We start from the raw sequence: 57,671 nt of genomic DNA on the forward strand, positions 1-57,671 counted from the left end.
GCCGCGCCCACCCGGTCGACGACCTCTTTGATCGCCCGGCGGCCCCCGGTGAAGGTCGGCATGCTGACCCGCAGCAGCGGGATCCCGAGCACCGCGTCGACGTGCAGCCGCGGGCCGGCCACCTCCATCAGCACGGGGGCCACGACCATCTCGGCATCGCTGCCTTCGAGGTTCCACGCCAGCCGCTGCAGCCGGTCCGGTGACCAGTGCGGGTCCGGTGTGACCGCGACGACACGGTAGCCGTCATGGCGAACGTGCTTGGCGACGTCCGCCAGTTGGCCGACGACCGGCACTCCGTCCAGTTCGTCACCGTCGAGCCCGCGACCGTCCGTCGTGCACACCGCCTCCACCCGCCAACCGAGGTGCGGGAACTTGCGGGTCCGGGTGATCAGGTCGGACACGGTGGCCGGGCTCCCAGCAGCGAGCACCGGTCTAAGGCACCGCCCTTCCTTGCGCTGCTTGTGCAGCCAGAGGCGGAGCAGATACCGCGCGGTCATGGTGACGAGCGCGATCGCGGGGATCGCGACGAAGATCCAGAGCTTGATGTTGCGCGAGGTCAGGGCGATCCCGCCGAGCGCCAGGACGACGGTCGCCGTGAACAGTGAGCGTCCGAGCCGGCGGAATTCCTCGGCACCCTGGCCGAGCACGGCCGGAGCCCACGACCGGCTCACCGCAAGCGCTCCCAGCACCAGCAGCTGGGTGCCGAAGGCGAGTATTCCCCACTTCTCGTGCCAGTTGGCCGCGTCCCGGGCCCCGAAGAAGTCGCCGATCGCCGCCACCACCAAGGCGGTGACCACGGTATCGCTGGTGATCACGGTACGGCGGTACCGCTGCTCCCAGTCGGTCGCCGGCTGGCTGATCGCCCCATTCGCCAGACGCCCGCGCGCCGACGGAAAAGGGCCGACTAATCCCCCCTGCCGCACAGAACCCCCCCGGTCCCCAGTGGTTCGACGTGGTCGCCTAACACTGTTCCTCCCCCCGGGAGGCCCCCGCCCCCCGCACAGTTCCACCCCTCGGGAGGCCCCGCCCCCCGCGCCGCGTTGTTCCTCCCCCCGGGAGACCCCGCCCCCGCGCATGACATCCCGGCTATTTCAGCGCTACTTGAACAACCCACCCTGGCGGCTGCGCGGGAACCCGTCGAAACCTCGGGTGCTCCCCGCACCCAAAGCCCCCTCTCGGGCTCCAAGAATTGATCACCCACACGTCTGGCGCCGGAGACGCAGCTGCTGGCTGCCCGCAACGTCTGACCTATAGATCATGATTTGTCGCCTCGTGTCCCAGCATGCGAAGCACGGTCAATCTAGACCATCGGGGCCCGTCTGAAGAGAGGGATGTGTGCAATTTGTGCGCACGATTTGAAGCTGGATCCACGGATCGGTCACGTCTGTGGGTGCCTTGATGACGAAGACGTGCCTTGTGACCTGTGATGACGGGAGTTCTCCGAGCTGCCGGCACCGGCAACCCCGAGGCGTCCTGGCACTGCCGGCTGGGCCGCGCTCAGGGCAAGTCCGGCCGGATCTTGTTGGTGAGCACGGGGCGGTGGATGCGGGTGTGGGCGATCGATGGCACGTAGGAACGGATCTTCACCGCTCTGCTCGCGCAGGCAGACGCCGACGGCGACCTCGACTGGGTCGTCGCCGTCGACTCCACGATCGCGCGCGCTCACCAGCACGCCGCCGGAGCCCGCCCAAACGGGCCCCGGCCGCGAGCCGCATGCCCTCGGACGCTCCCGCGGCGGACGGATAACGAAGATCCACCTGGTGGCCGACGGCCGTTGCCGCCCGCTCGCCTTCCAAACAGGCCGGGAACGCCCCCCGCCTACACAGGTCATGGCCCGTTTGCGAGTGCCCAGGCGGATCGGCCGCCCCCGCACGACGCCAGATGCGGTCCTGGCCGAAAAGGCATACTCCTCGCGAGCCATCCGAACTCACCTCAGCAGGCGGGGCATTCGTGCAGTGGTACCGCAGCCGGCCGATCAGATCGCCACACGCAAACGCCGTGGCAGATCCAGTGGCCGGGCCGCCGGCCCTCGACCGTGAGGTCTACAAGCAGCGCAACACGGAGCGGTGCATCAACAAGCTCAAGCAGTGGCGCGGCCTGGCCACTGGCCAGGACAGGACCGCAACCATCTTCCTGGCCAGACTCCACCTCGCCGCCATGTTCATCTCGACAGCGACATGATCCAAAGGAAACGACCCCGGCCTAGACCACGTGGACGTCAAGAGTCACTATCGACAATCTGTGCCATGGAGTGCCGCGTCCCCCTCGGCACCGCTCACCAAGATCCGGACCAGACGCGGACCAACCCGGTTTCACGGTGGGCGATTCTGCCCATTTCCGCAGATCGGAAGCGAGTGAGGCCGTGTACCACAAGCAGACCAAGAAACTGCTGGCAATCCGGCGCCAGGATCGGCGCCGCCACCTTTTTCTCCATCGGCAACCCATCGACGGGCGTCGCCATCCACACGTGCAGCTGATCGGACACGAAGCCCCAGCCGACCCGTCGATGGCGCTCTCGGACTACACACGCGCGGGATTCCGTGATGCCGTCAGCCAGATACATCCGCCCGATCACGAGATCCACCAACGCCTCTGACACCGCTACGGTTCATCCGAACAAGAGCAGTCAGCTGTCGCGATCGCCGCGCACCGACAAGCAGTTCCTTCCGCAAGGTCTCAGCAGAAATGGGCCGTTGACGCAGATCCCGGTGCCGGGCATCAAGCATCAGGGCACGTGCCAGCAATGGGTCGTCGCCCTGCGGACGATCACTCTCCACCGGAACAATTCCCTCAGGCCTATCAGCCGGCCCACCGACCGGCCTGTGTACCAGAAGCTCGACCGACAGGAGCAAGGCGACCGGAGGCCACCCCGCGACGAGCACCGGCTTCCACTCCAAGGCCGGCGCCGCCACGATGTTCGCGGCCAAAGAGACCGCGATCCCCAGCAGGAAGGCGGACCACACAGCACCCCGCGCACGGCGTGTTCGGGGCCCTGATAACTTCAGCAGACCGACCGTCGCCAAGAGCAACAGTCCCGCGCGGCCCGGGGCCCGCGCTGGTGGCAGCACCCTCTTGCTACTCGGTGGCAGCACTCACCAAGCCCACCACCCAGCGTCCGGATCCAGTGCACAACGCGTGCACACTCCCCCAGGAACTCCCGGGAACTCGCAGGTAGAGGCGGGCACCAGACACATGAATCGGCCCCTACCAGGAGAAAAGACCTGGTCAAAGTCCCGACGGTAAACAAGTTGTACCGTACTGCGCGTATAGTTTCGCTGTGAGCAACTACAGTCCAGATACTGAAACGACAGGTCCGCAGTCCGGCGGAGTGCAGTCCGTCGACCGCGCCATCAGCGTGCTGGAAATCCTGGCCCAGCGCGGCGAGGCCGGCGTCAGCGAGGTGGCCGCCGAGATCGATGTTCACAAGTCGACCGCGTTCCGACTGCTTGGCGCCCTGGAGGCGCGCGGCCTGGTGGAGCAGGCGGGCGAGCGCGGCAAGTACCGCCTCGGCTTCGGCATCGTCCGCCTGGCCGGCGCGGTCACGGGACGCATCGACATCACGCAGCAGGGCCGGCCGGTCTGCGAGCGCCTCGCCGAGGAGATCGGCGAGACCGTCAACATCGCCGTCATGCAGGAGCACTACGCGATCAACCTCTACGAGGTGCGCGGCCCGGGGGCCGTCACCGCGCACAACTGGGTCGGCGAACTGACCCCGTTGCACGCCACCTCCAGCGGCAAGGTCCTGCTGGCCCACATGCCCGCCAAGGAGCGCGCCGCGCTGCTGTCGGAGGCCGGCCTGAAGAAGGTGACCCCCCACACGCTGACCTCGAAGACGAAGCTCGAGAGGAATCTCGCCGAGGCTCGGGAGCGTGGCTACGCCTGGACCCTGGAGGAGCTGGAGATAGGGCTCCACGCCATGGCCGCGCCGGTCCGCGACCGGAACGGAGAGGTCATCGCGGCACTCAGTGCCTCCGGCCCCGCATACCGGTTCACCGAGGAGCGCATGCACGAGCTCGCTCCGGTGCTGGTCAAGGGCGCGGAGGAGATCAGCCATCGGATGGGCCACCTGGGCTGAGCGCCCGCGTGCCGCCGACGGCCCCGTCGGCCGCCGGCGTCGCCCCGTCGAGAACCGCCGCTACTGCGCCTGCCCTGTCCCGAGCCGCTCCTGGACCCAGTCGTGGAACTCGCCGATGTGGTGCTCGCTGGGCACCAGTACGCCGCCCTTGGCGTACAGCCGGGAGCTCATCGCGGGCTGACAGCGCTCGCACGCGTCGAAGTCCTGCCGGTTGACGCGGTCGAAGAGCTCCACCGACCGGCTGACGTCCTTGCCGCTTTCGACGACGTGCTTGAGGTAGAGCCAGTCGCACTCGACGATTGTGCGGTCCGCGGCAACCGGGTACATCCGGTGGAAGATCACATGGTCGGGGACGAGGTTGATGAACACCTGCGGCCTGACCGTGATCGCGTAGTAGCGGCGGTCCTGATCCTCGGAGACCCCCGGAATGCGGTCCAGGCCCTCGGAGCCGTCGACGGTGAAGCCCTTGATCTCGGCGCCGAACTCCGCACCGTGCCCCACGTAGTACTGAGCCGCGTACCCGTCGGCGAACTCCGGGAGCACTTCGGTGAGTTCGGGGTGGATCGTGGCGCAGTGGTAGCACTCCATGAAGTTCTCGACGATGAGCTTCCAGTTCGCCTTGACGTCATAGACGATCCGCTTGCCGACCTCGAGGTTCTCCACGTCGTAGTGCTCGATCGACTCGGTGTCCCCGAGGCGGGCGACGACGTCCTGGACGACCTCCTCGAAGGGAGGCGGGTTCTCCGCGAGGCACACCCACACATAGCCGAGCCATTCATGGGTCGCCACGGTCGCCAGGCCGTACTCGGTGCGGCTGATGTCGGGCATCTTGGTGAGGTTGAGCGCCGCGACGAGTTTGCCCGTCAGGTCGTACGTCCAGGCGTGGTACGGGCACTGGAAGGCGCGCTTGACCTCGCCGGTCTCCTCCGTGCAGAGCTTGGCTCCGCGGTGCCGGCAGACGTTGAAGAAGGCCCGTATCGAGTTGTCCCGCGCGCGTGTGATCAGGATGCTCTCTCGGCCCACCTCGACGGTCCGGAAGGCGCCGGGCCTGGCCAGATCGGAGGAGCGCACTGCGCAGAACCACATCGTTTCGAAGATGCGCTCCTGCTCCTGGGCGAAGATCCCCGGGTCCGTGTAGGAGGAGCCAGGGAGGGTGGCGATCAGGCTGTCCGGCAGGCTGGTCGAGGTCACAGTGCACTCCTCGGGAGAACGTCGTGGATCGGTCATTCACGCGCCGGGAAGAGCGACTCCGGACGGCGTTGTGTATGGAGCAACGCTGCGTTCTATACGCAACAAAAGCATGAGATGCCGCATAGGTGGTGTCAAGATGTCGCGGCGGTGAGCTGCTTGCGCCAGCGCATGAACAACCGCGGCTGGTTCATCGCGAGCACGGCGACCGGCTGCCCGGCACGCCGGTAGACGGCAAGAAAACTGCGGTCGCCCGGGGCGCCTTCCTCGACCGTCACGCTGTCGGCACCGGCCGCATGACCGGCGAACTGGATCTTCACGCCGTACTGGTCCGACCAGAAGTACGGCGGCCGGGGCACGCCCGGTTCCACCGCCCCCCACGCCAGCAGCGTGGCCACGGCCGCGTCGGGCCGCTCCCGCGCACCGGTCCAGTGCTCGACACGGCGGTGGACCCCCGCGTGGGGGTCGTACCAGGAGGCGCAGTCACCGACCGCCACCACACCGGCCAGGCTGGTGCGGCCGTCCGCACCACACTTGACGCCGTTGTCCAGCACGACGCCGGATCCCTCCAGCCATTCGACGCACGGGCGCGCACCCACACCGACGACGACGATGTCGGCGGGGACACTGCGGCCGTCCTCGAGAAGGACGGCGTCAACTCGGCTCTCCCCGCTCAGTCCCTTGACCCCGACACCGCACAACAGCCGTACGCCGTGGTCCGCGTGGAGGGCGGAGACGATTGCGCCCATGGTCTCGCCGAGCGGTCCGGCCAGCGGCGTCGGCGCCGCCTCGACAACCGTCACGTCGAGTCCGAGAGCGTATGCGGTGGAGGCGACCTCGGCGCCGATGAATCCGCCGCCGATCACGACCAGCCGCCCGCCCAGGGCCAGTTCGTCCCGCAGGGCGCGGGCGTCGTCCAGGGTGCGCAGGGTGTGCACCCCGGTCAGCCCGTCCGTGCCCGGCAGCCTCCGCGCGGCCGCACCGGTCGCGATGACGATGCCGTCGGCCCGCACCTCTCGGCCGTCGGCGAGCCGCACGGCGCGATCCGCACTGTCGAGTCCGGTGGCACGGGTGCCCAGCAGCCACTCGGCCCGCAGGTCCTCGTCGTCCGTCTCCAGCGTGAGATCGGCCTCGCCGATGTCGCCGGCCAGGAACTCCTTGGACAGCGGCGGCCTGTCGTACGGGCGGTGCGGTTCGTCGCCAATGACGATCAGCCGCCCGTCGTACCCCCGTTTCCGCAACGAGCGCGCCGCCGACAGACCGGCCAGCGACGCACCCACCACGGCCACTGTCCTCACGCGGGACCTCCGGCGAGCCGCGACGCGATGCACGGCGGCAGGTTGGGCGCCTCCGTGGACGGCCGGACGTAGATCATGCCGTCCTCGATGAGGACCTCGTGGGTGCGGACCGGGCGCTTGGCCGGCGGAGCGTCGACGGCTCCGGTCCGGAGGTCGAACTTCGAAGCATGCAGCGGGCATTCCACCTCGCAGCCCTCCAGCCAGCCGTCGGCGAGCGAGGCGTCCTGGTGGGTGCAGGTGTCGTCGATGGCGAAGACCTCGCCGTCATCAGTGTGGAACACCGAAACCGGCGGATCGATGTCGAGCCGGTAGGCCTCGCCTCGCGGCAGATCCACGAGAAGGCACGCGGGAATCATCATGACACCTCGGTGCGTATAGCGAAACGGATTGCGGTAAGCGCAACGTCAGTTTGAGGGCGGCCCCAAACCCTTGTCAAGGCATCCAGACGACAGGCGGACCCCTTGCTCAAGGTTGCACTTTGCGCAACTCTTTGCGCTATAGACAACACGCTCCCCGAAGGAGCCTGGGGTGGCGATCAGCGTCTTCGACCTGTTCAAGGTGGGTATCGGGCCATCGAGCTCCCATACCGCGGGACCCATGAAGGCCGCCCGCGCCTCTTCGTCGCCGGGCTGCACGAAGAAGGCCTGCTGGCCCGCGCCGCCCAGGTCCGGGCCGAACTCTTCGGATCGCTCGGCGCCACCGGTCACGGCCACGGCAGCGGCAAGGCCGTACTCCTCGGCCTGGTGGGCGAGGATCCGGAAACCGTGGACACCGACACCGTGGAACGACCGGGTGCGCCGGACCCATGAGGCCGGCCGGCTCCTGCTGCTGGGCCGCCAGGAGGTGGAGTTCCGCGAGATTCAACTCGGCGTCCGAACTGCTGCTGCGTGCCTACGAGTCCGGGCTGCCGCGTGGTCACCGCGCCCACAAACGGCGCCGCCGGAATCACGCCCGCGGTGCTGCACTACTGCACGCGCTTCGTTCCCGGGGCCGACGAGGCCGGCGTCGTCCGCTTTCTGCTCGCCGCCGGCGCAGTGGGGCACTGTTCAAGGAGAACGCCTCGATCTCCGGGGCCGAGGTGGGCTGCCGGGGCGAGGCCGGGTCCGCCTGCTCCATGGCCGCCGCCGGTCTCACCGAGGCGCTCGGCGGCACACCGGAACAGGCCGAGAACGCGGCGGAGATCGGTAGGGAGCACAATCTCGGGCTGATCTGCGACCCGGTCGGAGGCCTGGTCCAGATCCCCTGCATCGAGCGGAACGCCCTGGCCTCCGTCAAGGCGATCAACGCGGCGCGGATGGCGCTGCGCGGCGACGGCACCCATGTGGTCTCGCTCGACAAGGTCGTCAAGACGATGCGCGAGACCGGTACCGACATGAAGGTGAAGTACAAGGAGACGTCGCGCGGCGGCCTCGCGGTCGACGTCATCGAGTGCTGAGACGTCGAGCGCTGAGACCGAGACGTCATTCAGCGCTGGGACGAGGCCGCCGCCGCGCGGTCAGAATCCGCGGTCGATCCACTCCTGGAGGTGCGGGGCCTCGGCGGCGACGGTGGTCGTCTCCCCGTGGCCGGTGTGGACGACGGTGTCGCCCGGCAGGGTCAGCAGCCGGTACCGGATCGAGTCGACGATGGTGCCGAAGTCGCTGTACGACCTTCCCGTCGCCCCCGGTCCGCCCGCGAAGAGCGTGTCACCGCTGAAGAGCGCCTTGAGGCCCGGCGCGTACAGGCAGACCGCGCCGGGAGCGTGGCCGGGAGTGTGCAGGACGGTCAGCTCGACACCCGCCACCGTGACGACCTGGCCGTCGGCCAGTTGGCCGTCGGGTGTTCGCTCGGGGTGGGTCTGCTTCCACAGCGGCAGGTCGTCGCCGTGGAGCAGTATCGGAGCACCGGTACGGGCGGCGAGTTCCGGCGCGGCGTCGATGTGGTCGTTATGGGCATGGGTGCACACGATGGCCCGCAGGGTGCGCCCCCCGAGGGCTTCGGCGATCGCCTCGGCGTCGTGTGCGGCGTCGACGACGACGGCCTCGGTGTCGTCACCGATGATCCAGACGTTGTTGTCGACGTCCCAGGTGCCGCCGTCCAGGGAGAACGTGCCCGAGGTGACGAGGTGTTCGATGCGGGCGCCGGCCATCAGAAGACCACCACCGAGCGCAGCACATCGCCGCCGTGCATCCGCTCGAAGGCCTTCTCGACCTCGTCGAGTGCGATGGTCTCCGTGACGAAGGCGTCCAGGTCCAGTCGGCCCTGCAGATAGAGGTCGATGAGCATCGGAAAGTCACGGGAGGGCAGGCAGTCGCCGTACCAGGAGGACTTCAGTGCGCCGCCCCGGCCGAAGACGTCCAGCAGCGGCAGTTCGAGCTTCATCTCCGGGGTCGGTACGCCGACGAGGACGACCGTCCCGGCGAGATCGCGGGCGTAGAAGGCCTGCCGGTACGTCTCCGGACGGCCGACGGCCTCGATCACCACGTCGGCACCGAAGCCACCGGTCAGCTCGCGTACGGCCTCCACCGCATCGGTCTGCTGGGAGTTGACGGTGTGAGTCGCGCCGATCTTCCGCGCGGTCTCGAGTTTCCGCTCGTCGATGTCGACGGCAATGATCTTGGCCGCCCCGGCGAGCCGGGCACCGGCGATCGCCGCATCCCCCACACCGCCGCAGCCGATGACCGCCACGCTGTCACCGCGTCCGACTTTGCCGGTGTTGATGGCCGCGCCGATGCCCGCCATTACCCCGCACCCCAGCAGTCCCGCGGCGGCAGCGGACGCGGCCCGGTCGACCTTCGTGCACTGCCCCGCCGCCACCAGCGTCTTCTCCGCGAACGCGCCGATGCCCAGGGCCGGAGACAGCTCGGTGCCGTCGGTCAAGGTCATCTTCTGCTTCGCGTTGTGGGTGTTGAAGCAGTACTGCGGTCGTCCACGCAGACAGGCCCGGCACTGCCCGCACACGGCACGCCAGTTCAGGATGACGAAGTCACCAGGGGCGACGTCATTGACGCCCTCCCCCACCGACTCCACGACACCCGCGGCCTCGTGACCCAGCAGGAACGGGAAGTCGTCATTGATGCCGCCCTCGCGATAGTGCAGATCTGTGTGGCAGACCCCGCAGGCCTCGATCTTCACCAGCGCCTCGCCCGGGCCGGGGTCGGGCACGATGATCGTTTCCAGGCTGACGGGGGCGCCCTTCCCCCGCGCGACGACAGCACGGACCTGGTGAGTCATGGCCACTCCTCGGCTGGTACGAGACCTGGGTCGAACGTTGCTCATTACGGCACGCATCTCACGTGTCGCAACACAGCATCATGGAGGGCCGAGCGGGGGTCAAGGATTCGACACAGAGAACGCCGACTGACAGGGGCGCCGCTCCCCCCTCACCGGCCGTCATATGGCCGACCGGGAAGGTTCACGGGGTTGTCAGGGGTCAGCGGGAGTGCTGGAGGAAGGCGATGAGCGCGGCTGTGAGTTCGGCGGGTGCGTCTTCTTGGACGAGGTGGCCCGCGCCGGTGATGCGCTCAAGTCGTGCGCCCGGGATGCGCGCGGCGAGCTCCTCTCCCTTCGCCATGGGAATCCAGGTGTCGTCCTGCCCCCAGCACACCAGCGTCGGGATGCCGATCTCGCCGTACCGGTCCTGAACCTCATCCGTGTAGAGCTGGTCGGCCTGAGCGATCTGCCGGTAGAAGGCCGCCTGGCCGAGGTCGCCGAGCCAAGGCCGGACGAGCCGGTCGAGGACGGCCGGGTGGAGGCCCGGGCTGCTGGCCGAGCTCACGTACTCGCGCACCAAGGCGTGGTGCAGTGCGGGTGGCAACTGCTCGAAGACCTCGGAGTGCTCGCCGACGAGCCGGAAGAACGCGGACCCCCATGGCGCCAGTGCGACGGGGTCGACCAGAGCGAGTGCGCGGTAGTGGGCGCCGTGCAGCAGATGCGCCCGCAAGGAGACGGCACCACCGAAGTCATGGGCGACCACCAGCGGTTCGTTCAGGCCCCAGTGCGCCAGGAGTTCGGTGAAGACCCTGCCCTGGGCGGCCAGGGAAACGTCCTGTCCGGCGTACTTCTCCGATGCTCCGTAACCGGGCATGTCCCACACGAACACCTGGTGACAGCGGGCGAGTGCGCGGGCGACGGCACGCCAGACATAGGAGGAGAAGGGTGTGCCGTGGAGGAGGACGACCGGATCCTGGCCGGGGTGCCCGAGGCTGTCCCAGCGGACGTCGCCGGAGGTGCTGCGGAATGTCTGGGTCAGCTGCCATTCACTCACGGGTGCTGTTCCTCTCGGTCGCGCTTCGCTTCAACGGCGTGATCAAGCCGGAGTAGGTCCGGGCGGCACCGTTGAAGGGCCGGCGTTGCAGGCGAACTCGGCGCCGAAAATCCTCCGCGAGGCCGACGCGATCAGCAACCAGCGGCGGCCGTGGGGTTCAGGGCGCGCGGGATGGGTCAGGAGCATCGTGGTGTCCCGCCCTCCCGGCTCACCTGGCGGAGATGCGAGTGACAGGGGACGGCCGGGTCGAAGGAGTGCGCCCGACCGCCGTCGGTGCCCACCGTCTCGACGCCGAGGCCGATCACCGGCGACTCCTCCGCCACCCACCGGGCACACTCCGGCGACAGGCCAGGGGTGTGCGAGCCGTTCTCGTCGGTGTCGACGAACGCCTCCTGAGCGTGCGAGCGGGCGGCCCGGCATGACGACCCCCTGAGACATGGCTGAACTGCCGACAACGCTGGACACGTTGACGACGGCCGGATCCTCAAGAGTGTCAGCCGATGCTCAGGGCGCGCCGGGGGGGCGCCACGGTCACACGGAGGAAACCCGCACCTTCCGTTCGCCGAGCGTCGACGCTCGACCGCCTGCGGCCTAGGACCCGCTCCCGTAGGGAGCGGACAACAGGCCGCCTGCGCGGGAGGCGATGCGCGCGGCCGTGTCCGCCGTGCCCAGCAGTCGGGCGGAGGTCGCGGCTTCGGCCGACATACGGAGCACCGGGTCGGCCCCGGTGGGCCTCAGCAGTGCGCGCGTGGCCCTGAGTGCCGCCGCGGGCGCGGCCAGCAGGGCCGCCACCTGCTCGGCCACGCGGGCCTCGAGCCCTTCCCGGTTGTCGAGCACCTCGGTGACCAGGCCGAGTTGTGCGGCTTGCGCAGCGGAGAGGCGTTCACCCAGCAGCAGGAGCTGGGCGGCACGCTGTGGCCCGAGACGCTGCGGGAGCAGCAGGCTGGCGGCGGCGTCCGGTACGACGCCCGAGTCGACGAACGCGTACTGCAGATGGCTGCGACGGGTCGCGTAGACGAGGTCGAAGTGCAGCAGCGCGGTGGCACCGCTTCCGACGGCGGGGCCGTCCACGGCCGCGACCAGGAGGGTGTTGGTGTGCAGTACCGCCTTCTGGAACTCGAGGACTGGGGAGCTGAGGGTCAGGGCCGTTCCGGAGTGGGCGAGGAAGTCGTCGAGGTCGTTCCCGGAGCAGAAGTCCTGGCCGGCACCGGTGAGCACAATGACCCGTACGTCCGGGTCGGCATCCGCCTCGGCGACGGCGTCGGCCAGAGCCCGGTACATGGCCAGGGTCAGGGCGTTGCCCTTGTCGGGCCTGTTGATGGTGAGGGTGACCAGCGCTCCCGTGCGGTCGACGCGGATCTCCCCGTGTGCGGAGTCGGAGGCTGGCGGCCCTTCGATCCGAACGGTGTTGTCGAGGGTCACGTCGCCTCCGTGATCGGTCTTTGCGTTGGGGGAGAGTGCGGGTCAGGCGGCCGGCAGGGGGAACACCATGCACGTACTGGTGGCGTGCGCGAGAAGGCGGTCCGATCCGTCGAGCAGCTGGGCCTCGGCGAGTGCCGTACGTCGGCCGCTGCTGAGGACGCCGCCGATGGCGCGGACCTTGCCCGTGTCGACCGTGATCGGGCGGAGGAACTTCACCGTGAGGTCGAGCGACGTGTAGCCCATACCCTGCGGCAGCGTGGACTGCACCGCGCAGCCGGCCGCCGAGTCGAGCATCGTCGCGTAGATCCCGCCGTGCACGCTGCCGATGGGGTTGTAGTGCTCCTCGCCGGGCACCAGGGAGAACACCGCGCGTCCGTGGTCCACCTCTTCGAGGGCGATGCCCAGGGTCGCGCCGATCGGCGGCGAGGGCACACGTGCGGCGAGGATCTCCCGGAGGAACTCCAGCCCCGAGCTCTGCCCGACGGCGGCCGCCGAGATCGTGGGGTCTTCCCAGTCGTATGTACGAGAGCGTTCCATGCGGTTGCGCTGCCTCCTCTGACTTTATTCTGTGAAGCTAGCCTCGGCCGACGCTGACTGTCAATGACAAAGCCAGGCGGCTTGCCTACGATGACGGCATGAAGTGGCTGGAGATCAGCACAGAGAACTGCACGGTCCAGCGCACCCTCGACCTGATCGGCGAGAAGTGGACGCTGCTGATCCTGCGTGACGCCTTCAACGGGGTCCGCCGCTTCGACGACTTCCGCCGCCATGTGGGTCTCTCGGAGGCGGTCCTCGCCGGCCGGCTCCGCAAGCTGGTCACGGCCGGGATCCTCAGGACCGTCCCGTACCAGGAGCAGGGCAGCCGGACCCGGCACGAGTACCGCCTGACCCGCAAGGGCCGGGATCTGTGGCCCGTCCTCGTGGCGCTCCGGCAATGGGGCGAGACGTACGTCGGCGACCCCGAGGGCCCGGTCCTGGACATCCAGCACAGCGACTGCGGTGCCCCGGTACGCGTCGTGGTCGAGTGCTCCGACGAACACGCCTCGCTCTCCCCGACCGAGGTCACGGTCCTGCCGGGGCCCGCGGCCCACCCCCGCACCTGACACCACGACTGACATCCGTCACGGGAAGCTGCGCCCGGCGGCCTCCCGCTCGGTGACCGGCATGCCCGTCGCGGTCTCGTCCCAGAACGTCACGGTGGCCATCAGGCACCCCGCTTGATCTGCGTGAGGATGGACTCGTCGGTGATCTCGGTGTCGGCGGCGAGCAGGAACGCCTTGCTCAGGATCAGCGACAGCCGGTCGTCCTCGAACGGCAGGAACACCTTGCCGTCCCTCTTGCCGCGCGACGGGACGATGCACAGGTAGGAATCGTCGGGCTCCATCAGGATGTTGGCCGAACCCAGATGGATCTTGTACGTGCGCAGTCCGCCCCGGACGACGAGGAAGCGGCCGTCGAGCGAACACCGGTCGGCGATCTTCAGGCGCGGCAGGATCCGTGCCAGCGCGTCGCGGCGCGCCTCGGCACTCTCGGTCAGCTCGGCGAATCCGACCCGCTCCCAGTAGGCGCGCTCGGGGCCCCGGTCGGTCCAGTCGGGGTCGGCGGCGATGGAGGTCACGCCGACGAAGAGGTCCACGTCGCGCATGGCCTCGCTGAACACCAGCGGCGGCACCTCGGCGAGTGGCACCTCCCGCCAGGCGCCCTCCACCCGGCGGGCGAAGCGGACCTGATCGGTCGCGGCCAGCAGATCGTCGCCCGCCCAGTCCGCCAGGGCGTGGAAGAAGCGCACCTGCCACTCCCCCGCGCCGGGCGTCCGCTCCGCCGCGTCCTCGCCTCCGCCGTCCCAGGGGCCGAGCCGGTCACTCGCCCATCCCCGGGCCCTGAACAGCGCGAACATCCTGCGGTAGTGGACGAGGTGCGCGGCGAAGCGGTTGGAGTAGACCCGGGTCTCCTCCTCGGCCGGGGTGAGGAGGTAGATCTCGCGGAACGCCTGCTTGAATGGCTGCCGGATCCGCCGTTGGACGAGCAGTTCCCGCCAGGCCCGCACGGCGTCCGGCTCGGAGCGGATGGGGTGCCACAGTCGTACGGAGGCGTCGTCGGGCGCGTCGGGCAGCTCCCCGTCCTCGGGCAGGACGGCCCGCCAGGCGCCGGGCGTGACCTCGATCTCCCAGATCAGCCGGCGTACGACGGTCCGGGCGAGCGGGTGCCCGGCGAGCTGGGCGCGCCACCATCCGTACGGGTGAACGGCGTCGACGGTGAAACCGCCCTCCAACGCTCGGGCGAGAGTGACGAGTTGGGCATCCACCCGCTTCACCAGATCGCGCAGCTCCTTGACCGGGCCGGCGTGGTCACGGCGGACGGCCGTCGGCAGACTGCGCAGCGGCCGGCCGTCCTTCTCCCAGGTCAGCGAGGCGGTCTCGGCGACCGTGACGACGGCCGCGTAGTCGCCCACCGCCCTGCGCAGGACACCGCCCGCGGCGGTGCCGCTGATGGATGCAGTGGCGAAGCCCAGCGTCGGGAGGCGCAGCGCCACGTCGGTCCGCTCGGCGAGGGCCGCCTCGACCTTCTTGAGCTGCTTGTCGAGCTGCTTGGGCACCCCGGCATGCCGGACCTCTCTGCGCACGGTGCGTATCGCCGTCACCAGCTCGGGGGTCGGGAAGTCCTGTGCGGCGCGCGCCAGTTCGTACAGGAGCGCCTGCGAGGGCAGGGTCTTGGCCGCCGTCGGAGCGATCGCGACGCCGGGCAGCAGCCGGTCGAGCAGTTCCGGCAGCCAGGGCTCGTCGCGGTGCAGTGCCACCCGTGCGGCCTGTCCGAGGGTGATGACCTCCCGGGCCGTGAATGCCTTGTCCGCCCGGTAGGGGATCGTCCCCGCCCCGATTGCGTCGGTGCGGTCGGCCGCCGCCTCCAGTGCGCGGCGGGCGAACGCGACGTAGGCGGGGACGTCGGCCGCCCTGCGCCAGACGTCCGAGAGGGGCGGCGGTGAGACGAACGAATGGTCCCGGTCGATCTCGGAAAGCAGCGCCTGCTCGACAGGGCCGAGGCTGGTGAGGACGGCGATCTCGTCGGCGACGATGGGGCTCCCGTCCCGGGAGAGGCGCTCCACGGCCGCGCGCAGTGTCCTGCCGCCCGCGAGTCCCGCCACCGCGAGCAGCGCGTACGGCTGGCGCACGTCGTCCTTCTCCAGGACGAACTCGACCAGTGCGCGGGCCGGAACGGACAGGTCGGGCAACGGACCGGTGCAGCGCGCCAGCGTGCCCACGCCCAGGGTGAGGTCCGCCCAGTTGCGGGACTCCGTACCCGCGGCGAGCGCCTCGAACATCTGGCGGCACGCGTCGGGCGTGTAGCGCGGCTGCCGTTCCCTGCCCGCGTTCTCGACCGCGAAGCGGACCGTCATCATCGCGTGCGGGGCGGAGCCGCCCACACGGTAGGCCGCCGGGAGGAGGTCGCCGAGTTCCTCGTCGGAGATCTGCGACAGATCGGGGCGGTCCCCGAGCTCGAAGTCCGGGTCGGTCAGCGCACGCATCAGCCGGGCTGCGTGGTTCATCAGGCGCCCCTCTTGATCTGGTGGAGGATGGTCTCGTCGGTGATCTTCGTGTCGGCGGCGAGCAGGAAGGCCTTGCTGAGGATCAGCGAGAGCCGCTCGTCCTCGAAGGGCAGGAACACCTTGCCGTCGCCCTGACGACGCGACGGGACGATGCACAGGTAGGAATCGTCCGGTTCCATGAGGATGTTGGCCGAACCCAGATGGATCTTGTACGTGCGCAGTCCGCCCCGGACGACCAGGAAGCGGCCGTCGAGAGTGCACCGGTCGGCGATCTTCAGGCGCGGCAGGATCCGCTCCAGCGCCGCACGGCGGACCTCCGCGCTCGCCGTCAGCTCACCGAAGGTGGCCGTCCGCCAGTACGCGGTGTAGCGGTCCTCGCCGCGGTCGGCCCACTCGGGATCGGCGGCGATCGAGGTCACGCCCACGAACAGATCGACGTCCCGCATCGCCTCGCTGAACACCAGCGGCGGCACCTCGGAGAGGGGAACCTCCTGCCGGCGTCGGCCGTCCCGCCGCTCGAACCGCACCTGGTCCGTCGCGGCGTGGTCGGGCGCGTAGTCGCCGGCGTCGTCGGCGGCGGGCTCGTGGTAGAAGCAGGCCCGCCACGCGCCGTCGCCGAACTCGCCCCGGGCCGTTCCCTCGTAGCCGCCGTCGTACCGGCCGAGGAAGTTGGCCTGCCATCCGCGTTCCTTGAACAGCGCGTAGAGCCGCCGGTAGTGGACGATGTGGGCGGCGAAACGGTTGGAGTAGACGCCGGTCTCCTCCTCCGCCGGGGTGAGCAGGTAGATCTCCCTGAATGCCTGTTTGAACGGCTGCCGCAGCCGTTCGGCGACGATCCGCGCCCGCCACGCCCTGATGTCGTCCACCGATGCCCGGATCGGATGCCACAACCGGACCCGCGCGGGCTCGCCGGGCGGTTCGGTCATCGGCGCCACCGCGCGCCACACGCCGTCCGCGTCCTGGAACTCCCAGATCAGCCCACGGGCAAGGACCCCGGTGACCGGATGGTCACGGTAGTGGCGGCACCACTCGTCGTACGGCCACTCGCGCCCGGCCGACAGCAGCGCCTCGACCCGGGCCCGCTCGCCCGACAGCGTGCCCCGCACCTCCTTGGCAAGGGCTTTCAGTTCCTTGAGCTCGTCCGGAAACCCGTCCTTCACCGCCGCCGGGGCCGTACGCGACGTCCGCCCGTCGGGTCGCGTGAAGGTGAGCCGCACCGTCGCCGCGTCCTCGATCGCCACCCGTGCCCGGTATCCGCCCAGGTCGCGTTCCAGCGAGCCGTCCGGCGCCAGGCTGTGGTCGGGCACGCTGCGCTCGATGAGCTGCCCCGCCGTGATGCCCTGCCTGCCGGCGGCCGTCACCAGAGCGGTGTCGAGCTGCTTGCGGAGAGCCCGGTGCTTGATCTGGGTCTGCAGCCGCCACAGGGCCTCCAGGGCGGCCGGATCGCCGATCTCGGCCAGCGCGTTGATCGTCGCGCCCGCGAGCTTGAGGTCCTCGATCACGCCGGTTCCGGCGCCGGTCCGCTGGGCGAGCGCACCGAGGTACGGCACCACGGCCGGGCCGCCGATCAGCGCGGCCGCCCAGACGACGCCGCGCGCCAGGTCACCGTCGTCCTGATGAACGACGTAGTGATAGTGGTACTCGCCGTGGATCCAGCCGGTGTGCGGACCGCATCCCCTGCTGCACAGCGGATCATCCTCGGCCAGCGTCCGCAGGATCTCGGCCACGAGGTCCCGCGCGGACGCCGCATCCGCGAGCGTGCGGCACGTCCGCCGCCACCGCTGCGTGGGACGCGGCCCCGACAGGCTCGCCAAGTGCCGCACGAAACCGGCCAGTTCCGGCGTCGGCGACCTGTGGGTACGGTCGCGCAGCGGGGCCGCCCAGGGGGCCTGCGACGGGATCAGTCCGTCCGGGATGTGCGCCTCGTCCACACTCGCGAGCAGCGCACGCAGGCGCTTGGTGAGTGACCCGCGCAGGCGTGCCTCGACAGTGGTGTTCATGAGCTCCGCGTGGGCGTGCCGCAGCCAGGGCTCGACCGCACGGCGGCCGTCGGCGCCAAGCCGCTCGGCGCCGTCCAGCACCATCCCCAGCGACTGCGCGAACCAGTGGCCCATGTCGTACTCGGTGACGCGGCGCAGCATCACCGCGACCTCGTCGGGCGTCCAGCCGTGGACCCGCGAGATCAGGGGCCCGATCTGGGCGTGGTACTGCCAGAACCTCGAGTCGTCGAAGCAGGCGGCGAGCAAGAGGCACAGGACCGCGGCCCGGCCCTCCTCGTCCGCACAGGCCGCAAGCCGCCCGTCGATCTCGGCCCGGATCGCCGCGCACGTCGCCTGGTGTCGCTCGTACCCCTCCTGCCCCTGCCAAGTTGGAGGGTCCCACCGGGACTCCGTCCGCTGACGTTCCAGAAGGTCGACGAGCCAGTGGACGCGGTCGAGCGCGGCGTACCTCACGTCGTCGAGCGAGTCGTTCCTACGGGATGCGGTCACCAGGGCGTCGTAGAGCATGGCGGGATGATGGCAGGCTGCACTGACAATGCGATCAACCCGCAGCATCCTCACGTCTGTTCATGCGACCTCCGGGACCAGCGGGGGCGGGCCGGAGATGATCCACGCACAGCGCCCGGGGGTGCGAGCCAGGTTTCGCGCCCCCGCCGACGGGACCAACCCGCACACCACGATCCTGCGGCTCCCGCCAGCTGTGCGATGACGACCATCGAGCCGTAGTCTCCGGGCGGTGCCGATGAGCGGCATGCTCAACCTCGAAGCCGGAATGCGGCCCACACGGAAAGGGCCCCACAGGCTCTCGCTCGTGAAGACCCTCCGCACCGCCGGACCGACCATGTTTGAACGTATGTTCCTTTGACTCCCGGCGCCTCAGTGTTCACTTCCATGTTGTGCGATCCCAGCCGTTCCACATGCGATCGGACTCGTGAGAGGAAAGTCAAGGAATCTTCATCGGCCGCGCGAAGAGAATGACTCGATCTCTTCTTCTGTGCAACCATGTCGTTTCCGCATTCGTGCGCACTGATCTCTCAGTGCGTTCACGGGGGGCGAAATGCGACGCGCGCGACCTATCCGCCATGGGCTGATCATGGTCACGCAGGGGGCAGGGGTGTCATGGTCGAGCAGCATCATTCCTACAGATCGGCCACGCCCGCACCACGCGACAGGCAGCCACGGCACAACGCGAGGATTCTCGATGGGTCCCCATGCCCGGTGTGCAAGAGTCCGGACGAGGGAACCGAGTTGTGCCCGGTCTGCCGTTGGCAGCTGCGCAGCGACCACGTGCTGGGAGAGGCCACCGACGAGGATCGCAAGGACGCGCTGACAGCCTTCGAGGCAGCCGCGCACGCGTGGGACGTCGCCGCCGCACGTCGATCACGGGCCCCACGCAAGGGTCTCGACGAACTCGAGCGGGTAATCCGTGGCGGGCCGGCAGCTCATCTGGACCGAACGGCCTTCACCCAAGCCGAAGTAACGGCCGAGAGCGGCCCAGGAGAGGATCCGACCGACTGGCCACAGATCCTCTTCGAGCTGGCTACCGGACGAATTTCCGAATTGCTATTCATAGAATTCGACGCCGACCGCGCGAGTGTCACCATAACAACCAGCGACAGGAACGGTATCCCGCGAAAGTTAAGCGAACAAGGTGTCGAATGGCGGGCCCTTGCCCCATCATTCGATGCCGCGGAGGATGTCCGAAGGTTCCAGCTGGCCGGCGGAATCGGATCACTGCCTCCGGTAGACCGTGAAGACTTCGACACTGCTGTCGACCATTGGCTGAATGAGCAAGTCACTGTGGTGCCCGGCACTGTGGTGGTCCTGGTCCGCAGCAGGCCGGGCTGGACCCTCTTGGACCGCGCCGCCGAACTGTTGCTCGCGAAGCGTGACATCCGCGTCGAACTGCGGCGGGCTCCGGCCGCCGCGGGCACCGGGCCAGGGCAGCGCGTGCTGCGGATGCTGAACGCCGCGCCCCTGCTCGTCGATCACGTTCTGCTCGCCGCGCGAGCGGACCCACGTGGCGGCGAAGTCCGCGTGGTGGAACAGGTACTGTTCGCCGCCGGGACCCGTGTCCCGCCCGACGGAGCGGTCACCGCACGAGTGATCCTGCACGGCGGCCCCACCGACAACGCCGCAGCGGCTCTTCCACTGTTGGCGGGAGGCCATCAGGCCGAAGACACCGCGCCGACCGTTCTCTCGGTCCACCGCATCGCCCTGCCCGCACTCGGTTCCACGGAAGTCTCCTTCGTTCTTAACGGCCCGGGCGCGATCGACGTCCTCGCCTCCGACGGCACCCAACTGACCGGGCAGATCAACGGGATCGCGGCGGTCGATGTGACTGCGCTGGCCAGGGGCGTGACCGGACGCGTCCTTCCGCCACCGCCGCTGCACCTGGTGTGCGCGATCGAACTGGCCGGTGCCACCGTCGAGGAGGCCGCCGAACGCATCGCCTTTCTGCGCGAACTCGTCGGACATCTGAAGGCCAGTCAAAGGGGCCACGACAGGCTGCGCGTGGGTGCCGTCGGCTACTACGACCACCTGTCGAAGAACCAGTACGCGCGAACCCCCGCACTGGTACTGAGGGTGCCGCCGTCGCCTCCGGCCTCGGCGCTCACAGCCATCGGCACCTGGCGCCCCGTACGGCGCGTGCGGGACAGCGCGTCAGCCCTGGAGGACGCGCTCCAGGCCGCCGTCCCCCTGACGGCCGACCGCCCGGGTGCCCGCGACCGATCGCACAAGGTGCTCCTGGTATTGGGCAGGCGTCCCCCCTGCCTGCCCGAACAGGTGGGCCTGGTTCCCGCCTGCACGTACGGCATCGACTGGCGAGATCAGCTCCGGCGCCTGCGCGAACAGGGCGTACGCGTGGTCACCAGGGCAGACCCGTCGACCGAGCCCCCCTCGCGCGACCGCACCGGGCTCGGGCTGCAACGGCACAACGACGAGTCCTGGCGCGAGTTGGCGGCCCAGGGGTCGTTCCGCCCCGGCACGGACTCGGCGCGGGACGTCGCCCGGGCGCTGGCCCCGCCTTGGTGCACCGAGGGCCCCTCCTGCCCGCTGGCCTTCGCGGAGCCCCTGCTGTGACACGTCGCTTGTGGCGTGAGGAGAGGACGGACAATGACCACGAGTGGATTCGACCCGGAGAAGGACACCCCGGACGGCCCGCCTCCCGAGCGCCCTCGCGCCTCGGGAACTCCGCTGTCTCCGGCACCCGGAAGGTTCCCCGAGGCACCCCCCTCCGGCACGGTCTGGCCCCAGCCCCCGCCCCCGGCTCAACCACAGCCCCAAACCCAACCTCAGCAACCGAATACACCGCCCTACGGTGTACCCCTGTCCCCCTATGACCTGCCGGACGGAAATCTGGAACCACTGCCCATTCCCGTGCCCCAGCGCCGGGCTGGCACTCCCGCTCCGGACCCGGTACGGATCGGCCTGTGGGGTGCGCCCGGGTCCGGCAAGACGACCTACCTGGCCGCACTGCCCGTCGCCGCCATGCAACAGCAGCGGCACGGTGACGCCAACTGGGTGGTGGGCGGCCTGACTCAGGACGCCAACGACTTCCTCGTCGAAAGCGTGACGCAGCTGACGACCCAGCGGACCTTCCCCGCCGCCACGTTCGCCACCACCGGATTGAGCTGGTCCTTCACCGGTGAGGAACGTGGCCTCAGCGCCCTGCGGCCACGCGGTCGCGACGTCAGCTTTGTCCTGGAGATCCAGGACATCAAGGGCGAGGCCTTCGGGACGCGCACCACCGGCCGAGTGGATCCGGCGGCCGTCGACCACCTCGCGCGTTCTCAGGGCCTGGTGTACCTCTTCGACCCACTGCTGGACGCCGAGGAGGGCACGCGGAGCATCGACTACTTCTATGCGACCCTCAATCAGATCAGCACACGGATCCGTGACGAGGGCCGTTTCCACCGCAGCCGGCTTCCCCACTATGTGGCCGTCTGCGTGACCAAGTTCGATCACCCCAACGTCTTCCGGCCATCGGTCGAGGCTCAGTGGGTGACCCAGGACCAGACCGGATCCCGGCTGCCGCGTGTTCCCGCCCATCTGGGCAGCGCCTACTTCGACTGGATCTGCGACGACTTCCGCGGCAACACGGCACGGCTGGTGCGCGACGGGCTGCAGAACTTCTTCCACCACGACCGCATCTCGTACTACGCGTCCTCCGCCATCGGCTTCCGCCTCAACCCACAGAACATCTTCGACTACCGCAACTACGCCAACGTGGAAATCGTCGAGGGAGTGCCCCGTATCTGCACGTCGCCCGTGCCCATCAACGTCCTCGACCCCCTCATCGACCTCGAGCGCAAGATCCGTGGCGACCGTCGACGAAGGTGGCGTCGGTCGTGAGTACGGATTCCGGTGAACGCCGGCTGTTCGCGCAGTGGGCCGTGCTCGGCAAACGCCCGGGCGAGGTCATGGGGTATGAGGTGCTGGCCGGCAGCCTGCCGCGCGAGCGCGCCGCGAGCTATCTGCTGGGCTCGGTCACAGCGAACCCGGAAGGCGAACATCCGGGCGCCCCGGACGCGCTTCCCTGGCGGGTGTTCCTCAGTGCGGTGGAGGGCGAGCCGTCCACCGTGTCGGCCAGGGTGGAGACGCGATGGGACGGCATCCGGGACGGCACCGGCCGGCCCAGTTACTCGTCGTACCTCACGTTGCTGGACTGGGTGACGGTCTCCCGTACGGGCCTGACCTGGACGGCCCTGGACCGTGCGGTCGAGGCCGCGGACTGGACGGTCGTCGACGCCACGGGGTCCGGTGCGGGGTCTCGCCCAGAACTGCCACTCGACGCACGCCGCACCACCGTGCTGGAGCTGGCCGAGACCGTCGACGAACTCGGCTTCGACTGGTCGTCCGGTGTGGCCGCGCTGCTGCTGGACGGCAGGCAGGTCGTGATCACCCTGCCGTACGGGGCCGAGCCACCGGACGTCAACAGGCGGGTGTTGATCCTGGACGCCGTATGCGCTCTGCTGCCCTACGGCTGCCGGGTCTGGCTGAGCGCGGCGACCTGGGCCGGACACCGCGCGGAGCACAAGCTCGGCCTCGTCTTCGCGCTGCGCGCCCGGCCCTCCCAGTGGGAGGTCGTCCTCGGCGGTCCGGTGCCGCGGGAACCGGCCGGGGCCACGGCGAGCACGTATCTGCATGAACTGCGCAGACTGCGGCTCAAGAAGGGCGGGACCGCCGAGCTGGTGTCCCATCTCCTGTGTGCGGCACAGCCGTTGGCCTTCTCGGAGGGCGACCTGGCCGTCCGCCGACTGCGCGAGATCGATCTGATGGACGCCGTACTCGCGGAGATCGCCGAAGGACGGGGCGATCCGGCCCGGGTCAGGTACGTCCTCCAACGGCAGTCCGCAGGCCAGGACGATGCGAAGATCCGGCAACTGTTCCTCTTTCTCGCCCACTGCTCCGCCCAGCGCCGCGTTCCCGAGGACGCGGCGGAGGCGCGCAGCGCCCTGCTCACGCTGTGGCACCCGCAGCTGAGTGACTGTCTGGCGGCGGATCTCAGCAGCGAGCCACCGTCGAAGGAGTCATTCGGCCGGGCCCTGGAGTGGCTGCGCCTCGCCCAGGAGGCCGAGGCGAGCACTCCGGGGGCCTGCGGAGACCTGCTCCGGTCCGTCGTGGGCGCGGAACAGCCGAGTGCCGGGCGGAACTGGTCGGTCTGGCGGGCCCAGTTGATCTCGGCGGCGCAGCAGGAGTTCGGGGCCGGCGCCGAAGCCGCCGACGCCGTACTCGCGGACTCGCGAGAGGTCGGTCTGGAATGGCTGAGCCACACCGTGGACAACAACACCCTGGACCTGCGGGTCGTCGATCGCCTCGCGCGTCGTGAGGTGCAGGGGGGCGGGCAGTTCGCCGCGTGGCCACGGTTTCTCGGCGCGCTCGTCGGCGTACTGCCGCCGTCCGGCGCGCGCCCCGAGGACGCCAGGCAATTCGCCGAACTCGGCGACCGTGCCTGGAAGATCGCGATGGAGATCGCCGACCGCTTCCGCCAGGTCTCCGTGCTGGAACTGCTGTGGCGCAAACTGCTCGACGTGGCCACGGCAGTGGGCACCGATGCGGACGACGACCGACGCCTGCTCTCCGACTGGCTGAAACGCCTCGTTCCGTCGGGCCCCGGGCTGGAACCCGAGGTCGCCGCCACCGCGGATCTGCTGCAGGTCGCCCAGGGCTCCATGCCCCGCCTGCCCGAACTGCGCATCGACCGCGAGCGCTATGTGGCCACGCTCGCCCAGCGGCTCGACTCCCCGGCCGCACTCGGCGACCTGGACCGCAAGGTGGTCAGGGCACTGCTCGGCCCCCCGGACCGTCCTCCGGGGGAGTCCGCCTGGGAGGCGCTCGTCGCCTTGACGGCGAGGCGGCAGAGCCTGCGCATGACAGTGCTGGACGCCGTCGCCGAGCGGCTGAGCGGATACGAGACCGGGTTGGACCTCGACCTCCCGCAGGAGTGGGTCGGTGAGCTGGGTCGGCGGCCTGGCCTGGACTGGCTCCCCGCACAGCTCGAACTGCGTGCGGTCGTCGGCTCCTCGCCGTCCGCCGAGGAGCTGAGCCGGGCGCTGGTCCGTGCGACTCGGTCGGGACCACTGCAGGCCCGGGCGCTGCGCGAGGTCGCCCCCTGGCTGAGGGACCGCGATCCCGCGTCCGTGGACGGTCTCGCCCGGTGTCTGGACCACGAGTCGCCCGGCCGCCGGCTGGGCATGCAGTTGTACGCCGCCGTATTCGCCGACGGGTTCGGCAACGGTCTGCGGGAACGGATGCGCCGGTTCGGCGAGACCGAGACCGCACGGTGGGCGCAAATCCGGTCGCTCCCCGGAGCCGGTTCCGGAGCGCCGCCGCCCCCGGTCAACAGGGGCCCCAGCACACCACCGCCGACCGTGGCACCGGGCGGCGGCCCCCGGCAGACCGGCTCGCCCCGCCCTGCCGACCCACGTCCGCAGTACCCGCCGGAGGCCGCCGGCCGACCGCCGTCTTCCGGAGTCAGGGACGTCATGCCCGTACTGGACCAGCGCCTCGGCAACTCCGACAACTCGCCTCCTGACGCGCAGCGCGGGCATGGCAGATCACGCATGCCACGCTTCATTTACAAACGTCGGGGCCGCTCATGACCCTCGCCATCGACATCGGCACCCACTACGCCCGCGTGGCCCGGGTCGCGCCGGACGGCAGCACCCCAGGCCTCGTGGACCTGCCCGGAGGCACCCCGGACGAGGGCCTTGCCCTCTCCACCACCGCGCGCGGATCCCGTGTCACCGCGCTCACCGAGACATACGACGCGTTCCGCGCCCGCCACGGCCCCGTACGGCGGATCGTCGTCGTGCTTCCGCAGCGGGAGAAGGCGGAGCTGACGCGGCAGTTGGGCTCGGCGTTCGCCGGGGTCCCGGACGCACCGGAGTTACGGCCGCTGGGAACCCCGCACGCGGTGCTGGCCCTCTTGAGACACAGCGGCTCGGCCGCGGACGGCCGGTACGTGGTGTGCGACCTCGGCGCCCGGGCGGCCGACATCTCGGTGTGCGCTGTCACCGGGCACAGCGTCGCGCTGGTGGACGCGGTGAGCCGGGCTCCGGCCGAGGGCTTGGGCGACGGATTCGACGCGGCGCTGCTCGCCGATGCCGGACTGCCCGCCGACGCGGCCGCGTTGTCGGCCTTGGCAGCCGTCCGCCGTGAGGACGGTGCCGCGCAGCGCCTCCAATCACTGCTCGCCAGGGCTGAGCGGAGCCCGGGCGTGTACGACTCCACGACCGTGCACTGGCTCGGGGACCGGCAGGTCAGGGCAGGGGTGGTCCGTCGGTCGCTGGCCGCCGTGACCACCGTGCTGGACACCGCCCTGGACGGCTTCCGGGTCGGCGGCAGGCCCTCCCTCGTCGCCGTCGGGGGCCTGTCCCGGCTGTCACCGCTGCACGATCACCTCGGCGCGCGCCACGAGCTCGTCGCTCTGCCGGGTGAGGGCACGGACCCGTGTCACGCGGCCGTACTCGGGGCCGCGCTGGTCGCGGCGGGGCTGGTGGACCCGGGCGACCGCTATCCGCACGCCGTCTGTGTCGGCACGCATCGCATGGTCGCCGGCGAACTGCGGACCGAAGAGCTGGAGATCAGCCCCGCGGGAACGCTGGAGCCGGGGGCTCCCCCGGTCTTCGCCGAGTCCGGCGGACAGCGTGTCAGGATCCGTGCCGCACAGGGCGCGCAGCGCGAGGTCGTCGTCAGCGTGCGCGCCGTGCCCGGGGGCGCTGGAGTGCCGGTGCGTTCCGTCCGCGTTCCGCCGGGCTCCCCCGGCGAGCGCTGCCATCTCGGCATACGCCTGTCCGTGGAGGGCATCGCCCATCTGGTCCTGCAGCCCGTGGGCGCCGGAGCGGGCACCGAGCTGCCGCTGGGCCCACTGCCGGTCGATCTCACGGGGGTGCGGCGTTGACGATTCACGGGGGGCAATCATGAAGTGGACCAACATCCGCAGACGGAGCAAGCGCACGCTGCGCGGACTCCGCGCACTCCACGCCGCGCGCCTCTGCACCGCTCTGGCGGCCGCCGTCGTCCTCATCGGCGTAGCCGGGACGGCTCATGCCCTGCCCGAGGATGACACGCCTTCGCGCAAGGAGATCTACGACAGCCTGGGCATGGGGGAACAAGCGGCCGATTACACGATCCTGGTGGACACGTCGGGGTCCATGGCGCAGGAGGGGCGGTACGACACCGTCAGGTCCACGCTGCGGCCCTTCCTGAACAGCATCTCCAAGAACGACCATGTCGCCCTGTTCACCTTCGACACCCATGCACAGCTGCGGTACGAGGGGGACGCCGGCAATCCCGGGAACACGGAGCACATCCTGGCGCAGTTGCCGCCGGCCCCCAGCCCCGGAGCGCACACGGACATCGGCGCGGTGCTTGAGGCAGCGCTGAACGAATTGGACCGCGACGATGTCTCATCCATCGCGTCCGTGGTGCTGTTGACCGACGGTAAGCACGATCCGCCGGACGGCTCGGCGTACCCCGAGTCCACCGGGCCGCCATGGGACACGCTGCGCGAGCGGGCGAAGAAGATCGGCGAGCGCACGGATCTGGTCGGCTACGCCCTCCCGCTCGGTTCGCAGGCCTCCGGCGCGGACCTGCTCTCCTCGGTCGTACGGCCCACCACCGTGCTCAGGCCCGAGGGCGTGGACGACCTGTCGGCGTACCTCGAGCGGGCCGGTGAGCGGACCCAAGCCCGCAAGGCCGCTCTCCTCCTCCGCCACGACATCGGCAGGGGCGTCACCGCCTCCTGGTCCGGCCGCGACCGGCTCGCCGTGACCGACGGCGAGGCACGCACGACGCTCACTCTGTCGTCCACCAGTCGGCGCGTCCCCCTGGTGGTCACCGGGCTGGACGCCACGCTCGCCCACCCGTCCGCCACGGTGAGCGGTCTCCCCGACCGGGTGAGTCTGAAACCCGGTCAGTCGCGAACGTTCCCCGTCACCGTGCACGGCCACGTCGACGCGGATCCGGTGCCGGTACGGCGCACCAAACACACCGACGCCGAACTGCGCGTCACCGGACGGGTCTCCTCTCCCTGGGCGGAGGTACTGAGTCCGGACGTCGATCTGCGGATCCCGACGACGGTGTCCTCGGACTCCCGAGTGCCACTGGTGGCCACGGTGGGGCATGCCCAGACGCTGCCCGTCGGGGTCGCCGCGCTCGTCCTGGTGACGCTCCTCGGATGGCTGCTCTGGCTACGCACCAACCGGCCCCGGCTGCACGGCGAACTGGTCCTGTGGCCCGCACTGGGCGGCCACGCGAGCGACCGGATCCCGCTCAGCGGCCGACGGATGACCTTGCGGCCCCAGGGCGTCGGTGGCCGGGGCCGTATCCACGGGCACCGGCGCGCGACGGACAGCGGGGCGCGGGTCGATCTGCTCATCCGCTACTCGCCGGACGGAACACCCGACCGGGAGAGTAACGCCGTCTGCACGCCCGGCGACCAGGTCGTCATCAACGGCATCTCCTTCTCGTATCTGCCCGGACAGCCGGGTCGCTCCTCCGTCGGCGGCCCGCGATGACGGCCCCGTACGAGGTCCTCAACGTAGCGGCCACGTGGACAGGCACCACGGCCCTGGGACCGGGGCGGCGTTCGGTGGTGTGGGTGCAGGGCTGTCCCTTCCACTGCCGCGGGTGCATGTCCCCGGACTGGATACCGATGCGCCGGGCACGCCTCGTCGCCCCGGCGGACCTGGTCCCGGAGCTGCTCGGCGATCCCGCCGTCGGCGGGCTCACCTTCAGCGGCGGCGAGCCCATGTTCCAGGCGGCCGGGCTCGCCGAGCTGGCCCGGCTGGCCCGCACCGTCCGCGACATCTCGGTGATCTGCTTCACCGGACATCGGCTGGAGGCGCTGCGCTCGAGGCCGCCCGCGCCCGGCGTGGCGCGGCTGCTCGAAGAGGTCGATGTCCTCATCGACGGCCTGTACGTGGCTGGGCTGGACGACGGCCGGGGCCTGCGCGGGAGTTCCAACCAGCGAGTCCACCATCTGACTGACCGTCTCACCAGCTACGGCTACGACTTCGACAGCCGTCCCCGCAGCGCCGACATCGCCGTGGACGGCCAGAACGCCCTGCTCATCGGAGTCCCACCCACCGGCCTGATCGCGGCCTTCGACGCGGCGGTCGACTCGGTCCGCGCCCGCACAACCCTCTGGAAGGACAACCATGAGCGGTAGGAAGAAGATCCAGGTCGACGAGTCCGAGTGGTACCGGCTCCAGCGCCAGGCGCAGCAGCTCAAGGAAGTGCGGAGCAATCTGCCGAATTTGATCGAAGATGTACGGCAGCAGACCCGGGCCGATATCGACCGCGCGTTCGCCCCGGTCCAGGAACGTCAACGCCAGACCGAGCAGGCCCTGTCCAGTCTCAGCGACCAGACCAGGAGACTGGAGGAGCACACCTCACAGCGGCTGCGACAGCAGGCGCACGAGCTTCAACGGGCGCTGGAGTCGACCGCCGGGCAGCTGCGCGAGGAGACCCGCGCCCAGCTGGAGGCGCAACAGGACACGCTGCGCCGCGAGATCGCTGCCGAGCGCGCCGAGCGACGCAAGGAAATGGCTCAACTCTCCGAACAAGTAGGAGAGTTGACACAGGACCGGACACGCGCCGAGGCAGCGGCGCGGACCTGGCTGACCGACGCACAGACCATCGCCCGCTCCACCGAGCAGTTGCCCCACGAGCGCTTCGCCCCCGGTGAACTGGACAGACTCCGCAACCGGCTGGACACGGCGGGCGAAAACGTGGCCCAGGGCCGATACGACGCCGCGATCGCGCTGACGCAGGAGACCTATCACGCGCTCAGCGAACTGCGTGTGGAGATCACACAGCGCGACCTGGCACACCGGGCCGCCCGTTCCGAGGCGGTCGAGGCGCTGGTGACCGTGGGGCACCTCATCGAACGCAACGCGGTGCGCCCTGTGCTGGGCGAGCGCGGTGAGGCACTGGACGGCGTCATCCTGGACGTCGACTACTGGTCGGAGAGCGAACTGGACGAGCTGAAGCAGGAGGTCGAGGCCGCCCTGCGGCGGGCCCGGGACGACAGCACCGACATCGAGGAGCTGCGGGCCCTCAGGAGCGAGGAAGCGCCCCGTCTGGAGCAGTGGCTGGGCGACGTCGTGGAACGGGCGGGGATGCGACAGCTCGCTTCCCAGATCCGGGTCAACCTCGCGGACGCCGTCGTGGACACCCTGGCTCAGATCGCGGCGTACGACCTGGTCGACGGGGTGTACGACGCCGCCGACCCGCGTCGGGCCTACCTCGCCAAACTCCAGCACGAGAACGGCAACCACATCCTCGTCGAGGTCGACCAGGCTCCCGAGGACGCGGCGCAGTGCGTGTTGCGCGTGCTGTCGTACGACCACGACACCACCGCGGAGGCGGAACTGCGCAGCCGGGCCGAGTCGATCCAGGAAGCCCTGACCTCCGATGGACACCGGGCCTCCGCTCCGGTCAGCGAGCACGGAGCTCCCGATCCAAGCGACCTCAACCTGGAAGAGCGCGGCCGTCCGGCCCCGGCCCAACGGCGCAGTCGTCCAGCCTCGGCTCCCCGCAGGCGCGCCCAGTCCTAGGAGCGAGGATGACACGGCCCAGGAGGGGCTTCCTCGGCGAACGGTTCGCCGACATCAGCCTGCGCAGCGGAGAGCCGTTCACGCTGGTCTACGGCACCGGGGTGGACGACATCTTCGTCGGCCCGGACTACCGGGTACGCACCCTGGAGGAGGTGCTGTGGCAACTGCTCCACGCGGAGGGATACGCGCGCATCGCCTTCAGCTCGCTGCGCCGGCCCATCTACTTCCGGGACACGGTCTCCCGCGAACTGTCCCGCAGCGGCGGCGCGCCCCGGCCCCGTCGGCCGGGGATGATGCGGAACGCGTCGCTCAGCGGGCCGCTGGGCCAAGCCCTGGTACCGGGATTCGGCAGGCGGTCGGCGGACGGGGAGACGAACCCGCCTCGGCCGACCGCCCCGGAACGGCCAGAACCCACGCGGGGGTTGTCGGACCCGTTCGGCGTGATGACGATCGACGGCTACCTTCGCCAGAACACGCACCGCACCGCCGTCGTCTTCGCCCAGGCCGACGAGATCCTGCAGCACACCGAGGCCGGGCGGCACTTGGCCGGCGTACTCGCCGACTGGGCCCAGCAAGGCGACGACCGCAACCTGTGGCTGATGGTGTTCCGCCGGAGCAGCCTGGACGAGGTCGCCGAGTTCGTCGCGTCCCGGGACTCCTTCCCGCGCCTGGAGATCTTCCTCAACGAGCAGCGCCACGGCACGGCCCGGCGTGGCTCGGTCGGCATCGGTTACCCGGAGGCCGCCGAACTGGAGCGTCTGGTCCAGGTACTGCGGCTGCGGGAGGGGCTGCGCATCGCGGACTGGCGTGAGCTGGACCCCGTCATCAGGGCGATGGCCACCCGCTCGCAGAGCGCCCGCGCCTGGCGTGCGCAGCTGCGCGAACTGCACGACGAGGACGGGCTGCTGGGCCGCAAGGAGGTGCAGGAACGCCGCTGGGTGGACTCCGCGGTGCCGGACGGGACCAGTCCCGAGGCCAGGCTGATCGCGATGCCGGGCCTGGGACCCGTGCAGGAGCATGTCGCCCGGCTGCGGGCACGGCTCCTGGCCGAACGCAACCTACGTGCGGCGGGCCGGGGTGCCGCTGCCGAGCCCGCTTCCCCGCACCTGGTGTTCACCGGCAACCCCGGCACCGGAAAGACGACGGTCGCCCGGCTGATCGGAGAGATGTACCGGGAACTGGGCGTGCTCAGCCGCGGTCATGTCATCGAGCCCGCGCTGAGTGAACTGGTCGCCGACCATGTCGGCGGGACCGCCAGGATGACCAACGAGGTCGTGGACAGGGCGCTGGGCGGGGTGCTCTTCATCGACGAGGCATACGGGCTGAGCGACCAGCGGGACGGCTTCGGTGACGAGGCGATCCAGACGCTGCTGAAGCGGATGGAGGACGACCGTGACCGCCTGGTCCTCATCGTGGCCGGCTACCCGGACAAGATGACGGAGTTCCTGGCGGCGAACCCGGGGCTCACCAGCCGCTTCGACGAGGACAACATCATCCGCTTCCCCGACTACGGGCCGGACGTCCTGCTCGCGATCCTGCTCCGCTCTCTGGAGGGCCTCGGGCTGCGCTGGAGCGACGCCGTGACCGAGCACCTGCGTCAGGTCGTCAGCGGGATGTACGAGACCAGGAGCGCGACGTTCGGCAACGCCCGCGCGATGCGGGCGCTGGCCACCGCCGTGTACACCGCCTGGGCCGCGCGGATCCAGGGCGAGGTGAGTCGCCCGGTGGAGACGTCGGACATCCCCGAGCGCTACCGCACGTATCTCGATCGGCCCGCTCCAGACGCGGCCAAGCTGCTCGCCGCGCTGGACGAGTTGGTCGGGCTGGCACCCGTCAAGGAAGTCCTGGGCGGTCTGGCCGACCGGCTGAGAGTTCGACAAGCCCGCGACCTCGGCACCTTCCCTCCGCCCCACTTGCTGTTCGTGGGACCGCCGGGCACCGGCAAGACCACCGTGGCGCGCGTGACGGGCCAGATGTTCCGCAGCCTGGGGCTGCTGCGCAGCGGCCATGTGGTGGAAACCACCCGGGCTGATCTGGTGGGCGAATACCTGGGTCATACCGCGCCCAAGGTGCGCGAGGCGGTGCGGTCGGCGCTGGACGGGGTCCTGTTCATCGACGAGGCGTACAGCCTCACGACCGGCTCCATGCACGGGGACTACGGCATGGAGGCGATCGACACGCTGACCCGCGAGATGGAGCACTGGCGTGGCCGGCTCGTGGTCGTGGCCGCCGGCTATCCCCGCGAGATGGAGACCTTCCTGCGGATGAACACCGGCCTGGCGTCGCGGTTCACGTTCACCGTGCCCTTCCCCAACTACACCACGCCCGAGCTGGTCGAGATCCTGCGCCGGATGGCAGCCACCGACGGCTGCACGGTGACAGCGGGGGCCTCCGCACGGGCCGCGCTCTGGCTGGAGGGCGAACGGGCCACACGTCCGGCGGAGTTCGGGAACGCGCGTACCGTGCGCAAACTGCTGGAGCTGATGGAGGGACGGCTGGCCCGCCGGGTCGCGCGGTCGGCGGACGGTGCTCTCGCGGACAAGGAGTTCCTGACCACGTTCCTGCCGGAGGACGTTCCCGATCCGCCCGTCGGGCGCCGGTGACCACTCGTCCGGCGGCGGTGCGGCGACCCGTTCCCGGTGCGGGTGACGTCCGGCTGTTCGATCGCCCGAGCGGTCGGCCTCGGGCTCCTCAGTCGCCGGTGCGGCTGAGGATCTGGCGTCCGTCCGTCTCCGCGGCGTCGCGTTCCGCCAGAGCACTGCGCAGGACGTTGTCGACGTCGCGCAGCCGGTTCTCGATCCTGTCGGCCGCGGCCGCCACGTCCATGAGGGACAGTTCGGTCCCGCTGCCCGACGCGCCCCCGAACTCGGCCAGCGCACGCGCGACATCACGGGTGGCCTGCGCGTAGCGGCGAAGGCCGGCCAACTGTGCGCCGCGCTCCGCCCGTATCTGCTCCAACAGGTCTCCGGCCTTGGCGAGTTGGGCGGCGCCCTCGTTCAGCTTCCGCTGCTCCGCGGCGAGCGTCCGCTGCGCCTCGTCAGCGCCCGCGAGGGCTTCGCGGGTCTGCGGAGCGAGCAGTTCCAGCTGGTCCTTCGACAGCTGGACGAGCGTGTCGCCGCTGATCCGGAGCGTCTCGTCGATCCCGACGTCACGGCCGCGCAGGCTGCGCAGTCGCTCGTCGATGGCCTCCTGCTGATCCCGAAGGCTGTCCAGCGCCACCACCAGGCGTTCCAAACGCCGCAGTTCGTCAACGCGCTGTCGCAGCTGCTCATGCTCGGTGAGTCGGGCGCGCAGCTGTTCCTCGCCGGCGGTGAGCTTCTCCAACTCCTCGCGGCACGCGCTCACTCGCTCCGCCTCCGCGGCCAGTTCACTGGTGCGTCGCGCGAGGTGCTCGGGCAGCGTGCCGCCGGGACGCGCCGCTGCCACGAGGTGGGGCAGTGTGGCACCGAGCTCCGCGCTCCGCGCGAGCGCGTCGTCGAAGGCAAAGATCGTCTCCAGGGCGGACGTTCCACCCGCTCCGCCGTCGACCTGACGTATGGCCTCGGCCGACCAGCGCAGCGCCCAGCCCAGTACGCGCAGCGCGGCTTGTGCACCGCCCTCGTCGGTGGTCAGTGCCGACTGGATTTCCCGTTTGGCCTCGTCCATGACCGGCTCCGCTCCGTGCCGCTCATCGGCGCGGCTGCTCGGGCAACCGCCTCTGAACTCAAGCGTATCCCGGCAAAGGCCCGCGCAATTCGCTTATGCGCAACTACACTTCGCAAAGGGATGGATCTGGCTCAAGGGGGGCGGCATGAGCGAGCTGGTGCGGTTCAAGGGACCCGACGGGGAGTCTCTGGTGGTCGAGGTGGACGACGACTCACCGGGCCTGGAGCAAATCTCCCGGGACTCGGGCGGCATCGCCGACGCGGGTCGGCGGCTCAACGAAGCGCTGGCCTCGACGGGCCCCAGCATCCGCGCCGTGGTGGATTCGCTGCGCGTCTTTGCGCCCGACGAGCACGAGATCGAGTTCGGCATCAAGCTCAACGCCGAGGCGGGCGTGGTGGTCGCCAAGTCGGCCGTCGAAGGGCATTTCACCGTCAAGATGTGCTGGCGGCGCCCCGCGTCCGCATCGCAGGAGTGACTTCAGGTGTCCGCGGCCCGTGAGCGGCCGCCCTGGCTGGTGAGCATCCGCCGCTCCCGGGATGCGGCCCCGGACGGCGCGGGCATGCTCTGCACACCGCAGCACGTCCTCACCTGCGCCCATGTCGCTGCCGGGAAGGGCGTGACGAGGATTCCCGAGGGCCGGGTGTTCGTGCAGTTCCAGTACGCCGAGCACACCGAGCCGCTGGCCGCCCGGGTGGTACCGGCAGGCTGGTATCCGGCGACGGACGACAACAGGGGCGATGTCGCGGTCCTGGAACTGGAGGACCCGCTCCCGCCCGACGCGGAACCTGCCCCGCTGCGCACCACCGCCCCTGGCACCTGGGGCCACCGCTTCCGCGCATACGGGTATCCGAAGGGCCATGCGCGCGGCGGGGTTCCGGTGCGCGGCGAGATCGTCGGCCCTGCCGAGCGGGAGTGGATCCAGGTCGAGGCCAACGCCCAGGCCGGATGGGCCGTGGAGGGCGGCTTCTCCGGTTCACCGGTGTGGGACGTGGACGCGGATGGTGTCGTCGGCATGCTCGTCACCCGCGACTCGGTGGACAAGACCGATCGGCGCACGGCGTACGCGATCAACGTGGAGGCGCTGGCCCACTACTGGCCCGACCTGGCCGAGCACGTCCGCGACACCACCACGGAGGAACTGCGCGGACGCCTGGAGAGCCTGCTCGCCATCTCCCTGACGGAAGACGGTGAGATTCCGCGGGTCAGCGCGGTGGATCCGCTGGACATCGGCGTCTCCCCGTCCAAGTACAGCGAAAGCCCGGAAACCGCCCAGTACGTGAAGCGGCAGCAGGACGATGCGCTGGCCAAGGCCCTGATCGAATCGCCCTCACGTTTCGTCCTGTTGGTCGGCCGCTCCAAGGCGGGCAAATCGCGCACGATGTTCGAGCTGCTGCGCCAAAAAATGCCGACGGCCCGTCTCATCGTGCCGAGGCCCGACCGGTCGGCGCCGGGAGAGCTGAGCCGGCTGCCGCTGCCGGTCGGCCACGATCCCGCGGTGATCTGGCTGGACGATCTGCACCACTTTCTCCAGCCGGGCGGCCTGGATCTCAAGGTCCTCGACCGCTTCAAGCAGCGCGAGCGTCCGGTGACCGTGGTCGCCACCCTGTCCTCCAAGCAGCGCGCCGCGCTGACCGCCCTGGAGAACGAAGGGGGCCGGGTAGCCAGGATCGTGCTGTCCCGCGCCAAGCGGATCAACCTGCACCATCTGCTGAACCCGGCCGAACGGGCCCTCGCCGAGCTGTACTACCCCGGCGAAGACTTCTCTGAGCGAGGCATCGGTGAGCAGATGGTCGCGGCGCCGATGCTGGAGGAACGACTGGGGGACGGAATCGAAAGCTGCCCCCCGGGGTGGGCAGTCACGAAGGCCGCCGCGGACTGGCGCCGGATGGGGTTGGAGGGCCCCGTTCCCACGGAGGCCCTGCAGGCGCTCTTCCTCGCCTACATGTCCGTCCACCATCCCAGTGCGGACGCCGGCGACGCGGAGTTCCGCGCGGGCGTGGAGTGGGCGCGCATGCCAGTGGCCGGAACGATCTCACTGCTCCAGCAGATACGACGGAAGGACGCGGACCCGGCGTACCAGGTGTTCGCCTACGTCCCCGAGTACCTGGACGCCCGTGCGGCCACCGATCCCACGGCGGGGGTGCCGGACTTCGCCTGGGAGCACGCGACCGGCCTCGCCACACCCTCCGGCCTGCTGTCCGTCGCCTACGCTGCGCTGGTGCGCGAGGAGCCCGTGATCGCCGAGCGCGTACTGGTCCGGATCAGGACGCAGCCCAAGGCCATCGAGGGAGCGCAGGAGAGCACCGAGGAGCTGGGGGTCGAGCCTGACGGCCGGGCCTGGGCAGCCTTGATGCACGGGCAACTCCTCCTGTACCGCAACGAGTTCCAGCAGGCGGCGGCCCTGCTGGAGGAGGCCGCTTCCTCGGGCGTCGAAAGCGTCGCCCCACTGGCCCGGGTGGAACTGGCAGGCGCGCTGATGCTCATGGCGGACCGCGCGCGGGCCCGGACTCTGCTGGAGGAGTCCATCGCGTGCAGCGACCTCCAGGTGGCTCGGATGGCACAGGTGGGACTCGCCGGACTCCTCGTCAACGAAGGCGACCACGAGCGAGCCCAACTGCTGCTGCAGGCAGTGCTCGCCTCCGGCGACGACGAGGTCGCGCCGATGGCCAAGGCATACATGGGCCGGATGATGACCGACGAGGGCGACCTCGCCGCCGTGCGCCGCCCCGGCAAGGCCTCTCCTCAGTCGGCCAAACCGGAACAACCGCACACCTCTGCGCACGGCACCCCTGTGGTGCTGCCGGCCGAGCAGCCCTGGAGCGTGTCCCGGGCTGTCGGTCAGTCGGTCTCCGGTCAGATGATCTCTGCCCTCGCCGAGGCCAACCTCGGCGGGTTGTTCATCAATCAGGGAAAGCTGGATCAGGCCGAGGCCATGCTGCGCTCCGTGATCGACAGCGGGCAGTACCACGCCATCGCGCTGGCACAGGCGGGTCTCGGCGAGGTGCTCATCCTCAAGGACCGGCTCGACGAGGCGCGCGAGCATCTGGAAGCGGTATTGCGCTCCGGTCATCCGCTGGTGATGCCCGTCGCCCGGGTCACCCTGGGAGTGCTGCTGCTGCAGCAGAGCGAGACCGAGTCGGGCACGGAACTGCTGCGTTCCGTCGCGGACGCGGATCATCCCGACCAGACACCGCGCGCGGCCCATGCCCTGGGCGCGTGGTACGCCTCGCTGGGGGAGGCGGAGGTCGCCGAGGAGTGGTTCGACCGCGCCCTCGCGGACGGTCATCCCGACTGGTCCGGAGCCGCCCGCATCGGACTGGCGGCGCTCGCCTTCGACCGGGACGACGTGGACGGCGCGCATCGCCTGCTGCAGAGCGTGATCGATTCGGGCCACCGTGAGAACGGCCCGCGCGCCGCCGACTCACTGGGCGACATGCTGGGCGGACTGGGACGCCGGGAGGAAGCCGAGGCGGCCTATCGCATCGCCATCGACTCCGGACATACCCAGTGGTCGCTGATCGCGACCATCGACCTGGCGCTGTTGCTCTCCGGCGCGGACCGCATGGAGCAGGCCCGCGAGCTGCTGGACGGCGTGGCGCGTTCGGATCACCCCGAGCACGCGCCGCGCGCCGCCGACCTGCTGGGCGACCTGTTGGCGCGACTGCGTCGGCTGCGGGAGGCCGAAGCCGCCTATCGCATCGCCATCGACTCCGGGCATGCCCAGTGGTCGCTGATCGCGAGTCTCGACCTGGCCGTCATGCTCGCCGACGAGGGGGAGTTCCGGCGCGCCGAAGCGCTGTTGCGCGGCGTTGCGCGCTCGGATCACGAGACGGCGGCAGCACTGGCCCAGGCCCTGCTCGGTCTGGTCCTGATCTACAGTGACGGCCGGACCGAGGGCATGGACCTGCTGCGCACCGCCGCCGCGAAGGACTTCCCGAACGTCCGCCAGTTGGCCCGGTTCTATCTGGCCAAGTGCCTGGCGGACGACGGTGACGAGGAACAGGCCGCCGACCTGCTGCAGTCGGTGATCTCGGACGAGCCCTCGGACGTGACGGGCGTGGCGCGCGCCTATCTCGGGGTGATGCGGCTCCGCCAGGGCGACGAGGACGCCGCCGAGGAATTGCTGGCGGGCGCGGAGGCGTCAGAGGATCCGGAGGCGATGGCCGTCGCCTATCTCGGGACGGGTGAATACCTGTTGGACATGGGAGAGATCCAGTCGGCCCGCGAGCTGTTCGAGTGGACCCTGGAGACTGGCGTCGAGGAGACCGCCCCCCGGGCGCGCGCGTTCCTCGGCGTCGAACGGCGCGCGTCGGACGACCTGGACAAGGCCCGCGAACTTCTTGAGGCGGCGCTGGCCGACGGCGATCCCCTCCTCGAACCGATGGTGCGGCGCTACCTGGGCAGCACGCTGGTCAAGCAGACGCAGTACGCGGAGGCTGAGCGGGTACTGACCCCGCTCGCCGGCTCCGATGACACCGGGCACCGGCCGGAGGCGTTGTTGCTGCTGGCGCGCATCGCCGCCACCCAACGACGACTGGAGCAGGCCTACCGGTGGTTCGAGCTGGCCATCGCCGCCGGTGACCCGGAGACCGAGGAGCAGGCCCGATACGACTACGGCCAACTGTTGCGGCGGGAGGGGCAAGTGATACGGGCACAGAAAGTACTCGCGCCGCTGGCCGAGGACATCGAGGAACCCGCGTCGATCGAGAGCTCGAACACAGCGCTGGAGTTGTCCCCGGCCCCTCCGAAGACCCCGTCCGGCCCCTCTGTCCGACCCCAGCCAGTGTTCACACCGCTGTCCTCCACCGTGATCGCTCTGCTCGGAGACGTGGCGGCTGCGGAGGGTCAGCGCCAGGAGGCACGCTACTGGTACAAACTGGCCCTGCACAGCGACGACCAGTCGGTCCAAGCCTCCGCCACCGCCGGCCTCGCTCGACTCGGCCCGCAGACCACGCCCGCACCGGACGAAACGGCCTGAAAACGGCAAAGGGCCGCACTCCCATCGCTGGAAAAAGGACCTCCGCCCCGCCCAATGGCTGGTCGCCTGTCGGAGCGACTTGGCCAGCCTCCGGCCACTCCTGACCGTTCCCCTCCGCTGCAACCCGGGTGAACTGGACTTCGGAGGACTGCGCCAGCCAAACGGGTGATGGCCGTTGCGTGCACGCGGATCAGGATCTCGTCGTCGCCGACCTCGGGAATCGGCACCTCCACGCAGGTGAGGACCTCAGGACCGCCGGCCAGTGCGGCGGCTGCCGCGAGACCAGAGGGTCCCGCCCCGACGATCAGCACCCTCGTTGGTGCCGACAGGTGCCGTGGATGGAGATCTGCCCAGCAGCGGCCAGGTGGGCGAGGACCCACCAACGCCAGACGGGCTACCACCTGCACGCGAAATGCTGCGGGCAAGCCTCCGGAGGAACCCCGCTACCGCAGAGCGAGCCCGCGTCTTTCTCCTCGCTCCCTTCGCAGCCGACCTGACGCCGACTCAGTCCAGCGGCGCCCACCATGCGCGGGCTCCTTCAACGCCGAGCACGGCCGCTCCCTGGCAGCATGCCTGCCCCGGCACGGAGCGCGGACGCGCTGATGGCTTCCGATGGCAACGGTGCGACGAGCGCGCTGATCCCCCACTGGCTGAGCTGAGCGAGCCCCGCCCGCTGTCGTCTCCTATCTGCCGTTCTGTACGGCGGGTGTCGTGTGCCGGAGTTCATGGGCTTCGGCGAGGAGGAGGTAGCTGCTGGCGGTCCATGTGTATGCCCGGTCGCGCAAGCCCCTGCCATTGAGGGCGTCGAAGTTCTCCGCGAAACCGTGGGTTTCGCACAGGCTCCGGAAGCGGGCGCTGGTCTCGTCCGCCAGGCGATGGTGGCCGGCGCGGCGCAGACCGTCCTCGATGAGGACCGTGGCGGGTGCCCAGATCGGGCCGCGCCAGTAGCCGTCGGCGCTGTAGTGCGGTGAGGTGGGCAGTTCGGTGGCTAGTCCGTACGGGGTCAGGTGGTTTTCGATCCGGGTGGCCAGGCTCTTGGCGACGTTCTCGGGCAGGTACTCGCCCAGGACGATCGGCATGAGATCAAGCAGGCTGGAGCTGCTCCAGGTGTCGCCGCTGTCGGCGCCCCGCGCCACGAACCGCTCCCCCGTCCACAGTTCGTCGAGCAGGGCCGCTTGGGTCGCCTCTGCGGTGCGCGTCCACCGGCGGGCCTCACCGGAAAGACCGAGTTCCGTTGCCACGGCGGCGAGTTCGCGCAACTGGAGAGCGAGGAACGCGGCCAGGTCGCCGGTGACGACCACGCGTTCGGGGTCGAAGGTCGTGGCGTTGTCCCAACCGCTGTCGTTGCCGTGCTGGTAGTGGGGCAGGGCGGCATCCGGTGCGCGGCGTCGGGTGAGCCAGAAATCCGTCCAGCGGCACAACCTGTCGTAGACCTCGGCGAGTTCCTCGCGTCCGAGAGGCTCGGGGAGGCGTCTGCGCAGATTCCCCAGAGCCCAGCCATGAATGGGGGGCTTGACAAAGTTGTGCAGGATTTCTGAGTGGGTCACCGAATCGGGCAGAGCCCCGCTCTCGTCCTGGTGGTCGAAGGGCAACGAGAACTGGTCCCAGGCCAGCGCGGGCGCTCCGGGCGCCAGTGCGAGGGCGTTGAAGCAGTGGTCCCAGCTCCAGACCTTGTCCATCCAGTGCTTGGACATCAGCACCGCGGGCCGCGTGACCAGGCCCGCCGGCTCGACCGTCGCCGACCACAGGACGTAGGCGGCGAGTTCGGCGGCCGGCGTGCGAGACGAACGCCAGGGAGCCACCGCGTCGGCGAAGGCGCCGAAGGCGCGCTCCGCCGTGCTCACGACCTGGCTGAACGTCGCCGAGGAGGCGTAGGGGCGGCGGGCGCTGTCGAGTTCCTCGACAGCTGCCTCCCAGGTGCCGTCGGCGGCGGCGGTGAGCGTGAGACCGCGATCGGCACTGCTCAGCGCCTGGCTGCCGGAGGCCTCCGCGACGGCGCCCGACAGGACGGTGACCCGGTAGCGACGCCCGGTCTCGTACGAGGTGAACACGTACGCCCCGTCCACCGGGTCGCGGAAGAAGTACGTGCCCGTGAAGGGCGTCAGGGTCTGAGCCGCAGCGGTGATGCGCAGTCCTGGTCCCTCCCCCCGCAGGCGCACGGTGTCCGACGCCTCGTAGGCGAGGTCGATGCGCCCGCCCTCGTGGATCCAGCTGAGCAGACTCGGTGTCGCCTGGACGTGGGTCTCTGCCCGGTCGCCCGTCGTGGCGTCGAGAGGGACAAGGCGCAGGACGGCGTGCATGCCGTTCTGGTGGGAGACCAGATGGAGATCTTCGGCGTACGTCTTCTCCGCGAGGACCGGGGAGATGCCGAACCAGGATCCGTGCGTGCTGAATGGGATGTCGTGGAGGGAGAAGGCCGGGCCGGATCGGGCGGCGGTCATGCAGCGATACTCGTTTCTTCAGCAGGGGGTCCCTGGCAGGCTGCCAGGAGAGAGTCAGTCCTTCACGGCTCCGGCGGTCACGCCGGCGGCGACGTACCGTTGGGCGAGGACGAGGATCACCGCGGCGGGCAGCGAGGCCACGACGGCGGTGGCCATGATGGCGTTCCACTCCTGGTTGTTGTTGCCGATGTAGTGGTAGATGCCGAGGGTGATCGGCTCGTGTGCGCCGCCGCTGGCGAGAGTGCTGGCGAAGACGAAGTCGGACCAGGACCACAGGAACGCGAACAGCGACACCGTGACGACGGCGTTGCGGCTCATGGGCAGCACGATCGACCAGAAGGTGCGCACGGGTCCGGCGCCGTCCGTCTTCGCGGCCTGGAGCAGTTCGTCGGGAATGCCGGACATGAACGCGGTGAAGATCAGTACCGCGAAGGGAACGGCCAGCGTCGAGTCCGCGACGATCAGGCCGGGCACCGACTGGAGCAGGCCGAGGCTGAGGTAGATGGTGTAGAAGCCCATCGCCATGATGATGCCGGGGATCATCTGGGCGACCAGGAAGAGGAAGCTGAGCACGCCGCCGCCGCGGGGGCGCAGTTTGGCCAGCGCGTAGCCGGCGGGCGCGGCCAGCGCCACGGTGAGAATCACGGTGCCCAGGCCGATGACGAGGCTGGTGCCGAGGTAGGGCAACTGGTCGTCCAGGACGGCCCGGTAGCCCTCCAGCGTGCCGTGCACGGGCAACAGGTCGGGCGGGCTCTTGCGGATGTCCTGGTCGCGGGTGAAGGACGCGTTGAGCATCCAGTAGACCGGGAAGAGCATGACCGCGGTGAGGACGAGACCGGTGGCCGTCTTCCACCAGGTGGTCCGGCGGCCCCCGCGCGGACGGAGTGCGGTCGCGATGGTCGTCATGAGGCGTACTGCTTTCGCTGGACCCTCAGATACACCAGGCCGAAGACCAGGGCGGCGACGACCAGCAGATTCCCGACGGCCGCGCCGGGGCCGAAGGCGGGCAGCAGGTTGCCGAAGCCGAGCCGGTAGGACCAGGTGGCAAAGGTGGTGGAGGAGTCGGCCGGGCCGCCCTTGGTCATGATCCAGATGATGTCGAAGACCTTGAGCGTGTAGACCAGGCCCAGCAGCAGGGTGATGGCGGACACCGGGCGCAGCAGCGGGAAGGTGATGTGCCAGAAGCGCCGCCAGGCGCTCGCGCCGTCCAGGGCGGCCGCCTCGTACAGGCTCGCGGGGATCGCCTGCAGACCGCTGTACAGCACCACCAGGTTGAACGGGATACCGATCCAGACGTTGGCGATGATCACCGAGGTCAGCGACCACGACGGTGACGTCAGCCAGTTCACCGGACCGATGCCGACGACGTGGAGGGCTGCGTTGACGATGCCGGAGTCGCTGTTCAGCATCCACGACCAGGTGGACGCCGACACGATCAGCGGCAGCAGCCACGGTACGAGGAACAGGGCGCGCAGGGTCGCGGAGAGCCGGAAGTGCTGGTTGAAGAAGACCGCGAGGGCCAGCCCGATGGCGTACTGGAAGAACAGGCAGACGGCGGTGAACACCACGGTGTGGGTCAGTGCCGGGCCGAAGGTCGGGTCGTCGAGGACCGTACGGTAGTTGGCGAGGCCGGTGAAGGGCGCGTTGCCCTGGACGAAGGAGCGGACGGTGTAGTGGCGCAGGCTCAGGTCGAGGTTGCGGTAGAGCGGATAGGCGTAGAAGAGGCCGAGGTAGAGGGTGACCGGGGCGAGGAAAGCCCAGGCGGCCCACTGCCGCGAGCGAGGGCGGCGTCGGGGTGCGGTGCGGACCGGGGGCGGGGCGGCGGCCGCCCCGATCCCGTCGAGCGCCGGCCGGCGGCCCGGCGGATGTGTCGTCTGCTTCATCGGGCCCACGTCACTTGACCGCCGCCTGTGCCGAAGTGAGCGCATCCTTGGGGGACTTCGCACCGCTGAGGGCCGTCTGGACCGCCTTCCACATCTGCTCCGAGATCTTGGGGTACTTGGTGCCGAGGTCGTCGCTGGTGCGTCCCTTGGCCGCCTTGACCGCCTCGACCCACGGCTTCAACTTGGCATCGGAAGCCACCTGCTTGTCCTGCACCGCGCTGGTGGGGGCCACGTAGGACAGGGTGGTGTCGGTGGCGTAGAGGTTGTCGGTGCTGGTCAGGCAGGAGACCAGCTTGCGTACGGTGGTGTAGCGGCCGCTGTCGCCCTGGACGGGGACGGTGACGAACTCGCCGCCGGTCGGGGCGGCGGCGTTGCCACCGGAGGCGCCGGGTATGGGGAGCACCCCGTAGTCGAAGCCGGCTTTCTCGGCGTTGGCGAGCTGCCAGGTGCCGTTCTCGGCGAAGGCGTAGTCGCCGGTCGCGAACTCCTGCCAGCTGGTGGTCTGGGTGTTGTTGAGCACCGAGTTGGGGGCGTACCCCTTCTTCAGCCAGCCGTTCCACAGGGACAGCGCCGACTCCCCCTGGGGGGAGTCGAGTTGGGTCAGCTTCGCGCCCGAGCCCCAGAACCACGGCAGGAACTGGAAGCTGCCCTCCTCCGTGCCGATCGCCGAGAAGGTGATGCCCTTCTTGCCCGCCTTCTTGACCTTCTCCAGGGCTGCCGTCAGGGACGGCCAGTCCTTGACCGAGGCGATGTCGACGCCCGCGGCCTTGAGGACCTTCTTGTTGTAGTAGAGGGCAAGGGTGTTGGCGCCGATCGGCGTTCCGTACGTCTTCCCGCCGGACTGGCCGGCCGCGAGCAGGTTGGGGTCGACCTTCGAGGTGTCCACCTTGTTGTCGGCCGTCGTGGTGAGCACCCCCGCCTCCGCCAGGGTCGACACCACGGGGTTGTCGACGATGAGCACGTCCGGGGAGTTGTCCTGCTGCGCCGCCAGCAGCGCCTTGTTCGCCAGGTCGCTGGTGTCGAACGCGGTCCGCTTGATCTTCACGCCGGCCTTGGTGCCGCAGCCGTCGAGCAGCTTCGCCCAGGCCGAGTTCTTGGCGAACTGCGGGTAGGGGTCCCAGATGGTGTAGGTACCGCTGTCCTCCTCCTTCGCGGACGAGCTGCCGCCGGACGAGCAGGCGGTGGTGCCGGTGGCGAGGGCGACGACGGTCAGGGCCGCGGCGGTGAGCCGCCGTCCGGTGGATCCGTTCATGGCGCGTTCCTTCGTGTTTTCGGCAGGGGCATGCCGAAGAAAGGCATGCCGAAGATGCGGGTCGGGAAGCGGCCGGCCGGGCACGGCCGGTGAAGAAGCGGAGCTGTGGACGTGGGGGGGGGGGGAAGTGGTGGGCGTCAGGCGTTCGAGCCGGGCCCGGCCTCCGGGTGGGTGTGGGCGGGGCCGGTGCTCGCGCGCAGGGAGATGGGCGGGGCGAGCAGGTGGTGGCGCGGCGCCGCGTCGGGATGGTCGAGCCGCTCGACGAGGAGTTCGACGGCGAGGCGGCCCATCTGCTCCGCCGGTACGTCCGCCGCGGTGAGCTGCGGGGTCACCGTCTCCGCCCACCTGCCGGCCACGACGCCGGTGACGGAGAAGTCACGCGGCACATGGCGGCCCGCCGCGGCCAGGCCGCGGTAAATACCGCCCAGCGCGGCCTCGTTGAGCGTGACCAGCGCCGTGGTGGCCGGATCGTCGTGCAGGATCCGCTCCACGCAGGCCTCGCCGGAGGGAGCGTCGTCGCCGCAGCAGTACGTCCGTACGGTGAGCCCGCGCTCGGCCGCGGCCTTGGTGAAACCATCCAGCCCGCGGTGCGCCGACTCGTACCCGGCGCGCAGCATGCGCTCGGGCCGGTTCACGAAGGCGATCCTGCGGTGGCCCAGGTCGGCGAGGTGGTGGACGCAGGCGGCCGCCAGCGCGGTGTGGTCAAGGCCCACCCACCAGTCGCCGTCCGGCTGCGCGGTGCGGCCGATGCAGACGGCGGGGAAGTTCTCGGCGACCAAGTGGTCGATCCGGTCGTCCTGGAGCCTGATCTCCATCAGGATCGCGCCGTCCACCCGCCGCTCGGCCAGCAGCCGCTGGAACGAACGGTCGCTGTCCACGCCGCTCGGGGAGAGCAGCACGTCGTAGTCATAGGCCGCCGCAGCTTCCACGACGCTGCCGATGAAGTCCAGCTGCATGCCGGTGTAGTGGGTGCCGGCGGGCGGGAAGACCAGGCCGAGGGTGCTGGTCCGGCCGTTGGCCAGGGCACGGGCGCTCGCGTTGGGCCGGTAGCCCAGTTCGTCGATGACCCGCTGGATCTTCAGCCGGGTGTCGTCCGACACGGGACGCTTGCCGCTGAGCGCGTACGAGACGGTGCTCCGCGAGACACCGGCCCGTCGGGCGATCTCACCGATGTTCACGGGACTCCTTCGTCGAACCGGTTCGAGTGCGAGCCGACTGTCGAACCGGTTCGCGTGAAGGGAAGTTAGGAGGGGTCGGGGCGCCTGTCAATACTTCACGCACACTTCGGGGAAATCCCGGTCCAGTCCGTGTCGGGGGTATTGCTGGCCCTTTTTCACCGGTGCTAGCTTCCGGCGAACCGGTTCGACACAGCCGCACATCCTCGCCATGCCACCCGATTCGAGCCGCACCGCACCGGGCCCGCCCAGCTCGATGTGCATCGAACCGGTTCGTTTCCCAGACCGGACGGATCACCCCACGGAGACCTCAGTGCGATCCAGACGCAGCAGAACAAGTGCCGGCGCCGGCGCCACCGCCGTCGCGGCCCTCGCCGCCCTACTTGCCGCACCCACCGCCGGCTCCGCCCACGCCGCCGAGCCGGAGCAGCTCACGATCGACCTGGCCAACGACACCGGAGCCTTCCACGGCGGCGCCTCCGGCTCGCTCTACGGCGTCTACGGCGACGGCGTGCCCAGCCGCAACGTCCTCGAGGGCATGCACGTCCGTACGGTGTCGACGAAGGCGCAGGACGGGCCCCAGCATCCGGGAGCGGACGTCCTGGAGATGCTGCCGCCGTTCGTGGACTCCGGCGGCAAGGACGTCTACATCTACATGACCGACATCTACCGCGGCTTCCCGTACCAGTGGCCGGGCGCGGACGGTCCAGCGCGGCTCGCCGACTTCAAGGACAAGATCAAGAAGCAGGTCCAGCAGGTCCTGACCATGGGCGACTACAAGGACCACGTCGTCTACGTCCCCTTCAACGAACCCGAAGGGAACATGTTCGGCACCGGCGAGTGGAGCTACAACAAGACCTCCTGGCTGAACGACCCGCAGTACTACTTCGAGGCCTGGAAGGAGGTCTACCACCTCATCAAGGGCCTCGACCCGGACGCCCGTATCGCCGGCCCCAACACCAGCATCCTCTACAACCAGGTCAAGGGCTTCCTCCAGTACGCCAAGGCCAATGACGTCGTCCCCGACGTGATGACCTGGCACGAGTTGTCGTCGCCTGCCGCGGTCCGCACCAACGTGGCGAAATACCGGCAGATGGAGAAGGACGTCGGCGTCGGCCCGCTGCCCGTCAACGTCAACGAGTACGGCCACAACTACCACCTCTCCGTACCCGGCCAGGTCGTGCAGTGGGTCTCCGCCATCGAGGAGTCCAAGATCGACGCCGACCTGGCGTACTGGAACATCGACGGCAATCTCAACGACTCCGCCGTCGAGGCCAACAAGGGCAACGGCCAGTGGTGGCTGTTCAACGCCTACGGCCAGATGTCCGGCCACACGGTGCAGGTGACCGCCCCGCACCCCAACCAGCAGTACACCCTCCAGGGCGTCGCCACGCTCGACGAGAGCAAGCAGCAGTCGAGAGCGCTCTTCGGCGGCAAGAGCGGCGACGCGAACGTCGTCTTCAAGAACATCGACCCCAAACTGTTCGGCACGACCGTGCACGCCACCGTCCAGGAGATCCCCTGGACCGGCCAGGTCGGCGACTCGGCCCAGCCACTGCGCCTTGCGGACCAGGAGCTCGCCGTCGGGGCGGACGGCACCGTGACCCTCCCCATGACCGGTATGAACGAGATGTCGGCGTACCAGGTCATCCTCTCCCCCGGCGGCAACAGCGGCGTCCCGGCCGAACCGTCCGTCGGCTGGCGCAAGACGTACGAGGCGGAGAACGCCACCTACACCGGCAGCGGCTACTCCAAGAACGGCCCCGAGGGCACGCCCTCCAACGTCGGCGGGTTCGCCACCTCCGGCAACTACAACGTCGGCGGCCTGCGCACCAGCTCCGACGGGGTGCTCTCCTTCGACGTGGACGTGCCGCAGGACGGCAGCTACGACCTGAGCGTGTTCGCCAACTCCTACAACCTGTTGGTGAAGGAACAGGGCCCCACCAACGTCTTCCTGCGCGTCGACGGCGAGGACCCACAGGAGCTGCGGCTGCCGCTCGGCTACAAGTGGGTGGTCTGGGGCCACACCGACACCACGGTGAAGCTGACCGCGGGCAAGCACCGCATCACGCTCGCCGCGAAGGACCCCGACCTCGGCGCCACCAAGGGCGACGCCATCATCGACAAGATCGACCTGTCGCTGCGCGACGAGCATGTGACCGCGCCGGCGATCTACGAGGCCGAGTACGCCACCCTCTCCGGAACCCGGCCCAGCTACACCTACCCCGGCGCCTCAGGTCCCGGCGCCGTACCACTGGCCAAGGGCGACTCCGCCACCTTCTGGGTCTACTCCCCCACCGACAGTGAATCGACCGTGTCCGTCGACCACTTGGGCGGTGGTCGGGCGAGCCTTTCCCTCAACGGCGAGAAGCTCGACGTGTCCGAGGTCGGGGGTGGCAGGAAGGGCACCGACCGGGTCCGGATGTTCCTGTCCGGCGGCATCAACAAGATCACCGTCACCGGCGCCTCACACGAACTGGCCCTCGACCGGCTGCGGGTCGGCCCGTCCAGCGGTGCCCTGACGACCAAGGTGTACCAGGCGGAGGACGGCACCCTGACGGGCACCGCCAAGGTGACCGACGCCTACACGTTCGCCTCCGGCGGGAAGGCGGTCACCGATGTCGGCGACGGAAAGGCCAACGCGCTCACGGTCGATGTCGTCGCCGCGCGGTCCGGGCGGCACGCGGTGACCATCCGCTACTCCAACGCCGAACAGGCGCCCGCCACCCACTACAACCCCGACCCGATCGCCCGGCACGCCGACCTCTCGGTCAACGGCGGACCGGCCCGCCGGGTGCTGTTCCCGACGACCTTCCACTTCAACAACTTCTGGGACCTGACCGTCCCGGTGACGCTGAAGAAGGGCACGAACCGGCTCACCTTCACCGCGGAGGAGCTGCCCGACTTCAACGGCGACACCTACAACCAGTACGACCAGCGGTCCCCGTACGCACCGGTCATCGACCGGATCGCCGTCACCCCGCTCGCCGAGAAGTAGCGGGCGAACGTCCCTCCTCCCTCCACAGACGAAAGAGCCGCTCATGCATCTGCGTTCACCACGCCCGCTGTCGAGAACCGCCGTCCTGCTGGCCGCCCTGGCGGCGAGCCTGCTGCCCGCCACCGCCTCGCACGCCGCCGACACCAGCGTCACCGTGGACTTCGCCACCGCCGGAGGCGCTCCCACGTACCACGCCTCCGGCACGATCTACGGGATGACCCCGGACGGCTCGCTGCCCCAGGACCACTTCTTCAAGGACATCAAGTGGCACTTCATGCGGGCCGGCGGCGCCCAGCTCAACAGCGGCGGCTACGCCACCAGCCTCGCCGACTACCAGACCCGCTGGAACTCCACGCTCGCCCAGTACAAGCGGACGGTCGCCCTGGGCGGCACGTTCGTTTTGCTCCCGCACGACCTGTGGGGCGCCGACGGCACCACCAGCCAGGGCTGGCCCGGCGACAACGGTGACTGGACGCAGTTCGACAACTTCGTCACCCAGCTCATCGGCGACGTCAAGGCCAACAACATGACCGTCCAGTGGGACCTGTGGAACGAGCCCGACGGCAGCAACTTCTGGGGCGCCCCACAGAGCCAGTACCTGCAGATGTGGTCGCGGTTCTACGCCAAGGTACGGGCCGCCTTCCCGAACCAGCTGATCGTCGGCCCCAGCACCGCGAGCCAGCCGAACTCCTCCAACTCCTGGTGGACGACCTTCCTTTCCTACGTCAAGGCCAACAACGTCGCCCCGGACACCTGGAGTTGGCACGACGAGCCGGGTGACCCGGTCACCGACGTGGGCCGCGCCAACTCGACCCTCGCCGCAGCGGGGTTGACCAACTCCCGGCCGTACCAGATCAACGAGTACGCCACACTGTCCATGCAGTCCCCGGGCGGCGGCGCCTGGTTCATCGGCCGTCTGGAGCGCGCCGGCGCCGACGGCCTGCGCGGCAACTGGGCCTCGGGCACGAACCTGCACGACTACGAGGCCAACCTGCTCACCAAGAACAGCGCCGGCCAGTACCTGCCGCTCGGCGAGTGGTTCATGTACCGCTACTACGGCTCGCAGACCGGCAACATCGTGAACCTGGTCCCGGGCACCGGCACCGACGGCCTGGCCACCAAGGACAACACCGCGAAGAACGCCAAGGTGCTGCTCGGCAGCAACGGCAACACCGGCACGGTCACCGTCAACCTCACCGGCCTGAACACGACTTCAGTGGTGGAGAACAGCAAGGTCCGTGCCGTCGTCCAGCGCGTCCCCTACAACAACGGAGCCGCGGTGACCGGGCCCGAGACGATCTCCGACACCACCCTGACGGTCAGCAACAACGCCGCCTCGCTGACCCTCCCCTGGTCGAACGCCAAGGACGGCTACACCGTCACCCTGCTGCCGCCCTCCAACACCACCGTCTCCACGGTCGCCGTCAGCCAGAACAGCGGCCAGTGCCTGGACGACACCAATCTCAGCACCGCCAACAGCACCCAGTACCAGCAGTACTACTGCGAGGGCGGCTACCAGCAGATGCTCGACCTCAAACCGGTGTCCGGCCGGACGAACACCTACACCGTCGTCAACGAGCTCAGCGGCAAGTGCCTTGATGTTGCGGGTGCGTCGACGGCCGACGGTGCCGCCGTCGACCAGTACACCTGCAACGGGCAGACCAACCAGATGTTCACCCTCAACCCCGTCACGGCACTCGGCAACAGCCACGACTACCAGCTCGTCGCCGTGCACAGCGGCAAGTGCGTCGACGTCTCCAACGTCTCCACCCAGCCCCGGGCCCTGATCCACCAGTGGACCTGCGACCCCGCAAGCGCCCTCAGCACCAAGAAGAACCAGATCTGGCGTCTGCAAGGCAAGGCCTGAGCCCCTGCCCTCTGCTCCCCGGCAATGGGTGAGGAGAGGGCGGCACCTCACCAGACACCGTCAGCGGCCGGTGAAGACCACGTCGTGCCAGGACTTGTGCGGGGCGCCCGTAATCTCCGTCATGACGTGCTTGATGTTGGTGTACTCGTCGAAGGAGTAGGCCGACATGTCCTTGCCGAAGCCGGAGGCCTTGTAGCCGCCGTGCGGCATGTCACTGATGATCGGGATGTGGTCGTTGATCCAGACACAGCCAGCCTGGATTTCGCGGCTGGCACGTCCGGCGCGGAAGACGTTGCTCGTCCAGGCCGAGGCGGCCAGACCGTAAGGCGTGTCGTTGGCCAGCCGGATGGCCTCGTCGTCGTTGTCGAAGGGCAGGCAGACGAGGACCGGTCCGAAGATCTCCTGCTGGACGATGGCGGAGTCCTGCGCCGCGTCGGTTACGAGAGTGGGCTCGTAGTAGGCGGCCCGGCCCAGCGACCCATCGGGCATCCGCCCGCCGCGCACGATCGTGGCTCCGGCCCGGCGGGCGGCCTCGACCATGGCGGCAACCCGGTCGCGCTGCTTGAAGGAGATCAGTGAACCCATGTGCCTACGTCATGGGAGACGGCGACGTCCTGGCCGATGCCGGCTTCACGGTGGTCGACGAGCGCGGGCGCACCGTTCTGCGCGGCGGCCTCGGCCCCTCGGCCGGTTCCTGGAACGCCGCCTACGACACCGTCCGCACCGTCGACCTGTCGGCGCTCCGCCGGGACGGCACCTAACGGCTGCTGATGACGGGCTCCGCCGACAGCCGGTCGTCCGCTTCGGGTCGTCTCGGCTGGGCAGCTGACGGACCCGCTGCGCGCGGACAGCGTGCGCTTCTTCCGCACCCAGCGGGACGGCGGCGACGTACTGCTCGAACAGACCGGCCGAGCGGCCTCCCACCTCACCGACGAGCACGCCGTCGTGTACGCGCTCCCGCCGTACGACTCCGCCGACGAGCACATGACCGACACGGCCCTGACCGAGGTCGCGGGACCCGTCGACATGTCCGGGGGCTGGTTCGACGCCGGTGACTTCCTCAAGTTCACACACACCACGTCGTACGTGGTCGGGCAGATGCTGACCGCCGTGCGCGACACACCTCCGGTGCCGGGGCTTCTGGCGGAGGCGGAGCACGGGTTGGACTGGCTGGACCGGATGTGGGACGGCCCGGACGACGTCCTGTACCCCCAGGTCGGCCTCGGCAGCGGCAACGCACGGCTGCGCGGCGACCACGACGTGTGGCGCCTGCCGGAGGAGGACGACGCCCTCTCCGTACGGCCGGGCGACCCCGACCACCTGGTGAAGTACCGTCCCGTCTTCCGCGCCAACACCCCCGGCGAGCCCGTCACTCCCAACCTGGCGGGGGTCTCGTGGCGGGACGACATGGAGTGGGCGGCCATGGAACTCGCGTGCGCGGCACGGGAGTTGGGTGACGAGCGGAGCGCGCGGTGGCAGCGGGAGGCGGCTGGATGGGCGAAAGCGTACCTCCGGTCCGACGAGCGCAGCACCCTGGACGTGTGGGACGTCAGCGCACTCGCCCACGCGGATCTGCTGTCCTCGCCCGGGCTGGACGAGGACACGAGGCACACGCTCGAAGCGGACCTCAGGCGGCAGCTGGCGCACGGCACACGGCAGGCCGCGCGGGACCCGTTCGGCGCGGGTGTCGTCCTCATCGAGTGCGACGCCGTGCCGCGCGCCTTCGGGCTGGTGGCCACCGCCGGGCTCTACGCGCGCGCCACGGGTGACCACCGCTACGACGCGTTCGCCGCCCGGCAGCGGGGCTGGGTCTTCGGTGCCAACGCCTGGGGTACCAGCTTCGTCATCGGCGTGGGCCAAACGTACCCGCACTGCCCGGAGCACCAGGTGGCGAACCTCGCCATGAGCCACACCAGGCGGGGGGACATCCTGCGGGGCGCCGTGGTCAACGGCCCCAACAAGGCGGACCTGCTGGGGGGCCTGGAGAGGCTCGACGGCATGCGTCGGTGCTCCGCCGAGCTGTCCGGACACCGGTGGTCCGACTTCGACGGGCGCGACGCCGGCTACGTCGACGACGTAGCCGCCTGGCAGACGGTCGAACCGGCGGACGACTTCACGGCGACCGCCCTGCTCGCCCTCTCACTCATCGCGGACGCGGCGGTCACAGCACAGCGCTGAGAAACGTGACGGCAGCCAGCTGGCGTGTCCTTCTGGTGTACTCCTCGGCCTCCCGGTCCGGCTCCCGCCGATCGTTGCAGTTGACCCGGCGGAGAAGTTCCTCGAGGGCCTCCTGTTCATTGCCCAGGCGGCCCGGGAAGAGGGGGTACTCGTACGTGTTCATGATCTGCCCCTGTCGGCGGTGCGTGCTCGTGCGATGCGGTCCTGCGCTTGAGTGCTACAGCCCCAGGTCGAGGGCCAGACACGAGAAGGTGCGCCACGCACCCGTGCCCTCGGACGAGGCGTTCACCCCGCCGTTCGGCGCGGACTCCGCCAGTGCGTCCATCGTGGCTTCCTGGTTCATGACCAGCCTCCACTTCGTCGATCGTGGGCGGGTCGTGTCGGTCGACGGGACCGCTTTCAGCTTGCACTCCGATTCGTCACCCGTCAAGGCGGTGATGCTTTAATACGTGTGAGCTGTTGGACTGGCTAACATATCCAGGCCAACTCGGCCTCACCCCTGTCAGGAGACCGGCATGAGTAACCTTCCGCACACCGAACACACCTTGCCGATCCGCCCCGACTTCTCCGACGAGGCGGCCTGGCAGCGCCTTCGCACCGTTGTCACCACTCCCGACGAGAAGGACGGCTTCCGCGCAGCGCTGCACATCGTGGACGACCCCGCCTACCGCGATCTGACCGCCGAGCAGATCGTCACGCTCGCGCCCGCCGAGAACGACCTGCTGATCGTGGCGGACAACAGGGCCCTGACGGGATCAGAGATGCCGCTGCTGTCCGTCATGAGGACGGGCGAGGACAGCGACGACGGTACGGACGGCGACAGGACGGAGCGGGGATTCGACGAACTCAGGGTCATCGCAAGCCAGTTGTGGTCGATCAAGAACAACATCTCTCTCACCAACATGGACTGGGAGGAGTTTCGAACGAGTGCAGGAGCGCATCGAGGTGACCGGTCCGGCGGACGCAGTGACACAGGATCTGCTGATCGGCCTGACCGCCGACCTGGAGAAGCAGAGCTGGATGTTCCAGGCCGAGAACCGCAGTTGAGGGATGCGGGGCGGTTCCGTACGAGGGGACCGTCCCCGCTCGGGCACGTGTGCGCGGCGCCCGGACACAGGGCCGCTCACCTTCGGCGACGTGCCCGCAAGGAGGCTGCCTTGACGCGGTTCCCGCAGGTCCGCATCGCGCACCATTCCCGTCGGCGGCCCCGGGAGCGGTCGAGGTAGACGTGCGTACAGTCGGGGTGTCCGCACTCGCGCAGCAGCGCCGCATCCCCGCCGGCGATGATCTCGACCGCCTCGCGGGCGAGGTCGGTGAGGGCCTGGGAGGCTCTACCGGAACAGCTGGTGCCCGCGGAGCCCAAGCGCATCGCCACCGGCACCCCGGCGGCCTGCCGGTTCACCGTGGCGACCGCCCCGGCGGGCAGGGGACGGCCGGTGAGACATGCCCTGACCAGTGAGTAGATCGCCTCTCGCAGCTCCGTCGCCGCGCGAAGGTCCGCCTGGCCGGATCCGGGCCTCTCGTCGAGCAGCCCGGACTCGACGAACCAGGAGTCGAGCAGCCCGGGGGAGCCGATCCGCTCGATCGGAACCGGCGCTCGCCGCTCCTGCAGGGTACCCACGAAGTCGAGTGTGGGCGTCCCGCATGGAAACACATATCTCACGTGACCCTCCTGACAGGCGGCTGGACACCCTTCAGAGTAACCGTCTTGACAGGTGATGAGCCGCCGTGGGAATCTCTCGTCACCGGTCAGAACGGTTACTTCTCGGTGAGGAAATCCCATGGCAGTCGTACGGTTCCATCTCGTCTCCCAGCTCGGCCCGAAGGATGTGCTGGAGGTGCTGACCGACTTCGGCCCCTCGCGCGCCGAGGCCTGGCCCACGATCGACGCCGAACACTTCGAGGTTCACGAACTCGGCGACACCTGGGCCGAGGTCACCGAGGGGACCGCCGCGGCCTGGGAGCACGCACGCTACGAGTGGGAGCCGACCGGTGACACGGTCACCATCACCACGCTCGACTCCAAGCTCTTCGGAGCCGGCGGCGGCTGGGTCTTCCGGATGACCCCCGAGGGCGACGGCACCCGGGTCGACGTCGAGCTGACGCGGCAGCCGAGCACGGTCAAGGGCAAGATGCTCGCCGCGCTCCTCCCCCTGGCCGCTCCTGCGTCCCTGCGCAAGTCCTTCGCAGGACCCCTGCAGGCGAAGTGACCCGCTCCCGGCCCCTGATCCGCGGGGCCAACGGTGCGGTACGGCTCACACGATGAGGGGCCGACAGCGTGAGCTGTCGGCCCCTTCGTCATGTCGCCCGTACGTGGCCTCAGTCGGTCACTTGTCGAGGTGGGTGGTGAAGTAGTCGGTGAGCTTGTCGACGGCAGGGTCGATGTATTCGCGCTTGTCGTAGAGGTCGACGTGGCTGGCGCCGGGGATGCGGTGTAGTTCCTTGGGGCCGGTGGCGGCCTGGTGGGCCTCGATGGCCATCCAGGCGGTCACGGCGCGTTCGCCGATGATCTGCAGGATGGGGCGGGGGACGATGAGGGGGACGGCGCGGAAGACGTCGCTGGAGGCCATCTTGTCGATGCTGTCCCAGGCGAGGTACTTCGCGGAGCGCTCGTGGTGGCCGCGGGGGCCGCAGTAGTACTCCCAGCCCTCGATGCCGTGTTCGCCGCCAAGGGCGCCCGCTTGTTCGGCGGTGTCGGGGAACATCGTCATCACGCCGGGGTCCTCGCCGCGAGCGGCGCGGGTGCGGGCCTGGGCAGCGGCGTCCAGGAGGGTCTGGAAGACGGCCGGGTCCTGGGAGCCGTCGGCGCCGTAGCGGAACTGGCGGGCGGGTTCGGCGGTGCAGACGGTGGCGACGGCCTTGACGCGGTGGTCGCCGCCGGTGGCGGCCAGCGAGTAGCCGCCGGAGGCGCAGATGCCGAGCAGGCCGATGCGGTCGGGGTCGACCTCGTCGCGGGTGGTGAGGTAGGAGACGGCGGCCTTGAAGTCCTCCACGCGCTGGGCGGGGTCTTCCAGTCCGCGGGGCAGACCGCCGGACTCGCCCTGGTAGGCGGCGTCGAAGGCGAGGGCGACGAACCCGCGCTCGGCCATCAGCTGCGCGTAGGTACCGGAGGTCTGCTCCTTCACCCCGGTCCCCGGGTGTCCGACCACCAGCGCCGGACGGCGCTCGGCAGCCGGGCTGTCGGGGGTGTAGAGGTGCGCCGCGATCTCGATACCGGCGCTGTCGAAACTGACACGGGTCCTGGCCATGGAAACAACACTCCTTGAAAACGGTGACAGACGATGTCGTGGAGCACCCGATCCGTGCCGGGCACACATCCACCATCCGCCACCCGCCCCGCCCGCGGGAGAGTCAGGTTTCTGCCTGGGAAAGAACCTGCCCCCTCACACATGTGCCGTCCCCGGCGCAGCGGCATGACACTGGAGAGCATGCAACAGACATCTGACTCCCACCTCGGTGCCTTTCTCAGGGCCCGTCGGGCGCAGCTGGATCCGCTCGAGTGCGGCCTGCCCGAGACGGACTCCGCGCGCAAGGTCACGGGACTGCGCCGCGAGGAGGTCGCCCGGCTCGCCGCGATCAGCGTGGACTACTACACCCGCCTCGAACAGGGCCGCGTCCGCGCCTCCGCCCCCGTCCTCACCACCCTGGCCCGCGCCCTACGCCTCGACGACGACCAGCAGAAGTACCTCTACGAGCTCGCCGGCCGAACCGACGCACGCCCACGCCGCCGCCGGCCCGTCCAACGCGTACGCCCCGCCATGCGCCGCCTGCTCGACCAGCTCAACCAGACACCCGCGCTCGTCCTCGGCAAACGCCTGGACATCCTGACGTGGAACCCAGCCGCCACAGCCCTCTACACCGACTTCTCGTCCCTCCCGCCGGCCCGCCGCAACTACCTGCACCTGCTGTTCACGAACCCGGAGGTCCGCAACCTGCACCAGGACTGGGAGCACGACGCCCGCGACGCCGTCGCCGCTTTGCGTATGGAGGCCGCGGCCGACCCCGACGATCCCGACCTCGCCCGCCTCGTGGGCGAACTGACCATCCGGGACACGGACTTCCGCACCTGGTGGGCCGAACACCGCGTCAACAGCGCCGGATACAACACCAAGCGCTACCGCCACCCCCTGGTCGGCGACCTCACCCTCGACTGCGACACCTGGTCCAGCCCGGACGGCTCCGGACAACGTCTGATGGTCCTGACCGCCGAAACCGACAGCCCCTCCCACGACGCCCTGCGCATCCTCACCTCCTGGACCGCCGAGGAGCCCGGCACGGACCGCACAGAGGATCTGGCCCGATGACCACCTGGACGTCCGAGGACCTCGCCCTGCTCTCCGAGACGTACTCCCTCGTCCTGACCGCCGGAGACGGCTCTCACCCGGGTGTGGAGATCGGCATGGTGGTCGTCGACGGCGAGTTGTACGTCCGTGCCTACCGGGGTGTCCGCTCCCGCTGGTACCGGGCGGCGCAGGAACACGGCCACGGCCGGATCCAGGCGGGTGCCGTCACCCGTGACGTCCTCCTGGAGACGGGCGACCTCGAACCCTCCGCCGAGATCGAAGCCGCCTTCCGCGGCAAGTACGGCCGGCCCGCCGACGCCCTCGTGGCGAGCGCGGAGGCGCGGGCCGCGACGATCCGTATCGACCCGGCGCCCACGCCGGGTGCCGACGCCACCCCGCCCCTCTGAAGAGCCGGCCTCGGATGTCAGGCGCCGGTGCTGAGCACCGGTTCGTCGTCGTACACCTTGGTCACCTCGACGTTCAGCCCGGTGGCGATCCGTCCGAACGACCAGTAGTAGCCGGCCACTTGCAGCAACTCGACCAGTTCGCGGTCGCTGAGGAACCGGCGAGCCTCGGCGAAGACCTCGTCGGAGACGCGTGGGTGCCACCACCTCGGCGGTGAACCGGATGAGGGCGCGGTCGGCCTCGGAGAGCTCGGGGCTGTCGATCTGCCGCTCGCGGACGAGCTGACGGGTCCGCCCGTCGACACCGACCGACTGTGCCATGGGGTCGTGCTGGGCCGCGCGGAACGTGCCGTCGGCGTGGGCGGTGACGGTGAGGATCACCAGTTCGCGCGAGTGGGCCGGCAGTTCGAGCGCGGTGAACAGCGTCCTGGCGAACTCGACGAACGGCTTCACGGTGCCCGCCGAGTGGGACATCATCTTGACCATCGGGTCGGGCGGCAGCTTGCCGAGGAACGCGGCGACCTCGTCCGGGAGCGAGGCGGGGTCCGGGTCGGTGAGGCGGGGCATGGTGGTCCTCCGATCGTGGGTGGCTCAGACGTTCCGGGCGGGCTCGACGTCGAAACCCGTCTCGCTCAGATGCCGGAAGCGGCCGTCCTCGGCGAGGGTGCCGAAGATCGCGATCTCCCGGGTCTGGGTGGTGCCGTTCCTCAGGGTGATGCGGAAGAC

General features: G+C 69.7%; 42 protein-coding genes and 6 pseudogenes (1 of these 48 only partly in view). 23 read left to right on the top strand and 25 right to left on the bottom strand.

The window, feature by feature from the left end; genetic code table 11:
* Window positions 1-923, bottom strand: the 5' portion of a protein-coding gene (locus ACFY0T_RS41535) for a sugar transferase (RefSeq protein WP_388883335.1). It extends 556 nt beyond the left edge of the window; 923 of the gene's 1,479 nt are visible here — the first part of the coding sequence; its start codon is at window positions 921-923; its stop codon lies beyond the left edge, outside the window.
* A 629-nt stretch (window positions 924-1,552) separates the two neighbouring features.
* On the opposite strand from ACFY0T_RS41535, the pseudogene ACFY0T_RS41540 reads away from it, so the two are divergent.
* Window positions 1,553-2,181 (top strand): annotated as a pseudogene (locus tag ACFY0T_RS41540) (IS5 family transposase); the annotation flags it as partial.
* A gap of 94 nt (window positions 2,182-2,275) precedes the next feature.
* Here the strand turns inward: ACFY0T_RS41540 and ACFY0T_RS41545 are convergent.
* The gene (locus ACFY0T_RS41545) at window positions 2,276-2,584 is read right to left on the bottom strand and encodes a hypothetical protein (protein ID WP_388883336.1); all 309 of its coding nucleotides are present in this window, start codon (window positions 2,582-2,584) and stop codon (window positions 2,276-2,278) included.
* A gap of 744 nt (window positions 2,585-3,328) precedes the next feature.
* Between ACFY0T_RS41545 and ACFY0T_RS41550 the strand changes: the two genes are divergently transcribed.
* Window positions 3,329-4,075 carry an IclR family transcriptional regulator gene (locus ACFY0T_RS41550; RefSeq protein WP_388883442.1) on the top strand — a complete coding sequence of 249 codons (747 nt, stop codon included), beginning with the start codon at window positions 3,329-3,331 and terminating at the stop codon, window positions 4,073-4,075.
* A gap of 60 nt (window positions 4,076-4,135) precedes the next feature.
* Here ACFY0T_RS41550 and ACFY0T_RS41555 read toward each other — a convergent pair whose 3' ends face one another.
* The 3 genes from ACFY0T_RS41555 to ACFY0T_RS41565 form a co-directional block, all read right to left on the bottom strand.
* On the bottom strand, window positions 4,136-5,266 hold the full coding sequence (locus ACFY0T_RS41555) for an aromatic ring-hydroxylating dioxygenase subunit alpha (RefSeq protein WP_388883338.1): 1,131 nt from the start codon (window positions 5,264-5,266) through the stop codon (window positions 4,136-4,138).
* Window positions 5,267-5,397: 131 nt separating this feature from the next.
* On the bottom strand, window positions 5,398-6,561 hold the full coding sequence (locus tag ACFY0T_RS41560) for an NAD(P)/FAD-dependent oxidoreductase (RefSeq protein WP_388883340.1): 1,164 nt from the start codon (window positions 6,559-6,561) through the stop codon (window positions 5,398-5,400).
* Window positions 6,558-6,920 (bottom strand): bifunctional 3-phenylpropionate/cinnamic acid dioxygenase ferredoxin subunit, encoded by a 363-nt coding sequence (locus ACFY0T_RS41565; RefSeq protein WP_388883342.1) that lies wholly within the window; start codon window positions 6,918-6,920, stop codon window positions 6,558-6,560. The genes ACFY0T_RS41560 and ACFY0T_RS41565 overlap by 4 nt, the downstream gene beginning before the upstream one ends.
* Window positions 6,921-7,089: 169 nt before the next feature.
* On the opposite strand from ACFY0T_RS41565, the pseudogene ACFY0T_RS41570 reads away from it, so the two are divergent.
* Window positions 7,090-7,996: pseudogene (locus ACFY0T_RS41570) on the top strand (L-serine ammonia-lyase, iron-sulfur-dependent, subunit alpha).
* 60 nt (window positions 7,997-8,056) lie between these two features.
* Here the strand turns inward: ACFY0T_RS41570 and ACFY0T_RS41575 are convergent.
* The 6 genes and pseudogenes from ACFY0T_RS41575 to ACFY0T_RS41600 form a co-directional block, all read right to left on the bottom strand.
* The gene (locus ACFY0T_RS41575) at window positions 8,057-8,689 is read right to left on the bottom strand and encodes an MBL fold metallo-hydrolase (protein ID WP_388883344.1); all 633 of its coding nucleotides are present in this window, start codon (window positions 8,687-8,689) and stop codon (window positions 8,057-8,059) included.
* Window positions 8,689-9,774 carry an S-(hydroxymethyl)mycothiol dehydrogenase gene (locus tag ACFY0T_RS41580; protein ID WP_388883346.1) on the bottom strand — a complete coding sequence of 362 codons (1,086 nt, stop codon included), beginning with the start codon at window positions 9,772-9,774 and terminating at the stop codon, window positions 8,689-8,691. Before ACFY0T_RS41580 ends, ACFY0T_RS41575 begins: the two co-directional genes overlap by 1 nt.
* A 199-nt stretch (window positions 9,775-9,973) precedes the next feature.
* Complete coding sequence (locus tag ACFY0T_RS41585) at window positions 9,974-10,807, bottom strand: alpha/beta fold hydrolase (protein ID WP_388883348.1); 834 nt, start codon at window positions 10,805-10,807, stop codon at window positions 9,974-9,976.
* 191 nt (window positions 10,808-10,998) lie between these two features.
* Window positions 10,999-11,217 (bottom strand): annotated as a pseudogene (locus tag ACFY0T_RS41590) (cyclase family protein); the annotation flags it as partial.
* Window positions 11,218-11,398: 181 nt separating this feature from the next.
* Complete coding sequence (locus tag ACFY0T_RS41595) at window positions 11,399-12,229, bottom strand: enoyl-CoA hydratase-related protein (RefSeq protein WP_388883350.1); 831 nt, start codon at window positions 12,227-12,229, stop codon at window positions 11,399-11,401.
* A 42-nt stretch (window positions 12,230-12,271) separates the two neighbouring features.
* Window positions 12,272-12,766, bottom strand: coding sequence for a PaaI family thioesterase (locus ACFY0T_RS41600; protein WP_388883352.1), 495 nt, complete (start codon window positions 12,764-12,766; stop codon window positions 12,272-12,274).
* A gap of 98 nt (window positions 12,767-12,864) precedes the next feature.
* Here ACFY0T_RS41600 and ACFY0T_RS41605 point away from each other — a divergent pair, with 98 nt between their 5' ends.
* Window positions 12,865-13,332: a winged helix-turn-helix transcriptional regulator gene (locus ACFY0T_RS41605; RefSeq protein ID WP_388883353.1), complete on the top strand. Its 468-nt coding sequence runs from the start codon at window positions 12,865-12,867 to the stop codon at window positions 13,330-13,332.
* Between the two features lie 101 nt (window positions 13,333-13,433).
* Here the strand turns inward: ACFY0T_RS41605 and ACFY0T_RS41610 are convergent, their stop codons facing one another.
* Together ACFY0T_RS41610 and ACFY0T_RS41615 are read right to left on the bottom strand one after the other, a co-directional pair.
* The gene (locus tag ACFY0T_RS41610) at window positions 13,434-15,773 is read right to left on the bottom strand and encodes a DUF4132 domain-containing protein (protein WP_388883355.1); all 2,340 of its coding nucleotides are present in this window, start codon (window positions 15,771-15,773) and stop codon (window positions 13,434-13,436) included.
* The gene (locus ACFY0T_RS41615; protein ID WP_388883357.1) at window positions 15,773-18,280 is read right to left on the bottom strand and encodes a DUF4132 domain-containing protein; all 2,508 of its coding nucleotides are present in this window, start codon (window positions 18,278-18,280) and stop codon (window positions 15,773-15,775) included. Before ACFY0T_RS41615 ends, ACFY0T_RS41610 begins: the two co-directional genes overlap by 1 nt.
* Before the next feature lie 1,296 nt (window positions 18,281-19,576).
* On the opposite strand from ACFY0T_RS41615, the gene ACFY0T_RS41620 reads away from it, so the two are divergent.
* From ACFY0T_RS41620 to ACFY0T_RS41655, 8 genes are all read left to right on the top strand, one after another.
* Window positions 19,577-20,857, top strand: a complete 1,281-nt coding sequence (locus ACFY0T_RS41620) for a hypothetical protein (protein ID WP_388883359.1) — start codon at window positions 19,577-19,579, stop codon at window positions 20,855-20,857.
* 297 nt (window positions 20,858-21,154) lie between these two features.
* Window positions 21,155-22,129 carry a hypothetical protein gene (locus ACFY0T_RS41625; protein WP_388883361.1) on the top strand — a complete coding sequence of 325 codons (975 nt, stop codon included), beginning with the start codon at window positions 21,155-21,157 and terminating at the stop codon, window positions 22,127-22,129.
* Window positions 22,126-24,879: a hypothetical protein gene (locus ACFY0T_RS41630; RefSeq protein WP_388883363.1), complete on the top strand. Its 2,754-nt coding sequence runs from the start codon at window positions 22,126-22,128 to the stop codon at window positions 24,877-24,879. Before ACFY0T_RS41625 ends, ACFY0T_RS41630 begins: the two co-directional genes overlap by 4 nt.
* On the top strand, window positions 24,876-26,180 hold the full coding sequence (locus tag ACFY0T_RS41635; RefSeq protein ID WP_388883365.1) for a hypothetical protein: 1,305 nt from the start codon (window positions 24,876-24,878) through the stop codon (window positions 26,178-26,180). Before ACFY0T_RS41630 ends, ACFY0T_RS41635 begins: the two co-directional genes overlap by 4 nt.
* A gap of 19 nt (window positions 26,181-26,199) precedes the next feature.
* Window positions 26,200-27,798 (top strand): VWA domain-containing protein, encoded by a 1,599-nt coding sequence (locus ACFY0T_RS41640; RefSeq protein WP_388883367.1) that lies wholly within the window; start codon window positions 26,200-26,202, stop codon window positions 27,796-27,798.
* Window positions 27,795-28,451 (top strand): 4Fe-4S single cluster domain-containing protein, encoded by a 657-nt coding sequence (locus ACFY0T_RS41645; protein WP_388883369.1) that lies wholly within the window; start codon window positions 27,795-27,797, stop codon window positions 28,449-28,451. Before ACFY0T_RS41640 ends, ACFY0T_RS41645 begins: the two co-directional genes overlap by 4 nt.
* A complete protein-coding gene (locus ACFY0T_RS41650; protein ID WP_388883371.1) occupies window positions 28,441-29,841 on the top strand; it encodes a hypothetical protein in 1,401 nt (466 codons plus the stop codon). The genes ACFY0T_RS41645 and ACFY0T_RS41650 overlap by 11 nt, the downstream gene beginning before the upstream one ends.
* Before the next feature lie 8 nt (window positions 29,842-29,849).
* Window positions 29,850-32,444 carry an AAA family ATPase gene (locus ACFY0T_RS41655; RefSeq protein ID WP_388883373.1) on the top strand — a complete coding sequence of 865 codons (2,595 nt, stop codon included), beginning with the start codon at window positions 29,850-29,852 and terminating at the stop codon, window positions 32,442-32,444.
* 88 nt (window positions 32,445-32,532) lie between these two features.
* Here the strand turns inward: ACFY0T_RS41655 and ACFY0T_RS41660 are convergent, their stop codons facing one another.
* Window positions 32,533-33,486, bottom strand: coding sequence for a hypothetical protein (locus tag ACFY0T_RS41660; protein ID WP_388883375.1), 954 nt, complete (start codon window positions 33,484-33,486; stop codon window positions 32,533-32,535).
* 145 nt (window positions 33,487-33,631) lie between these two features.
* On the opposite strand from ACFY0T_RS41660, the gene ACFY0T_RS41665 reads away from it, so the two are divergent.
* Window positions 33,632-33,961, top strand: a complete 330-nt coding sequence (locus ACFY0T_RS41665; protein ID WP_388883377.1) for a CU044_2847 family protein — start codon at window positions 33,632-33,634, stop codon at window positions 33,959-33,961.
* Window positions 33,962-33,967: 6 nt separating this feature from the next.
* Window positions 33,968-38,464 (top strand): tetratricopeptide repeat protein, encoded by a 4,497-nt coding sequence (locus ACFY0T_RS41670; protein ID WP_388883379.1) that lies wholly within the window; start codon window positions 33,968-33,970, stop codon window positions 38,462-38,464.
* A gap of 683 nt (window positions 38,465-39,147) precedes the next feature.
* Here ACFY0T_RS41670 and ACFY0T_RS41675 read toward each other — a convergent pair.
* From ACFY0T_RS41675 to ACFY0T_RS41695, 5 genes are all read right to left on the bottom strand, one after another.
* Window positions 39,148-40,905 (bottom strand): amylo-alpha-1,6-glucosidase, encoded by a 1,758-nt coding sequence (locus ACFY0T_RS41675; protein WP_388883381.1) that lies wholly within the window; start codon window positions 40,903-40,905, stop codon window positions 39,148-39,150.
* Window positions 40,906-40,959: 54 nt separating this feature from the next.
* On the bottom strand, window positions 40,960-41,811 hold the full coding sequence (locus ACFY0T_RS41680; protein ID WP_388883383.1) for a carbohydrate ABC transporter permease: 852 nt from the start codon (window positions 41,809-41,811) through the stop codon (window positions 40,960-40,962).
* Window positions 41,808-42,788 carry a carbohydrate ABC transporter permease gene (locus ACFY0T_RS41685; RefSeq protein WP_388883385.1) on the bottom strand — a complete coding sequence of 327 codons (981 nt, stop codon included), beginning with the start codon at window positions 42,786-42,788 and terminating at the stop codon, window positions 41,808-41,810. Before ACFY0T_RS41685 ends, ACFY0T_RS41680 begins: the two co-directional genes overlap by 4 nt.
* Window positions 42,789-42,798: 10 nt before the next feature.
* Window positions 42,799-44,040 carry an extracellular solute-binding protein gene (locus ACFY0T_RS41690; RefSeq protein ID WP_388883387.1) on the bottom strand — a complete coding sequence of 414 codons (1,242 nt, stop codon included), beginning with the start codon at window positions 44,038-44,040 and terminating at the stop codon, window positions 42,799-42,801.
* 137 nt (window positions 44,041-44,177) lie between these two features.
* Complete coding sequence (locus ACFY0T_RS41695; RefSeq protein ID WP_388883389.1) at window positions 44,178-45,218, bottom strand: LacI family DNA-binding transcriptional regulator; 1,041 nt, start codon at window positions 45,216-45,218, stop codon at window positions 44,178-44,180.
* A 310-nt stretch (window positions 45,219-45,528) separates the two neighbouring features.
* Between ACFY0T_RS41695 and ACFY0T_RS41700 the strand changes: the two genes are divergently transcribed.
* Together ACFY0T_RS41700 and ACFY0T_RS41705 are read left to right on the top strand one after the other, a co-directional pair.
* Window positions 45,529-48,213: a cellulosome protein gene (locus tag ACFY0T_RS41700; RefSeq protein WP_388883391.1), complete on the top strand. Its 2,685-nt coding sequence runs from the start codon at window positions 45,529-45,531 to the stop codon at window positions 48,211-48,213.
* Between the two features lie 43 nt (window positions 48,214-48,256).
* Complete coding sequence (locus ACFY0T_RS41705; RefSeq protein WP_388883393.1) at window positions 48,257-50,080, top strand: RICIN domain-containing protein; 1,824 nt, start codon at window positions 48,257-48,259, stop codon at window positions 50,078-50,080.
* A 60-nt stretch (window positions 50,081-50,140) separates the two neighbouring features.
* Here the strand turns inward: ACFY0T_RS41705 and ACFY0T_RS41710 are convergent.
* Window positions 50,141-50,665: pseudogene (locus ACFY0T_RS41710) on the bottom strand (aldehyde dehydrogenase family protein); the annotation flags it as partial.
* An 11-nt stretch (window positions 50,666-50,676) separates the two neighbouring features.
* On the opposite strand from ACFY0T_RS41710, the gene ACFY0T_RS41715 reads away from it, so the two are divergent.
* On the top strand, window positions 50,677-50,841 hold the full coding sequence (locus ACFY0T_RS41715; RefSeq protein WP_388883444.1) for a cellulase N-terminal Ig-like domain-containing protein: 165 nt from the start codon (window positions 50,677-50,679) through the stop codon (window positions 50,839-50,841).
* A gap of 91 nt (window positions 50,842-50,932) precedes the next feature.
* Complete coding sequence (locus ACFY0T_RS41720) at window positions 50,933-52,258, top strand: glycoside hydrolase family 9 protein (RefSeq protein WP_388883395.1); 1,326 nt, start codon at window positions 50,933-50,935, stop codon at window positions 52,256-52,258.
* Here the strand turns inward: ACFY0T_RS41720 and ACFY0T_RS41725 are convergent.
* Both ACFY0T_RS41725 and ACFY0T_RS41730 read right to left on the bottom strand, forming a co-directional pair.
* Window positions 52,242-52,421 carry a hypothetical protein gene (locus ACFY0T_RS41725; RefSeq protein ID WP_388883397.1) on the bottom strand — a complete coding sequence of 60 codons (180 nt, stop codon included), beginning with the start codon at window positions 52,419-52,421 and terminating at the stop codon, window positions 52,242-52,244. The genes ACFY0T_RS41720 and ACFY0T_RS41725 overlap by 17 nt on opposite strands.
* Before the next feature lie 54 nt (window positions 52,422-52,475).
* Window positions 52,476-52,601: a hypothetical protein gene (locus tag ACFY0T_RS41730; protein ID WP_388883399.1), complete on the bottom strand. Its 126-nt coding sequence runs from the start codon at window positions 52,599-52,601 to the stop codon at window positions 52,476-52,478.
* A gap of 172 nt (window positions 52,602-52,773) precedes the next feature.
* Here ACFY0T_RS41730 and ACFY0T_RS41735 point away from each other — a divergent pair.
* Together ACFY0T_RS41735 and ACFY0T_RS41740 are read left to right on the top strand one after the other, a co-directional pair.
* Window positions 52,774-53,136 (top strand): annotated as a pseudogene (locus ACFY0T_RS41735) (DUF6924 domain-containing protein); the annotation flags it as partial.
* 46 nt (window positions 53,137-53,182) lie between these two features.
* Window positions 53,183-53,305 (top strand): annotated as a pseudogene (locus tag ACFY0T_RS41740) (DNA starvation/stationary phase protection protein); the annotation flags it as partial.
* A gap of 76 nt (window positions 53,306-53,381) precedes the next feature.
* Here the strand turns inward: ACFY0T_RS41740 and ACFY0T_RS41745 are convergent.
* On the bottom strand, window positions 53,382-53,921 hold the full coding sequence (locus ACFY0T_RS41745; RefSeq protein WP_388883401.1) for a CGNR zinc finger domain-containing protein: 540 nt from the start codon (window positions 53,919-53,921) through the stop codon (window positions 53,382-53,384).
* Window positions 53,922-54,039: 118 nt separating this feature from the next.
* Here ACFY0T_RS41745 and ACFY0T_RS41750 point away from each other — a divergent pair, with 118 nt between their 5' ends.
* On the top strand, window positions 54,040-54,468 hold the full coding sequence (locus ACFY0T_RS41750) for a hypothetical protein (protein WP_388883403.1): 429 nt from the start codon (window positions 54,040-54,042) through the stop codon (window positions 54,466-54,468).
* A gap of 117 nt (window positions 54,469-54,585) precedes the next feature.
* On the opposite strand, the gene ACFY0T_RS41755 is transcribed toward ACFY0T_RS41750, so the two are convergent.
* Window positions 54,586-55,506, bottom strand: coding sequence for an alpha/beta hydrolase (locus ACFY0T_RS41755; RefSeq protein ID WP_388883405.1), 921 nt, complete (start codon window positions 55,504-55,506; stop codon window positions 54,586-54,588).
* A gap of 180 nt (window positions 55,507-55,686) precedes the next feature.
* Here ACFY0T_RS41755 and ACFY0T_RS41760 point away from each other — a divergent pair, with 180 nt between their 5' ends.
* Window positions 55,687-56,562 carry a helix-turn-helix domain-containing protein gene (locus tag ACFY0T_RS41760; protein ID WP_388883407.1) on the top strand — a complete coding sequence of 292 codons (876 nt, stop codon included), beginning with the start codon at window positions 55,687-55,689 and terminating at the stop codon, window positions 56,560-56,562.
* The gene (locus ACFY0T_RS41765; RefSeq protein ID WP_388883409.1) at window positions 56,559-56,948 is read left to right on the top strand and encodes a DUF2255 family protein; all 390 of its coding nucleotides are present in this window, start codon (window positions 56,559-56,561) and stop codon (window positions 56,946-56,948) included. The genes ACFY0T_RS41760 and ACFY0T_RS41765 overlap by 4 nt, the downstream gene beginning before the upstream one ends.
* Before the next feature lie 17 nt (window positions 56,949-56,965).
* Here the strand turns inward: ACFY0T_RS41765 and ACFY0T_RS41770 are convergent, their stop codons facing one another.
* Window positions 56,966-57,250 (bottom strand): hypothetical protein, encoded by a 285-nt coding sequence (locus ACFY0T_RS41770; RefSeq protein WP_388883411.1) that lies wholly within the window; start codon window positions 57,248-57,250, stop codon window positions 56,966-56,968.
* Window positions 57,251-57,671 lie beyond the last annotated feature (421 nt).

The organism is Streptomyces sp. NPDC001530, from assembly GCF_042894545.1.
Classification (GTDB): Bacteria; Actinomycetota; Actinomycetes; order Streptomycetales; family Streptomycetaceae; genus Streptomyces.

What these genes read in the sequence shown, in the direction of transcription:
- ACFY0T_RS41565 (WP_388883342.1), bottom strand. Translation starts at nt 6,920, where the DNA reads ATGATGATTCCCGCGTGCCTTCTCGTGGATCTGCCGCGAGGCGAGGCC.
- ACFY0T_RS41575 (WP_388883344.1), bottom strand. Translation starts at nt 8,689, where the DNA reads ATGGCCGGCGCCCGCATCGAACACCTCGTCACCTCGGGCACGTTCTCC.
- ACFY0T_RS41580 (WP_388883346.1), bottom strand. Translation starts at nt 9,774, where the DNA reads ATGACTCACCAGGTCCGTGCTGTCGTCGCGCGGGGGAAGGGCGCCCCC.
- ACFY0T_RS41600 (WP_388883352.1), bottom strand. Translation starts at nt 12,766, where the DNA reads ATGGAACGCTCTCGTACATACGACTGGGAAGACCCCACGATCTCGGCG.
- ACFY0T_RS41605 (WP_388883353.1), top strand. Translation starts at nt 12,865, where the DNA reads ATGAAGTGGCTGGAGATCAGCACAGAGAACTGCACGGTCCAGCGCACC.
- ACFY0T_RS41610 (WP_388883355.1), bottom strand. Translation starts at nt 15,773, where the DNA reads ATGAACCACGCAGCCCGGCTGATGCGTGCGCTGACCGACCCGGACTTC.
- ACFY0T_RS41615 (WP_388883357.1), bottom strand. Translation starts at nt 18,280, where the DNA reads ATGCTCTACGACGCCCTGGTGACCGCATCCCGTAGGAACGACTCGCTC.
- ACFY0T_RS41635 (WP_388883365.1), top strand. Translation starts at nt 24,876, where the DNA reads ATGACCCTCGCCATCGACATCGGCACCCACTACGCCCGCGTGGCCCGG.
- ACFY0T_RS41640 (WP_388883367.1), top strand. Translation starts at nt 26,200, where the DNA reads ATGAAGTGGACCAACATCCGCAGACGGAGCAAGCGCACGCTGCGCGGA.
- ACFY0T_RS41645 (WP_388883369.1), top strand. Translation starts at nt 27,795, where the DNA reads ATGACGGCCCCGTACGAGGTCCTCAACGTAGCGGCCACGTGGACAGGC.
- ACFY0T_RS41650 (WP_388883371.1), top strand. Translation starts at nt 28,441, where the DNA reads ATGAGCGGTAGGAAGAAGATCCAGGTCGACGAGTCCGAGTGGTACCGG.
- ACFY0T_RS41655 (WP_388883373.1), top strand. Translation starts at nt 29,850, where the DNA reads ATGACACGGCCCAGGAGGGGCTTCCTCGGCGAACGGTTCGCCGACATC.
- ACFY0T_RS41660 (WP_388883375.1), bottom strand. Translation starts at nt 33,486, where the DNA reads ATGGACGAGGCCAAACGGGAAATCCAGTCGGCACTGACCACCGACGAG.
- ACFY0T_RS41665 (WP_388883377.1), top strand. Translation starts at nt 33,632, where the DNA reads ATGAGCGAGCTGGTGCGGTTCAAGGGACCCGACGGGGAGTCTCTGGTG.
- ACFY0T_RS41675 (WP_388883381.1), bottom strand. Translation starts at nt 40,905, where the DNA reads ATGACCGCCGCCCGATCCGGCCCGGCCTTCTCCCTCCACGACATCCCA.
- ACFY0T_RS41680 (WP_388883383.1), bottom strand. Translation starts at nt 41,811, where the DNA reads ATGACGACCATCGCGACCGCACTCCGTCCGCGCGGGGGCCGCCGGACC.
- ACFY0T_RS41685 (WP_388883385.1), bottom strand. Translation starts at nt 42,788, where the DNA reads ATGAAGCAGACGACACATCCGCCGGGCCGCCGGCCGGCGCTCGACGGG.
- ACFY0T_RS41690 (WP_388883387.1), bottom strand. Translation starts at nt 44,040, where the DNA reads ATGAACGGATCCACCGGACGGCGGCTCACCGCCGCGGCCCTGACCGTC.
- ACFY0T_RS41705 (WP_388883393.1), top strand. Translation starts at nt 48,257, where the DNA reads ATGCATCTGCGTTCACCACGCCCGCTGTCGAGAACCGCCGTCCTGCTG.
- ACFY0T_RS41715 (WP_388883444.1), top strand. Translation starts at nt 50,677, where the DNA reads ATGGGAGACGGCGACGTCCTGGCCGATGCCGGCTTCACGGTGGTCGAC.
- ACFY0T_RS41725 (WP_388883397.1), bottom strand. Translation starts at nt 52,421, where the DNA reads ATGAACACGTACGAGTACCCCCTCTTCCCGGGCCGCCTGGGCAATGAA.
- ACFY0T_RS41730 (WP_388883399.1), bottom strand. Translation starts at nt 52,601, where the DNA reads ATGAACCAGGAAGCCACGATGGACGCACTGGCGGAGTCCGCGCCGAAC.
- ACFY0T_RS41750 (WP_388883403.1), top strand. Translation starts at nt 54,040, where the DNA reads ATGGCAGTCGTACGGTTCCATCTCGTCTCCCAGCTCGGCCCGAAGGAT.
- ACFY0T_RS41755 (WP_388883405.1), bottom strand. Translation starts at nt 55,506, where the DNA reads ATGGCCAGGACCCGTGTCAGTTTCGACAGCGCCGGTATCGAGATCGCG.
- ACFY0T_RS41760 (WP_388883407.1), top strand. Translation starts at nt 55,687, where the DNA reads ATGCAACAGACATCTGACTCCCACCTCGGTGCCTTTCTCAGGGCCCGT.
- ACFY0T_RS41765 (WP_388883409.1), top strand. Translation starts at nt 56,559, where the DNA reads ATGACCACCTGGACGTCCGAGGACCTCGCCCTGCTCTCCGAGACGTAC.